Annotated in this window: 43 protein-coding genes and 1 pseudogene (2 of these 44 only partly in view); 27 read left to right on the forward strand and 17 right to left on the reverse strand. The window is 53.1% G+C overall.

Annotation, left to right across the window (positions count from 1 at the left end; all coding sequences use genetic code 11):
- The 8 genes and pseudogenes from ACFX4U_RS06560 to trxB all read right to left on the reverse strand — a co-directional run.
- Positions 1-211: pseudogene (locus ACFX4U_RS06560) on the reverse strand (diguanylate cyclase) (its annotated part extends 346 nt beyond the left edge of the window); the annotation flags it as partial.
- Positions 212-218: 7 nt separating this feature from the next.
- Positions 219-683, reverse strand: a complete 465-nt coding sequence (locus ACFX4U_RS06565) for an RES family NAD+ phosphorylase (protein ID WP_305736568.1) — start codon at positions 681-683, stop codon at positions 219-221.
- Positions 680-1,123 carry an antitoxin Xre/MbcA/ParS toxin-binding domain-containing protein gene (locus ACFX4U_RS06570; protein WP_017456167.1) on the reverse strand — a complete coding sequence of 148 codons (444 nt, stop codon included), beginning with the start codon at positions 1,121-1,123 and terminating at the stop codon, positions 680-682. Before ACFX4U_RS06570 ends, ACFX4U_RS06565 begins: the two co-directional genes overlap by 4 nt.
- 156 nt (positions 1,124-1,279) lie before the next feature.
- Positions 1,280-1,498 carry a translation initiation factor IF-1 gene (infA, locus tag ACFX4U_RS06575; protein WP_001040187.1) on the reverse strand — a complete coding sequence of 73 codons (219 nt, stop codon included), beginning with the start codon at positions 1,496-1,498 and terminating at the stop codon, positions 1,280-1,282.
- A gap of 288 nt (positions 1,499-1,786) precedes the next feature.
- Complete coding sequence (gene aat, locus ACFX4U_RS06580) at positions 1,787-2,488, reverse strand: leucyl/phenylalanyl-tRNA--protein transferase (protein ID WP_200553088.1); 702 nt, start codon at positions 2,486-2,488, stop codon at positions 1,787-1,789.
- A gap of 106 nt (positions 2,489-2,594) precedes the next feature.
- Entirely contained in the window at positions 2,595-4,316 is a 1,722-nt protein-coding gene (gene cydC / locus ACFX4U_RS06585; RefSeq protein ID WP_313508232.1) for a cysteine/glutathione ABC transporter ATP-binding protein/permease CydC, read from the reverse strand.
- The gene (cydD, locus tag ACFX4U_RS06590) at positions 4,317-6,083 is read right to left on the reverse strand and encodes a cysteine/glutathione ABC transporter permease/ATP-binding protein CydD (RefSeq protein WP_313508233.1); all 1,767 of its coding nucleotides are present in this window, start codon (positions 6,081-6,083) and stop codon (positions 4,317-4,319) included.
- A 115-nt stretch (positions 6,084-6,198) separates the two neighbouring features.
- Positions 6,199-7,164, reverse strand: a complete 966-nt coding sequence (gene trxB, locus ACFX4U_RS06595) for a thioredoxin-disulfide reductase (protein ID WP_305736564.1) — start codon at positions 7,162-7,164, stop codon at positions 6,199-6,201.
- A gap of 552 nt (positions 7,165-7,716) precedes the next feature.
- On the opposite strand from trxB, the gene lrp reads away from it, so the two are divergent.
- The 6 genes from lrp (at position 7,717) to ACFX4U_RS06625 (ending at position 17,422) form a co-directional block, all read left to right on the forward strand.
- Positions 7,717-8,211, forward strand: coding sequence for a leucine-responsive transcriptional regulator Lrp (gene lrp / locus ACFX4U_RS06600; RefSeq protein WP_000228469.1), 495 nt, complete (start codon positions 7,717-7,719; stop codon positions 8,209-8,211).
- 120 nt (positions 8,212-8,331) lie between these two features.
- The gene (gene ftsK, locus ACFX4U_RS06605; protein ID WP_349350595.1) at positions 8,332-12,351 is read left to right on the forward strand and encodes a DNA translocase FtsK; all 4,020 of its coding nucleotides are present in this window, start codon (positions 8,332-8,334) and stop codon (positions 12,349-12,351) included.
- Between the two features lie 119 nt (positions 12,352-12,470).
- Positions 12,471-13,082, forward strand: a complete 612-nt coding sequence (gene lolA, locus ACFX4U_RS06610; protein WP_045506659.1) for an outer membrane lipoprotein chaperone LolA — start codon at positions 12,471-12,473, stop codon at positions 13,080-13,082.
- Between the two features lie 9 nt (positions 13,083-13,091).
- Entirely contained in the window at positions 13,092-14,435 is a 1,344-nt protein-coding gene (gene rarA / locus ACFX4U_RS06615; protein WP_017456176.1) for a replication-associated recombination protein RarA, read from the forward strand.
- Between the two features lie 91 nt (positions 14,436-14,526).
- A complete protein-coding gene (gene serS, locus ACFX4U_RS06620; RefSeq protein WP_313510873.1) occupies positions 14,527-15,819 on the forward strand; it encodes a serine--tRNA ligase in 1,293 nt (430 codons plus the stop codon).
- Positions 15,820-16,273: 454 nt separating this feature from the next.
- Positions 16,274-17,422, forward strand: a complete 1,149-nt coding sequence (locus tag ACFX4U_RS06625) for an MFS transporter (RefSeq protein ID WP_313510870.1) — start codon at positions 16,274-16,276, stop codon at positions 17,420-17,422.
- A 66-nt stretch (positions 17,423-17,488) separates the two neighbouring features.
- On the opposite strand, the gene pflA is transcribed toward ACFX4U_RS06625, so the two are convergent.
- From pflA to ycaO, 4 genes are all read right to left on the reverse strand, one after another.
- Positions 17,489-18,229 (reverse strand): pyruvate formate lyase 1-activating protein, encoded by a 741-nt coding sequence (pflA, locus tag ACFX4U_RS06630; protein WP_017456180.1) that lies wholly within the window; start codon positions 18,227-18,229, stop codon positions 17,489-17,491.
- A 194-nt stretch (positions 18,230-18,423) separates the two neighbouring features.
- A complete protein-coding gene (gene pflB / locus ACFX4U_RS06635; RefSeq protein ID WP_305736560.1) occupies positions 18,424-20,706 on the reverse strand; it encodes a formate C-acetyltransferase in 2,283 nt (760 codons plus the stop codon).
- Between the two features lie 51 nt (positions 20,707-20,757).
- A complete protein-coding gene (focA, locus tag ACFX4U_RS06640) occupies positions 20,758-21,615 on the reverse strand; it encodes a formate transporter FocA (RefSeq protein ID WP_305736559.1) in 858 nt (285 codons plus the stop codon).
- A gap of 406 nt (positions 21,616-22,021) precedes the next feature.
- Entirely contained in the window at positions 22,022-23,782 is a 1,761-nt protein-coding gene (ycaO, locus tag ACFX4U_RS06645) for a 30S ribosomal protein S12 methylthiotransferase accessory factor YcaO (RefSeq protein ID WP_313511143.1), read from the reverse strand.
- 137 nt (positions 23,783-23,919) lie between these two features.
- Here ycaO and ACFX4U_RS06650 point away from each other — a divergent pair, with 137 nt between their 5' ends.
- The 13 genes from ACFX4U_RS06650 to ACFX4U_RS06710 all read left to right on the forward strand — a co-directional run bounded on the left by ACFX4U_RS06650 (position 23,920) and on the right by ACFX4U_RS06710 (position 38,844).
- Positions 23,920-24,612 carry a DUF421 domain-containing protein gene (locus ACFX4U_RS06650; RefSeq protein WP_313511141.1) on the forward strand — a complete coding sequence of 231 codons (693 nt, stop codon included), beginning with the start codon at positions 23,920-23,922 and terminating at the stop codon, positions 24,610-24,612.
- 162 nt (positions 24,613-24,774) lie between these two features.
- On the forward strand, positions 24,775-25,860 hold the full coding sequence (gene serC / locus ACFX4U_RS06655; RefSeq protein ID WP_313511140.1) for a 3-phosphoserine/phosphohydroxythreonine transaminase: 1,086 nt from the start codon (positions 24,775-24,777) through the stop codon (positions 25,858-25,860).
- Between the two features lie 71 nt (positions 25,861-25,931).
- Positions 25,932-27,215 (forward strand): 3-phosphoshikimate 1-carboxyvinyltransferase, encoded by a 1,284-nt coding sequence (gene aroA, locus ACFX4U_RS06660; protein ID WP_313511138.1) that lies wholly within the window; start codon positions 25,932-25,934, stop codon positions 27,213-27,215.
- A gap of 166 nt (positions 27,216-27,381) precedes the next feature.
- Positions 27,382-28,065: a (d)CMP kinase gene (cmk, locus tag ACFX4U_RS06665; protein WP_313511137.1), complete on the forward strand. Its 684-nt coding sequence runs from the start codon at positions 27,382-27,384 to the stop codon at positions 28,063-28,065.
- Positions 28,066-28,178: 113 nt separating this feature from the next.
- On the forward strand, positions 28,179-29,852 hold the full coding sequence (gene rpsA, locus ACFX4U_RS06670) for a 30S ribosomal protein S1 (RefSeq protein WP_017456188.1): 1,674 nt from the start codon (positions 28,179-28,181) through the stop codon (positions 29,850-29,852).
- A gap of 183 nt (positions 29,853-30,035) precedes the next feature.
- Positions 30,036-30,320, forward strand: a complete 285-nt coding sequence (gene ihfB / locus ACFX4U_RS06675) for an integration host factor subunit beta (protein ID WP_305736554.1) — start codon at positions 30,036-30,038, stop codon at positions 30,318-30,320.
- A gap of 216 nt (positions 30,321-30,536) precedes the next feature.
- Entirely contained in the window at positions 30,537-32,801 is a 2,265-nt protein-coding gene (locus ACFX4U_RS06680) for a ComEC family protein (RefSeq protein WP_349350594.1), read from the forward strand.
- A gap of 36 nt (positions 32,802-32,837) precedes the next feature.
- Positions 32,838-34,586: a lipid A ABC transporter ATP-binding protein/permease MsbA gene (gene msbA / locus ACFX4U_RS06685; RefSeq protein ID WP_305736552.1), complete on the forward strand. Its 1,749-nt coding sequence runs from the start codon at positions 32,838-32,840 to the stop codon at positions 34,584-34,586.
- Positions 34,583-35,560, forward strand: a complete 978-nt coding sequence (lpxK, locus tag ACFX4U_RS06690; protein WP_313507313.1) for a tetraacyldisaccharide 4'-kinase — start codon at positions 34,583-34,585, stop codon at positions 35,558-35,560. The genes msbA and lpxK overlap by 4 nt, the downstream gene beginning before the upstream one ends.
- A gap of 45 nt (positions 35,561-35,605) precedes the next feature.
- Positions 35,606-36,835, forward strand: coding sequence for a winged helix-turn-helix domain-containing protein (locus ACFX4U_RS06695; RefSeq protein ID WP_313507312.1), 1,230 nt, complete (start codon positions 35,606-35,608; stop codon positions 36,833-36,835).
- Between the two features lie 53 nt (positions 36,836-36,888).
- Complete coding sequence (locus tag ACFX4U_RS06700; protein ID WP_017456193.1) at positions 36,889-37,071, forward strand: Trm112 family protein; 183 nt, start codon at positions 36,889-36,891, stop codon at positions 37,069-37,071.
- On the forward strand, positions 37,068-37,814 hold the full coding sequence (kdsB, locus tag ACFX4U_RS06705; protein ID WP_305736549.1) for a 3-deoxy-manno-octulosonate cytidylyltransferase: 747 nt from the start codon (positions 37,068-37,070) through the stop codon (positions 37,812-37,814). The genes ACFX4U_RS06700 and kdsB overlap by 4 nt, the downstream gene beginning before the upstream one ends.
- 136 nt (positions 37,815-37,950) lie before the next feature.
- A complete protein-coding gene (locus ACFX4U_RS06710) occupies positions 37,951-38,844 on the forward strand; it encodes a YcbJ family phosphotransferase (RefSeq protein WP_305736548.1) in 894 nt (297 codons plus the stop codon).
- On the opposite strand, the gene elyC is transcribed toward ACFX4U_RS06710, so the two are convergent.
- Complete coding sequence (elyC, locus tag ACFX4U_RS06715) at positions 38,821-39,600, reverse strand: envelope biogenesis factor ElyC (protein WP_175272575.1); 780 nt, start codon at positions 39,598-39,600, stop codon at positions 38,821-38,823. The two genes, ACFX4U_RS06710 and elyC, sit on opposite strands and share 24 nt — an antisense overlap.
- 118 nt (positions 39,601-39,718) lie before the next feature.
- Between elyC and cmoM the strand changes: the two genes are divergently transcribed.
- The 7 genes from cmoM to ACFX4U_RS06750 all read left to right on the forward strand — a co-directional run bounded on the left by cmoM (position 39,719) and on the right by ACFX4U_RS06750 (position 50,359).
- Positions 39,719-40,513: a tRNA uridine 5-oxyacetic acid(34) methyltransferase CmoM gene (gene cmoM / locus ACFX4U_RS06720; protein WP_313507311.1), complete on the forward strand. Its 795-nt coding sequence runs from the start codon at positions 39,719-39,721 to the stop codon at positions 40,511-40,513.
- A complete protein-coding gene (gene mukF, locus ACFX4U_RS06725; protein ID WP_313507310.1) occupies positions 40,506-41,828 on the forward strand; it encodes a chromosome partition protein MukF in 1,323 nt (440 codons plus the stop codon). The genes cmoM and mukF overlap by 8 nt, the downstream gene beginning before the upstream one ends.
- Positions 41,809-42,513, forward strand: coding sequence for a chromosome partition protein MukE (mukE, locus tag ACFX4U_RS06730; protein WP_017456199.1), 705 nt, complete (start codon positions 41,809-41,811; stop codon positions 42,511-42,513). Before mukF ends, mukE begins: the two co-directional genes overlap by 20 nt.
- Positions 42,513-46,961: a chromosome partition protein MukB gene (gene mukB, locus ACFX4U_RS06735; RefSeq protein WP_313507308.1), complete on the forward strand. Its 4,449-nt coding sequence runs from the start codon at positions 42,513-42,515 to the stop codon at positions 46,959-46,961. Before mukE ends, mukB begins: the two co-directional genes overlap by 1 nt.
- A gap of 184 nt (positions 46,962-47,145) precedes the next feature.
- Positions 47,146-48,948 carry a L,D-transpeptidase gene (ldtD, locus tag ACFX4U_RS06740; RefSeq protein ID WP_305736545.1) on the forward strand — a complete coding sequence of 601 codons (1,803 nt, stop codon included), beginning with the start codon at positions 47,146-47,148 and terminating at the stop codon, positions 48,946-48,948.
- A 188-nt stretch (positions 48,949-49,136) separates the two neighbouring features.
- Positions 49,137-49,685, forward strand: a complete 549-nt coding sequence (locus ACFX4U_RS06745; protein WP_017456202.1) for a YcbK family protein — start codon at positions 49,137-49,139, stop codon at positions 49,683-49,685.
- Positions 49,686-49,711: 26 nt separating this feature from the next.
- Complete coding sequence (locus tag ACFX4U_RS06750) at positions 49,712-50,359, forward strand: MBL fold metallo-hydrolase (RefSeq protein WP_305736543.1); 648 nt, start codon at positions 49,712-49,714, stop codon at positions 50,357-50,359.
- Positions 50,360-50,404: 45 nt separating this feature from the next.
- On the opposite strand, the gene ACFX4U_RS06755 is transcribed toward ACFX4U_RS06750, so the two are convergent.
- The 4 genes from ACFX4U_RS06755 to pncB form a co-directional block, all read right to left on the reverse strand.
- Complete coding sequence (locus ACFX4U_RS06755) at positions 50,405-51,595, reverse strand: amino acid aminotransferase (RefSeq protein WP_313507307.1); 1,191 nt, start codon at positions 51,593-51,595, stop codon at positions 50,405-50,407.
- A 186-nt stretch (positions 51,596-51,781) separates the two neighbouring features.
- Positions 51,782-52,924, reverse strand: coding sequence for a porin (locus tag ACFX4U_RS06760; protein WP_065368872.1), 1,143 nt, complete (start codon positions 52,922-52,924; stop codon positions 51,782-51,784).
- Between the two features lie 602 nt (positions 52,925-53,526).
- Positions 53,527-54,927, reverse strand: a complete 1,401-nt coding sequence (gene asnS / locus ACFX4U_RS06765) for an asparagine--tRNA ligase (protein WP_065368871.1) — start codon at positions 54,925-54,927, stop codon at positions 53,527-53,529.
- Positions 54,928-55,086: 159 nt separating this feature from the next.
- Positions 55,087-56,289 carry a nicotinate phosphoribosyltransferase gene (gene pncB / locus ACFX4U_RS06770; protein ID WP_380217799.1) on the reverse strand — a complete coding sequence of 401 codons (1,203 nt, stop codon included), beginning with the start codon at positions 56,287-56,289 and terminating at the stop codon, positions 55,087-55,089.
- 263 nt (positions 56,290-56,552) lie between these two features.
- Here pncB and pepN point away from each other — a divergent pair, with 263 nt between their 5' ends.
- Positions 56,553-57,671, forward strand: the 5' end (the start) of a protein-coding gene (gene pepN / locus ACFX4U_RS06775; protein WP_313507305.1) for an aminopeptidase N. Its footprint extends 1,494 nt past the window's final position; the window shows 1,119 of its 2,613 coding nt (coding positions 1-1,119); the start codon lies at positions 56,553-56,555; its stop codon lies off the right edge, out of view.

A 57,671-nucleotide genomic window follows, 5' to 3' on the forward strand; every position in this document is an offset into this window, starting at 1 on the left:
GAGCTGTCGTTGATTCTCTTACAGTGATCAATACCAGCATTGCCAGAATAAAGGGTTTACGCACATTTAGTGCCAGCGAGATCTCGTGGCGCATAATGGTGGGAATAAAGCGGCGGTTAAGCAGTTGCGTCAGCGGATCTTTACCATTTTCCAGCTCTCCCAGCGTATCGAACATCGCGGCTAGCAGGTGGTGGATTTGTCCGGTAAGTTGCCCAAAATTACACGTTTGCCAGGCGTGGATCGAAAGAGAAAGGAAGCTCTTTTACGGTTTTTAGCAGCTTATTAAAAGCAGGATGAAGCGGGTTAAGAATCGCATTATTCTCAAGCGGAATAACGCATGACGGCAGCACCAGCGCGACGGCGCTGTTGGCTTCCAGCCAGGTGGTACCTAAATCCATTGTCGAAAGCGGTGCCGGGTTTTCCTGCCAGTCTGGCGGTAGCCATTGCTTATCCAGATGTTCAATATCCTTGTCAGGGATCTCAATACTGAACAGCCCATACTGGTTCAGAACCGTGTCGCTGTGCACATGTACCAGCATTTCGAGTGCGGCAAGTGAAACGGACGAAGCGACGTAAACCGCCGGATGACCCTTGTGATTCCAGCGCCCGCCATAAAGATTTGCACCGCTGCCTGTCCAGGCTTCGCTGGCGTAGCGGCGCGTTACCAGTCGATAGAAGATCACGCAAACACTCCATGCTCCAGCCTGCCGAGCAGGTCGGTCACTTCCAGCGCGCCACTTTCGGTGGCAATCAGCGAAATCGGCGCTACGTTGCCAAGGCCGCGAATGGGGGTTTCCAGCCAGTCCCACGCCATCTTTTTGCTACCGAAAAACTGTACCGCAGCATCAACAACTCTGACTAAACGTGCAATGCGCTCACTTTCTTCCGGCGTGAGTGTACGACCGGCACTTTTGCGACGCGCAACATTGCGTTCATTGATACCTGTGACGCGCAGAATGTCGGAGCGGGACATTTCCGTCCATTCATGAATATTGTCGAGAATGCTGACAGGCAAACCTTCGTTCAGCATCTGAACGAGCTTTAAACCTCTGTTAGCGGGGAAACCGGCAAAGCGCCAGAGCGCATTTTCGACCGGTTTTTGATCCGGACTCCAGGTTCTCATTTTTCCTCCCATGTGATGACATTTGTCATGTTTGATTATAGACAATTGTCGTTATTGGTTAAAGTCTAATCAGGAAGGATAGGCGTAAGAAAAACAAAAGGCCGGGGGTTACCCGGCCTTCAAAACAGGTGCACTTAGCTGTGCTGATGGAAGATCTTAGCGGCTACGGAAGACAATGCGGCCTTTGCTCAGGTCGTACGGGGTCAGTTCCACAGTCACTTTATCGCCCGTCAGAATGCGGATGTAGTTTTTACGCATTTTACCGGAGATATGCGCAGTGACCACGTGACCGTTTTCCAGTTCTACGCGGAACATCGTATTAGGTAACGTTTCAAGAACGGTACCCTGCATTTCAATATTGTCTTCTTTGGCCATCTAATCCTCGGGGGTATCACTACCATAATTTTTGAACCGGCAAGATAATGCCGAAGTTCGTCTGTTAAGTAAAGATTTGCGCTGATAAAACGCAGCAAAACGACTTTTGCCAGTTACCCTCATGCCACAGCCAGGACGCGCTAAAAGCGCAACCGTAAAGGGGAGCGGTGGAGTAAAGCGAAGGGCATCCCTGATACGAACAATTCCCGGATGGGGCGGGGCAACAGGCAAAAGCTGCTCTGAGCGTCCATTATAACACCCTGATAAAAAATGTGCCGAAAACATTCTTCAGAGCGATGAAAACAGCGTCCGGGGCACCCAGAAGTGAGAAGGGAGAGGCAATTTGCGCATTTTCTCGAGATGTAAAAGGTAATCCCGACGCGGGATCTCAATGGCTCCGAGCGACGCAGTATGGCTGTTCAGGACCTGGCAATCAATTAACTCGCCGCCCATGCGTACAAATTCGCCGCTGAAAACAAGCAACGCTGTTTTGGAGGCATTTACACGGCGACTAAACATTGATTCACCGCAAAACAGCGCACCTTGCGATACGCCATACATACCACCCACCAGCTCGTTACCTTCCCAGACTTCAATCGAGTGCGCATGCCCAAGCTCATGGAGGCGATGATAAGCCATCACCACGTCAGGCGTGATCCACGTGCCCTCATCGCGATCCTGCGAGCAGCCATCGATCACCTGGCCAAAAGCATGATTCAGCGTTACGCGATAGGGAGAGGTTTTATGAAAACGCTTCATACTGCGGCTGACATGGAATGTGTCCGGCCACAGTACGGCACGCGGATCGGGCGACCACCACAGGATTGGGTCGCCAGGCGAGAACCAGGGGAAGATGCCGCGCTGGTAGGCCATCAACAGACGCGCCGGGCTGAGATCACCGCCCAGCGCCAGCAGTCCATTGGGTTCACGCAACGCCGCTTCGGGCGAAGGAAAAGCGATAGAATGACGAGAGAGCTGCACCAGGCGCATGACTTCTGTGCTCCACAACGCGACAAGGGACCCTACTTACTATCGTCATTTTGGCCGTTCCACTTTAGCGTTGCCGTTACAGAAACGGCAAAATGACGAATAGCCACTACAGACGCTGCTTAAACTGGTAGTACCGACCCTGTTTCGCCATTAACGCTGCGTGATTACCTTGCTCAATTATTTGCCCGTTGTCCATCACAATTATCCGATCGCAACGCGCCAGCCCGCGCAGACGGTGTGTGACCATCAGCAGGGTTTTGCCTTTCATCACTTCGCCCAATAATTCAAGGATTTGGCTCTCGGTTGCGGCATCAAGACCTTCGGTCGGTTCGTCCAGAAGCACCAGCGGGGCATCATGCAATAACGCACGAGCAATCGCCAGACGGCGTAGTTCACCACCGGATAGCTGGCGTCCACCTTCGCCGAGCCAGGCATTCAGACCATTATCCTCAAGCAGTTTTTCCAGCCCAACGCGGGTTAGTATCGCACTTAGTGTGTCGTCATCGGCCTGTGGTGACGCCAGCAACAAGTTATCACGCAGTGTCGCGCTGAAAAGATGTACGCGCTGGGGCACCATACTGATAAATTTGCGTAAATCAGCTTCCGCAAAGCTAGCAAGCGGCTGGTCATTGAGACGAATCTCACCTTGCTGCGGATCCCATGCGCGCGTCAGTAATTGCAATAACGTGGATTTGCCGCACCCGGTTCGGCCAAGGATTGCCACATGTTCTCCGGCGGCAATCGATAAAGAAATTGAGTCCAGCGCACACTGTGGCTGGCCGGGATAGTTAAACGTCAGGGCATCGAATTGCACGGCGACATCTGTTGGCGCGGCGGCACTATTTTGCGGGAACGTCACTTCCGGCTGGCATTCCGTTACCTGCGTGATGCGTATGGCGGAAGCAATAACCTGCCCCAGGTGCTGGAATGCACCGGTTACCGGGGCCAGCGCTTCGAAAGCCGCAAGCGCACAGAAGACAAACAGCGCAATCAATGCACCGGGCTGCGTGTTACCACCAATATCGGCGGACGCAAACCACAGCATAACCAACACTGCCGCGCCGCTGATGAGTAGCATTACGGCTTGCGAGACGGCACTCAGATCGGACTGACGGCGCTGGGCGTCATGCCAACTAAGTTCGGTGTTCTCTAACTGTGCACGATACCGTTGGCTGGCACCAAAAATGGTTAACTCCGCCTGGCCTTGCAGCCAGTTGGTTAATTGCTGGCGATACTCCCCGCGCAGAGCGGTCAGGTTTTCGCCGGTCGGTTTGCCCGCGCGGTAAAATAACGGCGGCAGGATAATCAAGGTTGCCAGCATGATACCGCCCAACATCAGCGCCAGCGGTATGTCCAGTACGCTTAAACCCAGGGTGACAACAATGATCACCACCAGTGCACCAACCAGCGGGGAGATCACGCGCAGGTAAAGGTGGTCAAGCGTGTCGACATCGGCGACGACACGGTTCAATAGCTCGCCCTGGCGAAAACGCGCCAGCCCGGCAGGGGAGAGGGGGAGCAGTTTACTGAATGTCGAAACGCGCAAATGTTCCAGAACGCGAAACGTCGCATCATGGCTGACCAGTCGTTCAAAATAGCGCCCGGCCGTACGAATAATCGCTGCGCCACGCACACCGGCGGCGGGCAGCATATAGTTAAAACTGTAGATCCCCGCGACACCAACCACGGCGCACGCAGAGAGGAACCAGCCGGAGAGCGTAAGCAAGCTAATGCTGGCCAGCAAAGTGATAACGGCGAGGATAACGCCGAGCATCAACATCCACTTGTGGCGTTTATACAGTGCGAGATAAGGCAGTAATGCGCGCATTTAAATCTCCTCCTGGCGATGGGCGAGGAGATCTGCAAAAATCCCCTGCGCAGCAGCGAGTTCGGCGTAGCTGCCTTGTTCCATAATCTGGCCATCCTGCATTACCCAGATAGCATCCCAGTCGGCCAGGTTTTCTAACTGGTGCGTCACCATCAAGGTCGTTTGCTGGCGCGAAGCATCGGTAAGTGCCTGCATCACGCGTTGCTCACTGTGGGCATCAAGGCTGGCGGAAGGTTCGTCCAGTAGCAGCAGTTTGCAGGGAGAGAGCAGCGCACGGGCAACGGCTACGCGCTGCGCCTGACCAACGGAGAGACGTACCGCCTGATCGCCAGGCTGTGTCTCCAGCCCCTCTGGCAGCAGTGGCAGAAACTCGCTGACCCAGGCTTTATCCAGAACGGTTTGCAGCTCTGCATCGCTGGCAGTGGGGCGTGACAGCAACACATTTTCGCGCAATGTGGTGGCGGGAAGTTGCGGATTTTGCCCAACCCAGCTTATCGCTTCGCGCCAGCTATCCGGATCTAACTCATTCAGTTCGACGCCGTTAACACGCAATGAACCTTCATAAGGCAGAAAACCAGAAAGCACATTGATCAGCGAACTCTTGCCGGAGCCGCTTCTTCCTACCACCACAACGCGCTGTCCGGCAGGCAGGGAAAAGTTGAGCGGCCCGGCGAGTACTGCGCCTTCGGCGGATTTCAGCAGCAAATCACTCGCCGTTAACGTTACCGGCTCATCGGTTTTCAGCGTAATATCCCCTCGCTGCGGATGTGCGAGCGGTGCTTCCATAAACGTTTTCAGGCTATCCGCTGCGCCAATCGCCTGGGCTTTAGCGTGATAAAAGGTACCGAGATCGCGTAGCGGCTGGAAGAACTCGGGCGCCAAAATTAACGTGAGAAAACCAGCGAACAAGGTTACGCCAGCCCCGTAGTGACCAAAATTCAGCTCGCCAAGATAGGAAAAACCGAAATAGACCGCCACCAACGCAATCGATAACGAGGTGAAGAACTCCAGCACACCGGAAGACAAGAAGGCCATGCGCAGTACTTCCATGGTTCGGCTGCGAAAATCCTGCGAGGCTTGACGAATATTTTCTGTTTCCGCCGCGCCCCGGCCAAAAATGCGCAATGTTTCCATCCCACGTAAGCGGTCAAGGAAATGACCGCTCAGGCGCGCCAGCGCTTTAAAGTTACGGCGGTTGGCGTCCGCCGCGCCCATACCAACCATTGCCATAAAGAGCGGAATTAACGGAGCTGTACCCAGCAATATGAGCGCCGCTGCCCAGTTAATTGGGAACAGGGTGATAACAATCAGCAGCGGTACGCTCGCCGCCAGCGCCATTTGCGGCAAGTAGCGGGCATAGAAATCGTGCATATCATCGATTTGCTCAAGTATCAGCGTGGCCCAGCTTCCGGCGGGTTTCCCTTGGATCCACGCCGGGCCAGCCTGATGCAGGCGATCAAGGACCTGACGACGTATTTCGAAGCGAATATGCGCACCTGCATGGAAACCGATACGTTCTCGCAGCCAGATCACCCAACTGCGCAGGATAAAAATCAGGACCAGCAGGATGAACGGCAGTAACAGGGCTTCGCGCGGGATATTCTCCACAATCATATGGTTCAAAATACGCGCCATAATCCAGGCTTGCGCGACGATCAGTACGCCGCTGACCACGCCGAGCAGACGGGAGAGCGTCAGCCAGCGACGGGAAATAATACTTTGCTGTTTTAACCAGCGGGTCAGTTCTTGTTTACGGGTTTTATTCATTGCGCGCTTTGCAGGTGAAGTTATCGGATTTTTGAGCTGGCGCAATGTTACATCGGGGCAAAAATAAAGGCGACTTATAGTCGCCTTTTTTACCTTTGTTACTGAGTTGTAAAGATTATTTACGTTCAGCAAGCCCGTCGAGATAGCGTTCTGCATCCAGCGCTGCCATACAGCCTGTGCCCGCAGAAGTGATCGCCTGACGGTAAATATGATCCATGACATCACCGGCAGCAAAGACGCCAGGAACGCTGGTTTGCGTGGCATTGCCATGAATACCGGACTGCACTTTGATGTAGCCGTTTTCCAGCGCCAGTTGACCTTCAAAGATGGCCGTGTTCGGACTGTGACCAATAGCCACAAACAGACCTGCAACCTCCAGCGATTCGACGTTGTCCGCATTCTGCGTATCGCGCAGGCGCAGGCCGGTAACGCCCATCTGGTCGCCCGTTACCTCTTCCAGCGTACGGTGGGTGTGCAATACGATATTGCCGCTTTCCACTTTATCCATCAGGCGCTTGATGAGGATTTTTTCCGCGCGGAAGGTGTCACGGCGATGGATCAGATGCACTTCAGAGGCAATATTTGCCAGATACAGCGCTTCTTCCACTGCGGTGTTACCGCCGCCAATCACCGCGACTTTCTGGTTGCGGTAGAAGAAACCGTCGCAGGTTGCACAGGCGGAAACGCCGCGGCCTTTGAACGCTTCTTCAGACGCCAGACCCAAATAACGCGCAGACGCGCCCGTGGCAATAATCAATGCGTCGCAGGTGTACTCGCCGCTGTCGCCAGTCAGGCGGAACGGGCGATTTTGCAAATCCACGCTGTTGATATGATCGAAAATGATTTCGGTATCAAATTTGGTGGCATGCTCATGCATGCGTTCCATTAGCAGTGGCCCGGTCAGATCGTGCGGGTCACCCGGCCAGTTTTCCACTTCAGTGGTGGTGGTGAGCTGGCCGCCTTTTTCCATACCGGTAATCAGCACCGGCTGCAGGTTTGCGCGCGCAGCATAGACCGCAGCGGTATAACCGGCAGGGCCTGAACCAAGGATAAGCAGCTTACTGTGTTTGGCCGTACCCATGAGATCCTCATTGTTGTTTGGCAGACATTGGGCTGGATTGTAGGGAATTTACCGGCGTAAAAAAAGGGTGCAGCGATTTTGTTAACAATATGTGTAATAGAAAGGACCGATGGCTGAAGGGCTGGTAACCGCCTAAATATAATAATTCCTACTGAAAAAGGGGCAGTTATAAGGTGATAAAATGATGATTAGGGAACGACCCTGATGAATATCTGGCATGTTGTACTAAAAAAAGATGTTTTGCTTTGACAATCCCCTGCGCATTTGCGAAAACATCAAAGGAAGAAAAAAAGCAGTGTTTCGCGCGTGATCCAAATTCATGCATGTAAATGCCATTTTTACCGGGCTAGCGAAATCTACGTATGGCGTGGACAGACGCCATTCGTGATATCGATAGCTGCCTCCGGCAACGGTCTTCTCAATACTGCCCCTGGGATTACGTGACGCGCTAATTTAATTACGCGCCGCGTAGCGCGACGGGCAAAGACTCTGAACAGTGAAGTGCACAGGGTCAAGACAGGAGTAGGGAAGGAATACAGAGAGACAATAATAATGGTAGATAGCAAGAAGCGCCCTGGCAAAGATCTCGACCGCATCGATCGTAATATTCTGAACGAATTGCAAAAAGATGGGCGTATTTCCAACGTCGAGCTTTCTAAACGAGTGGGGCTTTCCCCAACGCCATGCCTTGAGCGTGTGCGCAGGCTGGAAAGACAAGGGTTTATTCAGGGCTATACGGCGCTGCTGAACCCGCATTATCTGGATGCATCACTTCTGGTATTTGTTGAGATTACTCTGAATCGTGGCGCGCCGGATGTGTTTGAACAATTCAATGCTGCCGTGCAAAAACTTGAAGAGATTCAAGAGTGTCATCTGGTTTCAGGCGATTTCGACTACCTGTTGAAGACGCGTGTGCCGGATATGTCGGCTTACCGCAAACTGTTAGGGGAAACCCTGCTGCGTCTGCCTGGCGTTAACGACACCCGCACATATGTGGTAATGGAAGAAGTCAAACAGAGCAATCGTCTGGTAATTAAGACGCGCTAATACGGAACAGGTGCAAAATCGCTGTTTTTTGATTACACTCCTGTTAATCCATACAGCAACAGTGCCGGGGAGACCCGGCGCTGTTGTCCGTTTTAGCATCAAGGACCTGGAGAGCCTGTCTTGAGCCAGGAATACACCGAAGACAAAGAAGTCACACTGACCAAGTTAAGCAGCGGACGTCGACTCCTGGAGGCGTTGCTGATCCTCGTTTCACTTTCTGCCGTCTGGTTAATGGCAGCGCTTCTCAGCTTTAACCCGTCCGATCCCAGTTGGTCGCAAACGGCCTGGCATGAGCCTATTCATAATCTTGGCGGTGTGCCCGGCGCATGGCTTGCCGATACGCTGTTTTTCATTTTTGGCATCATGGCTTATACCATTCCGGTGATCATTATCGGCGGCTGCTGGTTTGCTTATCGCCATCGGGCCAGTGAAGACTATATCGACTATTTTGCCGTATCGCTGCGCATGATTGGCGCGCTGGCGCTGATCCTCACTTCTTGTGGTCTGGCTGCGATTAATGCAGATGATATTTGGTATTTCGCCTCCGGCGGCGTCATTGGCAGCTTGCTAAGTACTACGCTACAACCCTTGTTGCGTAGCAGCGGCGGTACACTGGCGCTGCTCTGTATCTGGGCCGCCGGTTTGACGTTATTCACCGGGTGGTCATGGGTGACCATTGCCGAAAAAATCGGCAGTGTGATCCTTAACATTCTCACTTTTGCCAGTAATCGTACCCGTCGTGATGACACCTGGGTCGATGACGAAGAGTATGAAGAGGATGATGAAGATAAAGGTGATATGGACGCGCCGCGTGAATCTCGTCGTACCCGTATTCTGCGTGGCGCACTGGCGCGGCGAAAACGCGTTGCCGAAAAGTTTGCGAATCCGATGGGGCGCAAAACGGATGAGGCGTTGTTCTCCGGTAAGCGGATGGATGACGATGAAGACGATATTGCTTATAGCGCTCGCGGCATCCCTGCGGATGCTGACGACGTGTTGTTCTCCGGGCATCGCGCAACTGAATCTGAACAGGAATACGATCCGCTGCTCAATGGTCGCAGCATAACGGCACCCGTGGCCGCCGCCGCTGCTGCAACGACTGTCGCTGCGCAGGCTTATGCCGCGCCGGTTGATCCGGTTGTGCAGGCACCGCAGGAAATTGAATGGCCCTATGCGCAGCCGCCTGTACAGCAGGCCGCTGCGCATCATCCAGAGCCAGATGAGCAGAACTCTTTAGCATATTATCAGTCTGTATCAAACCCGTCGGTTTCACAGGAAGCTGCATATCCGTCTGCTCAATACGCAGAACCACAGTGGCAGCAGCCTGTCGCACAGGATAGCTGGACGCCAGAAGCTCCGGTGACGGCACAGCCGCAAGATGAAGATATTTATACGCAGCCAGTACACGATCCGCTGCCATGGCAGGCTGAGCCGCAGCCGCAGATCTCCCCTGCGCCAGAACGCGTAGTTGAGCCTGAACCTGTAGTTGAAGAAGTGAAACAGACTCGTCCACCGCTCTATTACTTCGAAGAAGTAGAGGAGAAACGTGCACGCGAGCGTGAGCAGCTGGCGGCGTGGTATCAGCCGATTCCTGAGCCCGAAAATAGTGAACCGGTCTCGAAACCCGTTTCGCCGACTATGCCATCGATACCGCCGGTTGAAGCCACTGTTGCACCAGTAGCAGCCGGAGTACAGCAGGCCGCCAGTAGTGTCGCCGCGGCAACAACTGCCGCAGGTCCGGTGTTCAGCCTTGCAACTGGTGGCACACCGCGTCCGCAAGTAAAAGAGGGAATTGGCCCGCAGCTTCCGCGCCCGAACCGGGTCCGTGTACCGACGCGCCGTGAGCTGGCTTCTTATGGCATTAAACTACCGTCTCAGCGGATGGCCGAAGAGCGCGCGCGCGAAGAAGATGAAACGCGTCATCATCATGATCAATTCACCGAAGACGATGCTGATATGCTGCAACAGGATGAACTGGCTCGCCAGTTTGCCGCCACGCAGCACGATCGCTACGGTAACGGATTCCAGCATGAGACGCCGCAATTCCAGTCGCAGCATGCTGTATCGAGTGAAGAAGACGCCGAAGAGGCGGAACTCGCGCGTCAGTTCGCTGCGTCGCAGCAGCAGCGGTATGCGGGTGAACAACCTGCCGGAACGCAGGCGTTTATGCCTGAGGACTTTGCGTTCTCACCAATGAAGGCGCTGGTAGATGATGGCCCAGGCGAACCGCTGTTTACACCTGGCGTAATGCCGGAGCAGGAACCGCCTGCAGTGCAGCATCACCAACAACCGCAGCAGCATTATCAGCAGGCAGCTCACCAACCTGTTGCACAGCCGCAGCATTATCAGCAGCCGGCGCATCAACCTGTTGCACAACCGCAGCATTATCAGCAGCCAGCTCACCAACCTGGTGCGCAGCCGCAGCATTATCAGCAGCCGGCGCATCAACCTGCTGCACAACCGCAGCATTATCAGCAGCCGGCGCATCAACCTGCTGCACAACCACAGCAGTATCAGCAGCCGGCTCACCAACCTGTTGCACAGCCGCAGCAGTATCAGCAGCCAGCGCAGCAACCTGTTGCACAGCCGCAAGATAGCCTGATTCACCCGTTGCTCATGCGTAATGGCGACACCCGCCCGATGCAAAAACCGACGACACCGCTGCCGTCGTTGGATTTGCTGACGCAGCCGCCAGCGGAAGCTGAACCGGTAGATACGTTTGCGCTGGAACAGATGGCGCGTCTGGTGGAAGCGAGGCTGGCGGATTTTCGCATCAAAGCTGATGTGGTCAATTATTCTCCAGGCCCGGTTATAACCCGTTTTGAGTTGAATCTTGCACCGGGCGTGAAAGCTGCGCGTATTTCGAACCTCTCCCGCGACCTGGCGCGTTCGTTGTCGACTGTTGCAGTGCGTGTGGTGGAAGTTATTCCGGGTAAACCGTACGTTGGCCTGGAACTGCCGAATAAGAAACGACAAACCGTTTACCTGCGCGAAGTGCTGGACTGCGTGAAATTCCGCGAAAACCCGTCGCCGCTGACTGTGGTGCTGGGTAAAGATATCGCGGGCGATCCGGTAATAGCTGACCTGGCGAAGATGCCGCACCTGTTGGTTGCGGGTACGACGGGTTCTGGTAAATCGGTGGGCGTTAACGCCATGATCCTCAGCATGCTGTATAAAGCGACGCCGGAAGAGGTGCGCTTTATCATGATCGACCCGAAAATGCTCGAGCTATCAGTGTATGAGGGGATCCCGCACCTGCTTACCGAAGTCGTCACCGACATGAAAGACGCTGCCAATGCTTTACGCTGGAGTGTCAACGAAATGGAGCGTCGCTACAAGCTAATGTCGGCGCTCGGTGTGCGAAACCTGGCGGGCTATAACGAGAAGATCGCTGAAGCCGCGCGTATGGGCCGCCCGATCCCGGATCCTTACTGGAAACCGGGGGACAGCATGGATGTCGAGCATCCGGTACTGGAAAAACTGCCGTATATCGTGGTGCTGGTGGATGAATTCGCCGATTTGATGATGACCGTCGGTAAGAAAGTGGAAGAGCTGATTGCGCGTCTGGCGCAAAAAGCGCGCGCTGCGGGCATTCACCTGGTGCTGGCGACCCAGCGTCCGTCAGTGGATGTCATTACCGGCCTGATTAAAGCTAATATACCGACACGTATCGCGTTTACCGTTTCGAGCAAAATCGACTCGCGTACCATCCTCGATCAGGGCGGTGCAGAATCGCTGCTGGGGATGGGGGATATGCTCTATTCCGGCCCTAACTCAACCTCCGCACCCGTGCGTGTACATGGTGCATTCGTTCGCGACCAGGAAGTGCACGCTGTTGTGCAGGACTGGAAAGCGCGCGGGCGTCCACAGTATGTCGATGGCATTACCTCGGATAGCGAAAGCGAAGGCGGTGCAGGTGGCGGTTTTGAGGGGGGAGAAGAACTGGATCCGTTATTCGATCAGGCTGTTAATTTCGTGACCGAAAAACGAAAAGCTTCTATCTCCGGCGTACAGCGCCAGTTCCGTATCGGCTATAACCGTGCAGCGCGCATCATCGAGCAGATGGAAGCGCAGGGGATTGTCAGCGAACAGGGGCATAACGGAAACCGTGAAGTGCTGGCTCCGCCGCCGTTTGACTGATTGCAAAGATATGTAACGCAATAGAAATTCAGTCTTTTCTTCTGTTGCTCCAGATACACGGTGCTTAGAGTGACAGAAGTATTCTCCCACGTCGGGAGTGACGTATTTAAGGAACAGCAATGAAAAAAGTCGCTTTGGTTTGTGCATTAATGGGGAGTTTGTTGGTCAGCAATGTCTGGGCGGATGCTTCCAGTGACCTGAAAAGCCGTCTCGATAAAGTCAGCAGCTTTCACGCTACCTTCACTCAAAAAGTGACCGACGGCAGCGGCGCTGCGGTGCAGGAAGGCCAGGGCGATCTGTGGGTGAAACGCCCGAACCTGTTTAACTGGCACATGACCCAGCCGGATGAAAGTGTTCTGGTGTCAGATGGTAAAACGCTGTGGTTCTATAACCCATTTGTTGAGCAGGCAACAGCGACCTGGCTGAAAGACGCCACGGGTAACACGCCGTTTATGCTGATTGCCCGTAATCAGGCAAGTGACTGGCAGCAGTACAATATTGAGCAGAAGGGTGACGATTTTGTGCTGACGCCGAAAGGCAACAACGGCAATCTGAAACAGTTCACTATCAACGTGGGGCGTGATGGCACTATCCATCAATTTAGCGCCATTGAGCAGGACGATCAGCGCAGCAGCTATCAGCTGAAATCGCAGCAAAACGGCACCGTTGATGCGTCTAAATTTACCTTTACCCCGCCGAAGGGCGTAACGGTTGACGATCAGCGCAAGTAAGAGGCGTGCATGAGTAACATGTCGCTCGACTTTTCCGATAATGCGTTTCAACCTCTGGCCGCACGTATGCGGCCAGAAAATTTAGCGCAGTACATTGGTCAGCAACATCTGTTTGCGCCGGGTAAGCCGCTCCCGCGCGCGATTGAAGCCGGACACTTACACTCCATGATTCTATGGGGACCGCCTGGAACGGGCAAAACCACGCTCGCCGAAGTGATTGCGCGTTATGCCAGTGCGGATGTGGAGCGCATTTCGGCAGTGACCTCCGGGGTGAAAGAGATCCGCGAAGCTATTGAGCGTGCGCGTCAAAACCGCAATGCCGGGCGCCGTACCATTCTGTTTGTCGATGAAGTTCATCGCTTTAATAAAAGCCAGCAGGACGCTTTTCTGCCGCATATTGAAGATGGCACTATCACTTTTATTGGCGCGACAACGGAAAACCCCTCTTTTGAACTCAATTCTGCATTGCTGTCTCGTGCGCGCGTTTATTTGCTTAAATCGCTGACTACCGAGGATATCGAACAGGTCTTAACGCAGGCGATGGAAGACAAAGCGCGCGGTTACGGCGGGCAGGATATTGTTCTGCCGGATGAAACCCGGCGAGCGATTGCCGAATTGGTTGGCGGTGATGCGCGCCGGGCGCTTAATACGCTTGAGATGATGGCGGATATGGCGGAACTCGACAATTCCGGCAAGCGTGTATTAAAGCCAGAACTGCTCACGGAAATTGCTGGTGAACGCAGCGCCCGCTTCGACAACAAAGGCGATCGTTTTTACGATTTGATCTCGGCGTTGCATAAATCGGTCCGCGGCAGTGCGCCGGATGCTGCGCTTTATTGGTATGCGCGAATTATTACTGCCGGTGGCGATCCTTTATATGTCGCGCGGCGTTGCCTGGCGATTGCCTCTGAAGATGTTGGCAACGCCGATCCGCGTGCGATGCAGGTCGCTATTGCCGCATGGGATTGTTTTACACGCGTTGGTCCTGCCGAAGGCGAACGTGCCATCGCGCAGGCGATTGTCTACCTTGCTTGTGCGCCGAAAAGTAATGCGGTTTATACCGCCTTCAAAGCGGCGCTGGCGGATGCGCGCGATCGCCCCGATTACGACGTGCCGGTTCATCTGCGTAATGCGCCAACCAAACTGATGAAAGAGATGGGCTACGGGCAGGAGTATCGCTACGCGCATGACGAACCCAATGCTTATGCCGCTGGGGAAGAGTATTTCCCGCAAGAACTGGCACAGACACGCTATTATCATCCCTCGACAAGAGGCCTTGAAGGTAAGATTGGTGAAAAGCTCGCCTGGCTTACCGAACAGGATCATAAAAGCCCTATAAAACGCTATCGCTAGTGCGGGCGTTGCGGTAAGGTTACGGCTTACACCATCGACCGCAGGCTGCGGTCGTATTCTTTTATTTCAATTCGATAAGCACAGGAAAAGCATGCTCGATCCCAATCTGCTGCGTACCGAGCCAGACGCAGTCGCTGAAAAACTGGCACGCCGGGGCTTTAAGCTGGATGTAGATAAATTACGCGCTTTAGAAGAGCGTCGTAAAGTCTTGCAAGTTAATACTGAAAACCTGCAGGCGGAACGCAACTCGCGATCGAAATCCATTGGCCAGGCGAAAGCACGCGGGGAAGATATCGAGCCTTTACGCCTGGAAGTGAACAAGCTGGGTGAAGAGCTGGACGCGGCTAAAGCGGAGCTGGAAACCCTGTTGGCTGAGATCCGCGACATCGCGCTGACAATCCCTAACCTGCCAGACGATTGTGTTCCAGTTGGCCGTGACGAAAACGACAACGTTGAGGTCAGCCGTTGGGGTACGCCGCGCAAGTTCGATTTCGACATTCGCGATCACGTGACGCTGGGTGAGATGCACAGCGGGCTGGATTTCGCGGCAGCGGTGAAACTTACTGGCTCTCGCTTTGTGGTGATGAAAGGGCAGATTGCGCGTATGCACCGTGCGCTGGCGCAGTTCATGCTGGATTTGCACACCGAACAGCACGGCTACGCGGAGAATTATGTTCCGTATCTGGTCAACCAGGATACGCTTTACGGCACCGGGCAGTTACCGAAATTCGCGGGTGATTTATTCCACACCCGTCCGCTGGAAGAAGAAGCGGACAGCAGCAATTACGCGTTGATCCCGACTGCCGAAGTTCCGCTGACGAATCTGGTGCGTGATGAGATCATTGATGAAGATGATCTGCCGATCAAAATGACTGCGCATACGCCATGTTTCCGCTCAGAAGCGGGATCTTATGGGCGTGATACGCGTGGTCTGATCCGTATGCATCAGTTCGATAAAGTTGAAATGGTGCAGATCGTTCGCCCGGAAGATTCCATGGCGGCGCTGGAAGAGATGACTAGCCACGCTGAGAAAGTGTTGCAGCTGCTGGGGCTTCCTTATCGTAAAGTGCTGCTGTGCTCGGGTGATATGGGCTTCGGCGCGTGCAAAACCTATGATCTGGAAGTGTGGGTACCGGCGCAGGACACCTACCGCGAAATCTCTTCCTGCTCTAACGTGTGGGATTTCCAGGCTCGTCGTATGCAGGCGCGCTGCCGTAGCAAGTCCGATAAGAAAACCCGTCTGGTTCATACGCTGAATGGTTCCGGTCTGGCAGTTGGCCGTACGCTGGTGGCGGTAATGGAAAACTATCAGCAGGCTGATGGTCGAATTGAAGTGCCTGAAGTACTGCGTCCGTACATGAGCGGCCTTGAGTACATCGGCTAATCATTTGCCTGTAGTGAAAGTTAATTCTGAAAGCGCCTGCGGGCGCTTTTTTATTGCTTACTTAAAACCGCGCCCTGTGCGCGGGGTCAGCAGCAGGTTCGGGTTTAACGTCCACAGAACTGGCTGAAGCTTCTTCACATTTTTTTGGCACGCCCTTCCCGGATGAGAAATATGCAGCCTGCTGTGGAGGGTAATAATTTTACGGCACCTGTTCAGCCATTTTATTCCGGCATTCATCATGAATTTTTTCGACCGATAATTCTGCCTGTTTGCAAAAGTATTCTTTTATTTTCAATAGTGTGAATCGTGTCGTCCATTGTTAGGCCTAATGCTGGATAAGTTTTACGAATCGTCGTGGCGCAAAACGTGTCAGCGTCCAAAATCCGTGGATTGACAATGTTCTTACCGGTGGCATGATGCGCACGCAAACTGAACTTCCTCACGGTTTTTATCCATGTCCATCTATACCCGGCCAGTGCTGCTATTGCTCTGTGGCTTAATGCTGTTGACGCTGGCGATCGCGACGTTAAATACGCTCGTGCCGCTCTGGCTCGCCCACGAAAACTTACCGACCTGGCAGGTTGGGATGGTGGGTTCTTCTTATTTCACTGGCAACTTGCTGGGTACGTTACTGACCGGGCGTTTAATTCGCCGTCTGGGTTTTAACCGCAGTTATTATCTTGCTTCACTGATCTTTGCCGCAGGCTGCGTTGGCCTGGGGCTAATGATTGGTTTCTGGAGCTGGATGGTTTGGCGCTTTGTCGCTGGTGTGGGCTGTGCGATGATTTGGGTGGTCGTGGAAAGCGCCCTGATGTGCAGCGGTACATCGCGCAATCGTGGCCGTCTGTTGGCAGCTTATATGATGGTTTACTACGTCGGCACAGTGCTCGGCCAGGTGATGGTCAGTAAGTTGCCGACAGATCTGATGAGCGTACTGCCGTGGACGACTGCGCTGGTGTTGGCGGCGATCCTGCCGCTGCTGTTTACCCGCATTGTAAACCAGCAGAGCGAAGAACAGGCTCCGACCTCGGTATGGCCGATGTTGCGTCTGCGCCATGCTCGCCTGGGTGTGAATGGCTGTATTATCTCCGGGATTATCCTTGGTTCGCTGTACGGCTTGATGCCGCTCTATCTTTCGCATCAGGGGATTAGCGATTCGGGGATTGGTTTCTGGATGGCGCTGATGGTCAGCGCCGGTATTGTGGGGCAGTGGCCGATTGGTCGGCTGGCAGATCGTTTTGGTCGCCTGCTGGTGCTGCGTGTGCAGGTGTTTGTCGTGATCGTGGGTTGTTTTGCAATGTTGAGCAATGCAGCCATGGCTCCAGCGCTTTTTGTGCTCGGGACGGCGGGCTTTACCCTTTATCCGGTAGCGATGGCATGGGCCTGTGAGAAAGTGGAACATCACCAACTTGTGGCAATGAACCAGGCGCTGCTATTGAGTTACACCATTGGCAGCCTGCTTGGTCCGACGCTGACCGCAATGCTGATGCAAAACTACTCAGATAGCTTGCTGTTTATCATGATCGCGGGTGTGTCGTTTATCTATCTGGTGATGCTGATGCGCAAACCCGGGCATCATCCAACGCCGGTGGCGCATGCTTGATATACGCTGTTTAATAAATAAAAAAGCCACAACTCAACGTCGTGGCTTTTTTGTCTCAGGGACGGCTCAGTACATCACTTTGTGACCGTACTGCTCCAGGATACCTTTTACGCGCTCCATGGTCTCTTTCTTCGGCGGGTGAATACCGTCCAGCTTATACTCTTCACCCATCGCCACCCATTTATGCTTACCCAGTTCGTGATAGGGAAGGAGTTCGATTTTCTCAACGTTACCCATATCGCGGGTGAATTCACCAAGGCGATGTGCGGAATCGTCATCATCAGACCAGCCAGGCACAACGACGTAACGGATCCATACGTTGATATTTTTCTTCGATAAATACTGGGCGAATTCAAGGGTCCGGTGATTGGATACGCCGACCAGATTCTGGTGGATCTCATCGTTCATTTGCTTGAGGTCGAGCATCACCAAATCGGTAACTTCCAGCAATTCATCGATCACTGGATCGTAACGGCGCACAAAGCCGTTGGTATCGAGGCAGGTGTGGATGCTCTCTTTTTTACAGGCGCGAAACCAGTCGCGAACGAATTCCGCCTGCAAGATTGCTTCCCCACCGGATGCCGTGACGCCACCGCCGGAGGCGTTCATAAAGTGCCGATAGGTAACGACGTCTTTCATCAGTTCTTCAACGGTGATCTCTTTGCCACCGTGTGTATCCCATGTATCGCGGTTGTGGCAATACAGGCAGCGCATCAGGCAGCCCTGGAAGAAGGTGATAAAACGGATGCCTGGGCCATCGACCGTGCCGCAGGATTCAAAGGAGTGGATGCGACCAATAACTGACATTGCGGTGTTTTCTCCAGATGTGGCCCATCCGGGGCCTGTGTCTGCGCAGTTTAATTCCTTCTGCACTAAGTCTGTTTTGGCAGACATCCAGCAAGTATAGATGGCTGACGAAGCACACTTCAGGTGTTAAAAAGGCCCCACAGTCGTGGAGCCTTTATTATACGCTTTTTACTGCGTAGTTTCAGTCAATACCATTACATGGTCTGAGTGAAAGTACGAGTGATAACATCCTGCTGCTGTTCTTTAGTCAGGGAGTTAAAGCGTACGGCATAACCAGAAACACGGATGGTCAGCTGCGGATATTTTTCCGGGTTTTCCATCGCGTCGAGCAGCATTTCGCGGTTCATGACGTTCACGTTCAGGTGCTGACCACCTTCGATGGACGCTTCGTGATGGAAGTAACCATCCATCAGACCCGCCAGGTTGGTTTTACGTACTTCATCGTCTTTACCCAGCGCGTTCGGCACGATAGAGAAGGTGTAAGAGATACCATCTTTAGCGTAAGCGAACGGCAGTTTAGCAACGGAAGTCAGAGAGGCAACAGCACCTTTCTGGTCACGGCCGTGCATCGGGTTAGCACCCGGTCCGAACGGAGCACCAGCGCGACGGCCATCCGGGGTGTTACCTGTTTTCTTACCGTACACAACGTTAGAAGTGATGGTCAGAACAGACTGGGTCGGGATAGCGTTGCGGTAAGTGGTCAGTTTCTGAATTTTCTTCATGAAACGTTCAACCAGGTCAACCGCCATATCATCAACGCGAGCGTCGTTGTTACCAAACTGCGGATATTCGCCTTCGATTTCGAAGTCGATAGCCAGGCCGTCTTCGTCACGAATCGGTTTTACTTTCGCGTATTTGATAGCAGACAGTGAGTCAGCCGCTACGGACAGACCTGCGATACCGCAAGCCATGGTACGAATAACGTCACGATCGTGCAGCGCCATCAGTGAAGCTTCGTAGCTGTATTTGTCGTGCATGTAGTGGATGACGTTCAGCGCGGTGACGTACTGTTTAGCCAGCCAATCCATGAAGTGATCCATACGATCCATCACTTCGTCGAACTTCAGAACGTCGCCTTTGATAGGTTCAGATTTCGGACCTACCTGCATTTTCAGTTTTTCATCAACGCCGCCGTTGATTGCATACAGCATGGTTTTCGCCAGGTTAGCGCGAGCACCGAAGAACTGCATTTGTTTACCCACAACCATCGGGCTTACGCAGCAAGCAATAGCGTAGTCGTCGTTGTTGAAGTCCGGACGCATCAGATCATCGTTCTCGTACTGCAGAGAAGAGGTATCGATGGAGACTTTCGCAGCGAATTTTTTGAAGTTCAGCGGCAGTTTTTCAGACCACAGAACAGTGATGTTCGGTTCCGGAGACGGGCCCATGGTGTACAGGGTGTTCAGGAAACGGAAGCTGTTTTTGGAAACCAGCGTACGGCCATCAACGCCCATACCACCGATAGATTCAGTTGCCCAAATCGGGTCGCCAGAGAACAGTTCGTCATATTCAGGGGTACGCAGGAAGCGAACCATACGCAGTTTCATGACCAGGTGGTCAATCATTTCCTGAGCGTCTTGCTCAGTGATTTTACCTGCTTTCAGGTCACGTTCGATGTACACGTCCAGGAAGGTGGATACGCGACCGAAGGACATTGCAGCGCCGTTCTGAGACTTAACAGCGGCCAGGTAACCGAAGTAGGTCCACTGGATTGCTTCCTGAGCGTTGGTAGCCGGACCAGAGATATCGCAACCGTATTTTGCTGCCATCTCCTTGATCTGACCCAGTGCGCGATGCTGTTCAGCAATTTCTTCACGCAGACGGATAGTCGCTTCCAGGTTTACGCCGTTTTCCATGTCAGACTGCAGAGACAGGAACTGAGCGTATTTGTCTTTCATCAGGTAGTCGATACCGTACAGCGCAACGCGACGGTAGTCACCGATGATACGGCCACGACCATACGCATCCGGCAGACCGGTCAGAACACCGGATTTACGGCAGTTCAGAATGTCTTTGGTGTAAACATCGAATACACCCTGGTTATGGGTTTTACGGTATTCGGTGAAGATTTTTTTAAGAGCAGGATCCAGCTCGCGGTTGTACGCTTTGCAGGAGCTTTCAACCATTTTGATGCCGCCAAACGGGATGATTGCGCGTTTCAGCGGAGCTTCAGTTTGCAGACCAACAATTTTCTCTAACGCTTTATTGATGTAACCAGCGTCGTGAGATGTGATGGTTGAGGCAACGGAGGTGTCAAAATCAACTGGCGCGTGGGTGCGGTTTTCCAGTTTAACGCCTTCCATGACTTTGTCCCACAGTTTGGTGGTCGCGTCAGTTGCGCCAGCCAGGAAGGACTCATCGCCTTCGTACGGGGTATAGTTTTTCTGGATAAAGTCACGTACGTTTACTGCGTTCTGCCAATCGCCTTTCGCAAAACCTTCCCAGGCTGTGGCTAATTTTTCATTAAGCTCGGACATGTAACACCTACCTTCTTAAGTGGATTTTTTATTTACTGCCTGGAACAACCATTAGTGATGATCGTTGCCACGCAGGTAAATGACCCAGTATGTCAACCCGACTAATAATCCTCCACCGATGATATTCCCGATTGTTACAGGGATCAGGTTATCAGTGATGAAATTCATAATGGTCAGGTGAGAGAAACTTTCCGGGCTGGAACCAACTGCGGTCCAGAACTCCGGGCTTGCAAAGTTGCGAATTACAATACCCATCGGGATCATAAACATATTCGCAATACTGTGTTCAAAACCGCTGGCAACAAACATCGCCACCGGCAGAACCATAATCATGGCTTTATCCATCAGGCTGCGGCCGGAATAACTCATCCACACGGCCATACAAACCATCAGGTTAGCCAGAATGCCCAGCGCCACGGCTTCAATAAATGTGTGGTGCACTTTATGGTCTGCGGTTTGTAGCACGTTTAAGCCCCAGCCACCGTTGGCGACCATGTACTCACCAGACAACCACATTAACAGCACAAACAGCAGCGCACCCACCAGGTTGCCGACATAGACGTTAATCCAGTTGCGGGCCAACTGCCCCCAGGTGATACGTCCACTGGCTTTCGCCACGACAATCAGTACGGTTGAAGTAAAGAGATCTGCACCGCAAATGATGCAAAGAATCAACCCCAGTGAGAAGCAGATACCACCGATAAGTTTAGCAATACCGTACGGCATTGCGCCGGTACCTGTGGTGGCGGTGATGTAGAAAACGAAAGCAATGGAGATAAACACGCCTGCGGTAATCGCAAGATAGAAAGTCTTAAGCGGATGTTTAGTCGCTTTATAGACGCCAGCTTCTTCGGCAACTTTGGCCATTTCGGCTGGAAGAATAAGATCAAAAGGGTTGTCAGCTTTCACACTAACTCTCTCTTTATTAAGTCGGCGACGAGATACTAACAAAGCATTATAGAAGAGAATTTGATATGGATCATATCTCGCCTGGCTTATAGGACCGCAAAGAGCGTGGTTTTTCTACGAATGCGGAGTAACTTGTTGATTATCAAAATAAAAATAAAGTTTAAAAATTGCAAAATGAGTTGAATTTTTTTATGTGGCCTCCCAAAAAACAGTTAATTAAAATGGAGTAATTGCCATAAGAAGTAACAATATTCGTCGGAGTGGATAATTATATTTACCCATATTTAACTTTAATATTACATATGGCTGTCATTGCCAAAAAAATAAATAAAACGGGGCAATGAAATTGCCCCGTAATATAGCGTAGACCACTCATTAAGCCTACATATTGTCGTACTACTTGTCGTTATTTCGACCAGAATGCCCGTTTGGCCCGTTGTAATTTTTCGTAAGCCGCTAACAGCGACTGATGCGCCGGGAATGCCTGCAGGGAACCGTCTGCCAGTTGCAGGTCATAGAACGGTGCTTCTCCGCTTAATGCGGCGCTGGCGGCTTCAACTGCTTGCGCACCATACATACGTACGAATGCATTCAGGTATTGCAGCGGCTCGCGCTCCTCTTCCTGTGCCAGTAGTAATAATGTCTGCAGGCAGCGGTAGTAGTTTGCTCGTTCGGCGCTAAAGATCGAGGCGTTGAATTCCATCGTCCATTCGGTCCAGGCTAATGCCTGATCCAAATCACCGCCAGCCAGCGCCAGCATCGCTTTGAGTTCGCCAATGCGCAGCGTGTACCAGCCATTATCTTTACCGGTCGCCAGACCCAACAATTCGCGAACGCGGGTGAAGTCATCATGCCCTTCGTCATCAAGCTGTGCGATCAGGTTGAGGTACTCCTCTTTTTCCCATTCACTGCCAGGCAAAGAGAGGATGGTTTCGCGTAAATGGCTGCCCATGGTGTTGTTCGCCAGCCACAGATCTTCCGCCGGATAAATATCTGACATGCCTGGCACCAGAATACGGCAGGCGTAAACTCCCAGATGCTCATAATCGGCAATATAGACTTCTTTATCTTCTGCCTTAAAGATAGCCATCAATGTGGCGAACTCTTCTTCCGTCGTGCCAGCAAAGCTCCAGTCAACAAACGGATAATCCGCATCCTGCTTGAACAGATCCCAGGAGATCAGACCGCTGGAGTCGATAAAGTGCGTCTCGAGGTTGGCATGTTCGGCAACTTCTTCATCATCAAAAGTTGGCGGTGTGAAGACATCCAGATCTTTCAACCCGCGGCCTTGCAGCAGCTCGGTAACAGTACGTTCGAGCGCCACACCGAAATCAGGGTGCGCGCCAAAAGAGGCAAAACAGGTGCCGTTAGCTGGGTTGAACAGGACAACGCAGATAACCGGGTATTTACCGCCCAGAGAACCGTCGTAAGCGAAGATCGGGAAACCTTCCGCTTCCAGTTTGGCAATCGCTTCGACAACGCCCGGGTAGCGCGCCAGCACGTCCTGCGGGATTTCTGGCAGGCTGATGCTCTCGGCAATAATGCGATTTTTAATATGGCGTTCGAACACTTCTGACAGACCCTGCACGCGGGCTTCATTGCGCGTGTTCCCGGCGGACATACCGTTAGAAACGTATAAGTTGCCGACGATATTCATCGGGATATAAACCGTCTGCTCATCAGACTGGCGGGTAAACGGCAGGGCGCAGATACCGCGCTCATCGTTGCCGGATTGCAGATCAACGAGCATCCCGGCAGCCAGTTCGTTCTGCGGGTCGTAGTAGGCGCGCAGGCGCGCATCCAGAATGCCTTCCGGCAGGGAATCATCTTCCGGCAGCGGGAACCATTTCTCATTCGGATAATGAACGAACGGGCTCTGTGCGATGGCATCACCCAGCCAGAAATCAGCGAAGAAGTAGTTGGTGGACAGACGCTCGAAATACTCGCCCAGCGCAGATGCCAGCGCGGCTTTTTTGGTCGCACCTTTGCCGTTGGTGAAGCACAGCGCGCACTCTTTATCGCGAATATGTACAGACCAGACGTTTGGCACCGGGTTCAGCCATGAGGCCTCCTCGATGTTAAAACCGAGATCGGTGAGCTTTTGCTGGAAGCGGGCGATGGAATCTTCCAGCGCGGCGTCTTTGCCGGGAATAAATGTTTGAGTCATGGCGGTCACTTTTTTCGTACGTAAAGCGCGCAATGATACGGGTTTTGCGTGACTGGCGCTATCTTCCACACCTGACCGACGAAAATAAAACTTCTGGCTATGATTAAGAAAAGTAACAAACTGTTCAGGCATAAAAAATGAAAGCGTTTGATCTGCACCGCATGGCGCTCGACAAGGTTCCTCTTGATTTTCTCGGGGAAGTCGCACTGCGTAGTGTCTATACCTTTGTTTTGGTCTTTTTATTTCTCAAAATCACTGGCCGACGCGGCGTACGCCAGATGTCCCTGTTTGAGGTGCTGATAATCCTGACATTGGGTTCGGCCGCCGGGGATGTCGCTTTCTACGACGATGTTCCCATGCTGCCGGTGCTGGTGGTTTTTATCACTTTAGCGTTGCTTTATCGGTTTGTGATGTGGCTGATGTCGCACAGCGAAAAGCTGGAAGATTTGCTGGAAGGCAAACCGGTTGTCATCGTTGAAAATGGTGAGCTGGCGTGGGAAAAGGTGCATGCGGCAAATATGACCGAGTTCGAGTTCTTTATGGAGCTACGCTTAAGTGGCGTGGAACAACTCGGACAGATTCGTCTGGCAATAATGGAAACCAACGGTCAAATCAGCGTTTACTACTTTCCGGACGATGAAGTGAAACCCGGGTTGTGTATTTTGCCTGAAGGATGCAGTGAGCGTTTCACGATGGTTCCCGAAGCGGGGGATTATGTTTGTGTCCGTTGCAGTAAAATTGTCGCCATGCAAAAAGGGGAAAAGCAATCTTGCCCGCGTTGTGCAAATCCGGAATGGTCGAAGGCAAGCCGGGCTGTTCGCGTGACATAACAGCGTTTTTATCGGGTCTACGGTGAGCAAACAAAACTTTCTGCTATGTGAGTTAGCGCACATCTTGCCGCTGGCGCCCATTACCCGTTGCGGCGCGTAGCGCTGAATGATAAAACCGATGTCACAGGAATAACTTATTGCTTTATAGCGTGGTGAGGGGAAATGACTCAGGTCTTTAATTTTAGTTCTGGCCCGGCAGTTTTACCGGCGGATGTGCTCAAACAAGCGCAACAAGAGCTGTGCGACTGGCAAGGTCTTGGAACGTCGGTGATGGAAATTAGCCATCGTGGTAAAGAGTTTATCCACGTGGCGGAAGAAGCAGAAAAGGATTTTCGCGACCTGCTGAATATTCCCTCTAACTATAAGGTTCTGTTCTGTCATGGCGGCGGTCGCGGCCAGTTTGCCGGCGTTCCGCTGAACTTGCTGGGCGATAAAACTACCGCTGATTACGTTGATGCAGGCTACTGGGCGGCGAGCGCGGTAAAAGAAGCGAAAAAATACTGCTCACCGAACGTTATTGACGCCAAAATCACTGTTGATGGTCTGCGCGCGGTGAAACCGATGCGCGACTGGCAACTGAGCGATAATGCGGCCTATCTGCACTACTGTCCGAACGAAACGATCGACGGTATTGCGATCGATGAAACACCGGACTTCGGTGATGTAGTCGTCGCTGCTGATTTTTCCTCAACTATTCTCTCTCGCCAGATTGACGTCAGCCGCTTTGGTGTGATCTACGCAGGCGCGCAGAAAAATATTGGGCCAGCGGGTTTGACGCTGGTGATTGTGCGCGAAGATCTGCTCGGTAAAGCGCATCAGGCTTGCCCGTCGATCCTTGATTACACCGTGCTGAACGAAAACGACTCGATGTTTAACACGCCGCCGACCTTTGCCTGGTATCTTTCCGGGCTAGTGTTTAAGTGGCTGAAAAAACAGGGCGGTGTGGCGGCAATGGACAAAATCAACCAGCAAAAAGCCGACCTGTTATACGGTGTGATCGACAACAGCGATTTCTACCGCAACGATGTGGCGACAACGAACCGCTCGCGCATGAATGTGCCGTTCCAGCTGGCAGACAGCGCGCTCGATAAAGTCTTCCTGGAAGAGTCGTTTACCGCAGGTCTGCACGCGCTGAAGGGCCACCGTGTTGTCGGCGGTATGCGCGCCTCTATCTATAATGCGATGCCGCTGGCTGGCGTACAGGCGCTCACTGACTTTATGGTCGATTTCGAACGCCGCCACGGTTAATTACACTGTTTTGACGTACCCCCGTAGTTTTACTGCGGGGGTTTTATTCTGTTTGTTGAGAGTGAAGTTTCATGGAATCCCTGACGTTACAACCCATCGCGCGAGTAGATGGCACCATCAATCTGCCTGGTTCAAAAAGTGTCTCCAACCGCGCCTTGTTGCTGGCCGCATTCGCGAGTGGCACGACTGTTCTGACTAACCTGCTGGACAGTGATGATGTGCGCCACATGCTCAATGCCCTCAGCGCGCTGGGAGTTCATTGCACGTTGTCTGCCGATCGTACCCGTTGTGAAGTGACGGGTGCTGGCGGCCCGCTGCACTCAACAAAAAAACTGGAGCTGTTTCTGGGTAACGCAGGAACCGCCATGCGTCCGTTGGCTGCTGCGCTGTGCCTTGGCGAAAACGATATTGTGCTGACTGGCGAGCCGCGCATGAAAGAGCGTCCGATTGGCCATCTGGTCGATGCGCTTCGTCAGGGCGGGGCAAAGATTGATTACCTTGAGCAGGAAAATTATCCGCCGCTGCATTTGCGCGGTGGCTTTACCGGCGGTGACGTGAGCGTTGATGGCAGCGTTTCCAGCCAGTTCTTAACCGCATTGCTGATGACAGCCCCGCTGGCGCCCAACGACACGGTTATCACCATCAAAGGTGACCTGGTATCCAAACCGTATATTGATATCACACTGCATCTGATGAAGACCTTCGGTGTTGAGGTTGAAAACCAGCAATATCAACGCTTTGTTGTGCACGGTGCGCAGCAATATCAGTCACCGGGACATTATCTGGTCGAAGGCGATGCGTCTTCTGCTTCTTATTTCCTCGCGGCCGGCGCAATCAAAGGCGGTACGGTCAAAGTGACCGGTATCGGCCGTAACAGCGTGCAGGGCGATATTCGTTTTGCCGATGTGCTGGAAAAAATGGGCGCAACCGTTGTCTGGGGTGAAGATTATATTTCCTGCACGCGTGGTGAGTTGAACGCAATCGACATGGACATGAACCACATTCCCGATGCGGCAATGACCATCGCGACCGCAGCGCTGTTTGCCAAAGGCACGACCACTCTGCGCAACATCTATAACTGGCGCGTAAAAGAGACCGATCGCTTGTTCGCGATGGCGACGGAGCTGCGTAAAGTCGGGGCCGAAGTGGAAGAGGGCGAAGACTATATTCGCGTAACACCGCCTGCCAGGTTGCAGCTTGCGGAAATCGGGACTTATAACGATCACCGTATGGCGATGTGCTTCTCGCTGGTGGCGCTGTCTGATACGCCGGTCACCATTCTTGATCCGAAATGTACAGCGAAGACCTTCCCGGACTATTTCGAGCAATTAGCTCATATTAGTACGCTGGCATAATTCCTTCCTTTTGCGGGCTGGTGTAAATCAGCCCGCTTCCCGCGCAATTATTCTACACTCAGTTGCATCCTCTTCGGTTATTCGCACGCAACAGTAACGGTTGTGGGCATTGGCGCGTATAATGCGCGCGGTTATGTAACGATATGCCTTGATTAAGGAGAGAAAGATGACGGCAATTGCCCCGGTAATCACCATTGATGGGCCAAGCGGCGCGGGTAAAGGCACGCTTTGCAAGGCAATGGCGGAAGCGTTGCAATGGCATCTGTTGGACTCAGGCGCAATTTATCGTGTTCTGGCGCTCGCTGCGCTGCATCACCATGTCGATGTTTCTTCCGAAGATGTTTTGGTTCCGCTGGCAGCGCACCTGGATGTGCGTTTTGTCTCAACAAATGGCCATCTGGATGTCATTCTGGAAGGCGAAGATGTCAGCAGCGAAATCCGTACTCAGGACGTGGCGAATGCGGCCTCGCAAATTGCGGCTTTTCCGCGAGTGCGTGAAGCATTATTACGCCGCCAGCGCGCATTCCGTGACGCGCCGGGCCTTATCGCCGACGGGCGTGATATGGGAACTGTGGTTTTTCCGGACGCGCCGGTAAAAATTTTTCTTGACGCCTCTTCTGAAGAGCGGGCGCATCGGCGCATGCTACAGTTGCAGGAGAAGGGCTTTAGTGTTAACTTTGAACGCCTTTTGGCCGAGATAAAGGAACGTGACGATCGCGATCGAAATCGTCCTGTTGCACCGCTGATTCCCGCTGCCGATGCTTTAGTACTGGATTCAACCAGTTTAAGTATTGAGCAAGTGATTGAGAAAGCGCTACAATATGCTCGCCAAAAATTGGCTCTCGCGTAAGCGACCGAATTCGTAGTACCTGCTGCAACGGAGTGTGAGCAGGCATGTGAAACAACCCCATCCGGCATGAAGCCAGGTGGACGTTAAATTGAAGAATCCTGAAGATTATCAATATGACTGAATCTTTTGCTCAACTCTTTGAAGAGTCCCTGAAAGAAATCGAAACCCGCCCGGGTTCTATCGTTCGTGGTGTTGTTGTTGCTATCGACAAAGACGTAGTTCTGGTTGACGCCGGTCTGAAATCTGAGTCCGCCATTCCGGCAGAGCAGTTCAAAAACGCCCAGGGCGAGCTGGAAATCCAGGTTGGTGACGAAGTTGACGTTGCTCTGGATGCAGTAGAAGACGGCTTCGGTGAAACCCTGCTGTCCCGTGAAAAAGCTAAACGTCACGAAGCTTGGATCACGCTGGAAAAAGCTTACGAAGACGCTGAAACTGTTACCGGTGTTATCAACGGCAAAGTCAAGGGCGGCTTCACTGTTGAGCTGAACGGTATTCGCGCGTTCCTGCCGGGTTCCCTGGTAGACGTTCGTCCGGTCCGTGACACTCTGCACCTGGAAGGCAAAGAGCTTGAATTCAAAGTAATCAAGCTGGACCAGAAACGTAACAACGTTGTTGTTTCACGTCGTGCGGTTATCGAATCCGAAAACAGCGCAGAGCGCGATCAACTGCTGGAAAACCTGCAGGAAGGCATGGAAGTTAAAGGTATCGTTAAGAACCTCACTGACTACGGTGCATTCGTTGATCTGGGTGGCGTTGACGGCCTGCTGCACATCACCGATATGGCATGGAAACGCGTTAAGCATCCGAGCGAAATCGTAAACGTTGGCGACGAAATCACTGTTAAAGTGCTGAAATTCGACCGCGAACGTACTCGTGTTTCCCTGGGCCTGAAACAGCTGGGCGAAGATCCGTGGGTAGCTATCGCTAAGCGTTACCCGGAAGGCACCAAGCTGACTGGCCGCGTGACCAACCTGACCGACTACGGCTGCTTCGTTGAAATCGAAGAAGGCGTTGAAGGCCTGGTTCACGTTTCCGAAATGGATTGGACCAACAAAAACATCCACCCGTCCAAAGTTGTTAATGTTGGCGATGTAGTGGAAGTTATGGTTCTGGATATCGACGAAGAACGTCGTCGTATCTCCCTGGGCCTGAAACAGTGCAAATCCAACCCGTGGCAGCAGTTCGCTGAAACCCACAACAAGGGCGACCGCGTTGAAGGTAAAATCAAGTCTATCACTGACTTTGGTATCTTCATCGGCCTGGACGGCGGTATCGACGGCCTGGTTCACCTGTCTGACATCTCCTGGAACGTTGCAGGCGAAGAAGCAGTTCGTGAATACAAAAAAGGCGACGAAATCGCAGCCGTTGTTCTGCAGGTTGACGCAGAGCGTGAGCGTATCTCTCTGGGCGTTAAACAGCTCGCAGAAGATCCGTTCAACAACTACGTTGCACTGAACAAGAAAGGCGCAATCGTAAACGGTAAAGTTACTGCAGTTGACGCTAAAGGCGCGACCGTAGAACTGGCTGACGGCGTTGAAGGTTACCTGCGCGCTTCTGAAGCTTCCCGTGACCGCGTTGAAGACGCAACTCTGGTTCTGAATGTTGGCGACGATGTTGAAGCTAAATTCACTGGTGTTGATCGTAAAAACCGCGTAGTTAGCCTGTCTGTTCGTGCGAAAGACGAAGCTGACGAGAAAGATGCAATCGCTTCTGTTAACAACAAACAGGAAGAAGGCAACTTCTCTAACGCTATGGCTGAAGCTTTCAAAGCAGCGAAAGGCGAGTAATATCAAGCACTCTGAATTATTTACGCTGTACCAGGACGTAAGTCACACGGCTGCAGCGTGAACGGTGAGGAGTTACTTGACAGATCACAGGATTCGTCCTGTAATCAATGACAAAGGGCGGCTACGGCCGCCCTTGTTAAAGCTAGTAAAGCTAATTTTGCGTTGAAGGAAACCGGAGGAATCATGACCAAGTCAGAATTGATTGAAAGACTTGCAAGCCAGCAGTCGCATATTCCGGCTAAAGCTGTGGAAGATGCTGTAAAAGAGATGCTGGAGCATATGGCCTCTACTCTTGCCGAGGGCGAGCGCATTGAGATCCGCGGTTTCGGCAGTTTTTCCCTGCACTATCGTGCACCTCGCACCGGGCGTAACCCGAAAACAGGCGATAAAGTGGATCTGGAAGGAAAATACGTTCCGCACTTTAAACCGGGTAAAGAATTACGCGACCGCGCCAATATTTATGAGTAATTTTTAGCTACACGCTGAAATTGACTTTGACGAAAAAAGCACCTACAGGTGCTTTTTTTGTTTCTCGGATCTCTTCATTTCTGAAGCTGCTTCGCACAATTTTGCAGATGCTTTGTAAGTGCGTCTAAAGCACCCAGCCTGCACCGCAAAACGGTTATTACAAAGAGAAAACACTGGCGACAGCGGGCATACTCTCCATGCAACAAGGAGGTATGCATGACGTTACCGGCATTAGCGATATGCCTGATAATTGGCATTTTGCCATTACAGTGGATGCCTTCACTACCCACTCAAGGGGGTGTGTGGTTTCTCATTACCATCGGGTGTCTGTTCGCGTGTTTTCGGCCTCGCCTGTTTCGTTATTGCGCAGTCACATTACTTGCATTCGCATGGGGAGTGCTGGCAGCAATGCAGGCTGTCTGGCCTGCCGGGCACATAGCTGGTGCGACTCACCCGGCTGAAGTGGTAATTACCGATACGGATCATATGACCCGGCATTGGGGAAAAATCACTCGTCTGGATGGTAAGCGCTTGTTTCCATCAGTAGGAATAAGCCTCTATGGCCAGTATTTGCCTGAGCCAGTTTGTACCGGCCAGCGATGGACGATGGCGATTAGAGTACGTGCCATTCACGGGCAATTGAATGATGGTGGTTTCGATACGCAGCGTTATGCAATGGCTTCCCACCTGCCGCTGAATGGCCGTTTTATCGATGCCCGCCTGATCGAACCCCAGTGCACATGGCGCGCGCGCTACCTGCAATCATTAACCGAAACACTGACTAAATACCCCTGGCAGCAGGTGATACTGGCGTTAGGGATGGGCGAACGCGCGACGGTGGATGGCAGTGTCAAAGAGATCATGCGGCAAACCGGTACGGCGCATTTGATGGCGATATCAGGGCTACATATTGCTCTGGCGGCAATGTTAGGTTGGCTGATTGTTCGTGGTGTGCAATGTTTATTTCCCGGCGGCTGGATTAGCTGGCGTTTACCATTGCTTATTGGCGTAGGGTTTGCAGTAAGTTACGCTTGGCTGACCGGGCTACAACCGCCGGCATTGCGTACCGCTATTTCTCTTAGCGTGTGGGCCGCGTTACGGCTATCCGGGCGATTGTGGTCACCCTGGCAGGTATGGCTTTGTTGCATTGCCGCTATCTTATTCACCGATCCCCTTGCCGTGCTATCAACCAGTCTGTGGCTGTCTGCTTTCGCAGTAGCCGCGCTGCTGTTTTGGTATCAATGGCTACCGGCCTCTACAAAACAACATACCTGGCTGGTCCAGAGCAGTATTAATTTGCTTCATCTACAAGTGGGGATGACTTTACTACTGCTTCCTGTGCAGTTGTCAATTTTCCACGGCATAAGCCTGAGTTCGTTAGCGGCAAATTTGTTGGCCATTCCGATGGTAACGTTTGTTACTGTACCGCTCATTTTACTGGGAATGTTGCTGCACTTGATCGGCCCTGCGGCGGGGGAGTTGGCTTGCTGGTACCTTGCAGATAAAACACTGGCATTCCTGTTTGCTTTTCTGCATTGGCTACCTGCCGGTTGGCTTAATGTGGATATGCGCTGGCAGTGGCTCGCCTGGTTGCCGTGGCTGGTACTGATTATCTGGCGTTTGCATTTATGGCGGAGCGTCCCGGCGCTGTGTCTGGCATGCCTGACATTACTTACTCTGCCGTTCTGGCGCACAGAACGGCAGGGGGAGTGGGCAGTGCATATGCTGGACGTAGGGCAGGGCCTGGCAATGGTGATTGAACGTAATGGTAAAGCGATTCTCTATGATACAGGCGTTGCGTGGCCCGGCGGCGATAGTGGGCGGCAGCTAATTATTCCATGGCTGCGTTGGCATGCTTTACAGCCTGAAGGCATTATTCTGAGTCATGAACATTTGGATCATCGTGGTGGATTGGACTCACTGATGAATGCCTGGCCGCAATTATGGATTCGTAGCCCGCTGGGTTGGGCCGCTCACCAACCATGCTTTCGCGGTCAGCAGTGGCAATGGCAGGGGCTAACATTTACCGTTCATTGGCCGCTAAGTGATGTCGAGGCCAAAGGTAACAACCATTCATGCGTCGTCAGAGTGGATGACGGTCAACACAGCTTCCTGCTCACGGGAGATATTGAAGCCTCAGGGGAGATGGCGATGCTGAGTCACTATTGGACGCATTTGCAGTCTACACTAGTGCAAGTGCCTCATCATGGAAGCAATAGTTCATCGTCGCTGCCCTTTGTGCAGCGAATTGGCGGCAAAGCAGCGCTGGCCTCGGCGTCACGTTACAACGCCTGGCGGTTCCCGTCGACAAAGGTGATCAACCGCTACCGTGAACAGGGATATCGCTGGTACGACACGCCGCATCAAGGGCAGTTAACGGTATCGTTTTCGCCACAGGGCTGGGAAATCCATAGCTTACGAGATCAACTTTTACCGCGTTGGTATCATCAGTGGTTTGGCGTACCCAGTGATAACGGGTAGAATATGCGGCTATTTCAACAAGTGCTGGTTTTTTGAATGCATAACGACAAAGATCTCTCCACGTGGCAGACATTCCGCCGATTATGGCCAACTATTGCGCCTTTCAAAGCGGGTCTTATCGTGTCGGGGATAGCGTTAATCCTCAACGCAGCCAGCGATACCTTTATGCTATCGCTGCTCAAACCGTTACTGGATGATGGTTTTGGTAAAACCGACCGCTCTGTGCTGCTGTGGATGCCGCTGGTGGTTATTGGGCTGATGATCCTGCGTGGCATCACCAGCTACATATCCAGTTACTGCATTTCCTGGGTTTCCGGAAAAGTGGTGATGACCATGCGTCGTCGCCTGTTCAGCCATATGATGGGCATGCCGGTCTCATTTTTTGATAAGCAATCTACAGGCACTTTACTTTCGCGTATTACCTATGACTCGGAACAGGTCGCTTCCTCCTCCTCCAGCGCATTGATCACTGTTGTGCGTGAGGGAGCATCGATCATCGGCTTGTTTATCATGATGTTTTGGTACAGCTGGCAACTCTCCCTGATTCTCATTGTGCTGGCGCCGATCGTTTCGATAGCGATTCGCGTGGTTTCCAAACGCTTTCGCAATATCAGTAAAAATATGCAAAACACGATGGGGCAGGTGACCACCAGTGCGGAGCAGATGCTGAAAGGGCATAAAGAAGTGCTGATGTTCGGCGGCCAGGATGTAGAAACCAGCCGTTTTGATAAAGTCAGCAATAAGATGCGTTTGCAGGGCATGAAAATGGTCTCGGCATCGTCTATTTCCGATCCTGTTATCCAGCTTATTGCGTCACTGGCGCTGGCGTTTGTGCTGTATGCCGCCAGTTTCCCAAGCGTAATGTCCACCTTGAGTGCGGGTACCATCACCGTTGTCTTTTCATCAATGATCGCGCTTATGCGCCCATTGAAATCCCTGACCAACGTCAATGCTCAGTTCCAGCGTGGTATGGCGGCCTGCCAGACCTTGTTTGCGATTCTGGATAGTGAGCAAGAAAAAGACGAAGGCACGCGGGTGATTGAACGTGCGCGCGGTGATATTGAGTTTCGCAACGTGACCTTCACCTATCCCGGGCGTGAAACGCCAGCATTGCGCAATATCAACCTGACGATTCCGGCGGGAAAAACCGTCGCACTGGTAGGGCGTTCCGGTTCGGGGAAATCGACGCTGGCAAGCCTGATCACGCGTTTTTACGATGTCGACGAAGGGCAAATCCTGATGGATGGCCATGACTTACGTGAATATAAGCTCACGTCCTTGCGTGACCAGGTTGCGCTGGTGTCGCAAAACGTACATCTGTTTAATGATACGGTTGCCAATAACATTGCTTACGCACGTACCGAAACATACAGCCGCGAAGAGATTGAGCAAGCAGCGAAAATGGCCTATGCCTATGACTTTATCAATAAGATGGATGAAGGGCTGGATACGATGATTGGGGAAAACGGCGTGCTGCTTTCAGGCGGTCAGCGCCAGCGCATTGCGATTGCCCGTGCGCTGTTACGTGACAGCCCGATCCTCATTCTTGATGAAGCGACCTCGGCGCTTGATACCGAATCTGAACGTGCCATTCAGGCCGCGCTGAACGAGCTGCAAAAGAACCGTACCTCAATGGTCATCGCTCACCGTTTGTCAACCATCGAACAGGCCGACGAAATTGTGGTGGTGGAAGATGGCCGTATCGTTGAACGTGGCACCCACGCGGATCTGCTGGAACAACGTGGTGTCTATGCTCAGCTTCACAAAATGCAGTTTGGCGAATGATTGCACGCATCTGGTCCGGTGAATCCCGCCTGTGGCTACTGTTGCTACCGCTCTCCTGGCTTTACGGCCTGGTGAGCGGTGCCATTCGTTTTGCCTATCGCATTGGTTTAAAAAAATCCTGGCGTGCGCCTGTTCCTGTTGTGGTCGTCGGCAATCTGACGGCAGGCGGCAACGGTAAAACGCCCGTTGTCATCTGGTTGGTGGAGCAACTGCAGCAGCGTGGCATCCATGTTGGTGTGGTGTCGCGTGGCTACGGTGGTAAAGCGGATCGTTATCCGCTTGTGCTGACACCTGAAACCACTACGGCTCAGGCAGGGGATGAACCGGTTCTGATTTATCAACGTACTGGCGCACCGGTTGCGGTTTCTCCCGTCAGAAGTGACGCTGTCAGTGCGATTCTTGCGCTACATGCAGTACAACTGATCATTACGGATGATGGTTTGCAGCATTATAAGCTGGCGCGTGATAAGGAAATTGTCGTTGTTGACGGCGTCAGGCGTTTTGGCAATGGCTGGTGGTTGCCCGCAGGGCCGATGCGGGAGCGGGCGTCGCGCTTAAAAAGTGTGGATGCCATTATTACCAACGGCGGTGTAGCCAGAGCGGGAGAGATCCCGATGCGTTTGCGGCCTGGGTTGGCGGTCAATCTGCTTACCGGCGAACGCCGTGACGTTCACACACTGACCAATATCGTTGCGATGGCAGGGATCGGCCATCCTCCACGTTTTTTTGCTACTCTCACCGAGTGCGGAGCGACGTTGCAAAAAACGGTGGCGCTTGCCGATCATCAGGCGTTAACGCTGCATGATGTAAAGCCGCTGGTGAAACCGGGGCAAACATTGGTGATGACCGAAAAAGATGCAGTTAAGTGTCGGTCGTTTGCTGAGGATAACTGGTGGTATTTGCCTGTAGACGCGCAGCTTGAGGGCGAGCAGGCGCAAGAATTACTGCAGGAATTGTTCACTCTGGCGCGCTGACGGTGGTCGCATCGGCCGCGCCCTGTTACTTAAACAGGAACTCCCATGTCCGTGCCGCAACTTTCTCTGACTGCTGCTCGTCATCTGCATCTCGCAGCCCAGGGGCTATTACGTAAACCTTCCCGTCGGGCAAAACCGGGCGATATTCTCTCCACTATTCAGCGCATGTCGCTGCTGCAAATTGACACTATCAATATTGTTGCCCGCAGCCCTTATCTGGTGCTTTTTAGCCGCCTTGGGCACTACCCGCAGCACTGGCTTGATGACGCGCTGCGCAACGGTGACCTGATGGAGTACTGGGCGCATGAAGCGTGTTTTCTGCCGCGTGAAGACTTTGCGCTGGTGCGCCATCGCATGCTGGCGCCAGATCAAATGGGCTGGAAGTATCGCGAAGCGTGGATGCAGGAACATGCGGCGGAAATTGAGCAGCTCATTGCACATATTGAGCAAAATGGCCCAGTGCGTTCGGCTGATTTTGAACATCCACGTAAAGGAGCCAGCGGCTGGTGGGAATGGAAGCCGCATAAGCGGCATCTGGAAGGGCTATTTACGGCCGGAAAAGTGATGGTGGTGGAACGTCGCAATTTCCAGCGTGTTTATGATTTAACACCGCGGGTTGTGCCGCACTGGGATGATGCTCGCGACCTGCTGTCGCAGGATGCGGCGGAGTATCAGATGCTGGAAAACAGCGCCCGCAGTTTAGGGCTGTTTCGCGCCCAGTGGCTGGCGGATTACTATCGCTTGCGGAAAGTAGCATTACCGTTAGTGCTGGAGAAGATGCAGGACGCAGGAACCATTTATCCCGTCAATGTCGAAAACATTGGTCCGGCCTGGCTGCATGCCTCTTTATTGCTGCAGCTTGAACAGGCGCAGGCTGGCAAACTTGTCGCTACTCACAGCGCGGTGCTTTCACCGTTTGATCCGGTGGTATGGGATCGTAAACGAGCCGAGCAACTGTTCGATTTTAGCTATCGTCTGGAGTGCTATACCCCCGCCCCTAAACGGCAATTTGGCTATTTTGTGTTGCCATTATTGCATCGTGGGCGACTGGTGGGGCGTATGGATGCAAAAATGCACCGTAAAGCGGGCATGCTGGAGATTATTGCGCTGTATCTGGAGGATGGCGTTAAACCCGGGCATTCGCTGGAAAAGGGGCTGTTAGGTGCCATTACCGAGTTTGCCCGTTGGCAGGGAGCTCTGCGGGTCTCGTTCTCGCGGTTGCCTGAGGGGTTATTTGCTGCATGCCGCGCCGGGCTGGAAATAGACGCGGCGTAATAAATGAATATGATAAGCTTAAACCGTTAATTATCGGTGTATCAGGAGGAAAGATGGATCACCGTTTACTTGAAATTATTGCCTGCCCGGTGTGTAACGGAAAACTGAATTACACCCAGGATAAACAAGAGTTAATCTGCAAAATCGACAGCCTCGCCTATCCCGTTCGGGAAGGTATTCCGGTATTACTGGAAACCGAAGCGCGTTCGTTAACTGCGGAAGAGAGCCGGCCATGAGTTTCGTTGTGATCATTCCCGCGCGTTATGCTTCCACACGCTTGCCCGGCAAACCTTTAGTCGATATTAACGGTAAGCCCATGGTGGTGCATGTGCTGGAGCGCGCCCGTGAATCGGGCGCTGAGCGTATTATCGTGGCGACGGACAACGAAGAAGTGATGCATGCGGTGCAGGCGGTTGGCGGTGAAGTCTGTATGACCCGCGCCGATCATCAGTCTGGTACTGAACGCCTTGCTGAAGTCGTGGAAAAATGCGGTTTCAGCGACGATACCGTGATCGTCAATGTGCAGGGTGATGAACCGATGATCCCGCCAGCGATTATTCGCCAGGTGGCAGAAAACCTTGCCGCGCGTGATGTTGGGATGGCAACGCTGGCGGTACCCATTCACAGTGCGGAAGAGGCATTCAACCCGAACGCGGTGAAAGTGGTGATGGACGCCGAAGGTTACGCGCTCTACTTCTCCCGCGCTACGATCCCCTGGGATCGCGATCGGTTCGCACAATCTCGCGAGACGATTGGTGATACCTTCCTGCGTCATATCGGCATTTATGGCTATCGCGCCGGTTTTATCCGCCGTTATGTCAGCTGGCAAACCAGCCCGCTTGAGCAGATAGAAATGCTGGAGCAACTGCGCGTGCTCTGGTACGGCGAAAAAATCCACGTCGCCGTCGCCAGTGTGGTGCCGGGCACCGGTGTGGATACCCCTGAAGATCTGGCGCGCGTCCGTCTGGAACTGCGTTAATCCTTCCATCCCCTCCAGCCGGAGGGGATTTGCCGCTTGTCAGCGGAATTCTCATGCTGTTTTGATCTCATCAGGATGACATCTGTGCTATCGGCGCTCATTATAAAAGCAGTCATCTTTGTGAGGGCAATCTGCTATGGAACAACTGCGCGCTGAACTGAGTCATCTGTTGGGTGAAAAACTGAGCCGCATGGAGTGCGTCAGCGAAAAGCCGGATTCCGCACTCTGGTCGCTGTATGACAGCCAGGGAAATCCGATGCCGCTGTTGGCACGAAGCTTCTCAACGCCTGGCATTGCGCGACAGTTAGCCTGGAAGATATCAATGCTGGCGCGCGGCGGCGCTGTTCGCATGCCGGTTGTTTACGGCGTCATGACGCACGAAGAGCACCCGGGGCCGGATGTGTTACTTATAGAACGCTTACGCGGCGTACCGGTTGAAGCGCCAGCGCGTACGCCTGAGCGCTGGGAGCAACTCAAAGACCAAATCGTTGAGGCGTTGCTTTTCTGGCACCGCCAGGATAGCCACGGTTGCGTTGGCACTGTTGATAGTACCCAGGAAAATATCTGGCCCTCCTGGTATCGCCAGCGCGTGGAAGTGTTGTGGACCACGCTCAATCAGTATCACAACACCGGGTTGACGATGCAGGATAAGCGCGTGCTGTTTCGTACTCGCGAGTGCCTGCCCGCGCTGTTTGATGGTTTTAACGATAACTGCGTGCTGGTACATGGCAGTTTTAACTTGCGCAGTATGTTAAAAGACGCTCGCAGCGACCAGTTACTGGCAATGGTTGGGCCTGGCATAATGCTCTGGGCGCCGCGCGAATATGAACTGTTCAGGCTGGTGGACGGTGCGCAGGCAGAAGGATTGCTCTGGCATTATCTCCAGCGCGCGCCGGTGGCTGAATCCTTCCTGTGGCGGCGCTGGCTCTACCTGTTATGGGATGAAGTGGCGCAGTTGGTGAATACCGGACGGTTTAACCGCGCTAACTTCGATCTTGCCTCAAAATCACTGCTCCCCTGGCTGGTCTGAGCTGCCTTTCAACCACTGCCAGAGACGCCCTAATGTTTCATAACCCACCCGGTCGCTGTGCATCAGCCACACCGGGGAGGGGATAATGCGTTCCCACGGATTAAGCGGAGAGGCAATTGCCAGCTGGTTTGCCGGCGCTGGCAATGGATGCAGGCCAGCATGCTGGAAAAAAATCATTGCGCGTGGCAGATGAGACGCCGACGTTACCAGCAGGAAAGGCGCATCGCCAATCGCCTGTTTTACCGCAAGCGCTTCCCGCTCGGTATCTTTCGGTTGATCCAGCGTCATGATGGCACTGCGTGGCACGCCCAGGCTTTCAGCGACGCGCGCACCCGCTTCCGCCGTGCTGACCGGGTTGGTTTGCGCCGCCGCACCGGTAAAAATGATTTTCGAACCGGGGTTGGCCTGCCACAGACGAATGCCCTCTGTCAGACGCGGCAGGCTGTTATTAATCAGGTTTGAACTCGGTGCCCACGCATCGTTCCAGGTATAACCACCACCGAGAATCACGATGTATTTTACCGGCTGCGTACCGCGCCAGGTGGGATAGGTGTCTTCAATCGGTTGTAAAAAGCGATCGGCAACCGGCTGCATGCTCAACAGCAATAAAACCAGCCACCCGACGCTGATAAATACTTTGCCGGTTTTTTGCCAGCGGCTAAACCAGATCAGCGCAATGCCCAGCCCGATCAGCAAAAGCAAAAAAGGCAGAGGCAGCATCAGGCCGCCGATGTATTTTTTAAGAGTAAAAAGCACCGTATCCGTCTCCTTTTTGACCATATAGCAGGCCTTTTGCGCCGATCTTACACCAGATGGGTTCATTATCGGCACGGCTGTGACAAAATAGCGGTTTTGCCAGGAGCGTGGAGCACCCATGAAGGATCGCAATTTCGACGATATTGCCGAGAAGTTCTCGCGCAACATCTACGGCACGACTAAAGGTCAGCTGCGTCAGGCGATTCTGTGGCAGGATCTTGATGCCCTGTTGGCCCGGATGGGCAACGAGCCATTGCGCGTGCTGGATGCTGGCGGCGGGGAAGGCCAGACGGCGATTCGCATGGCGCAGTTGGGCCATCATGTCACGCTCTGTGATGTGTCGAAAGAGATGATCGCTCGTGCCCAGGCGGCGGCCGAAGAGAAAGGTGTGAGCGGTAACATGCATTTTATACAATGCGCCGTTCAGGACGTTGCTCAGCATTTGGAATCGCCGGTTGATCTGATATTGTTCCATGCTGTGCTGGAGTGGGTCGCAGAACCGGTTCCTGTACTGCAAATATTGTGGTCGGTGCTGCGCCCCGGCGGTGCGTTGTCATTAATGTTTTACAATGCCGACGGCTTGCTGATGCACAATATGGTGGCAGGAAATTTTGACTATGTGAAAGTCGGTATGCCGAAGCGCAAAAAACGTACCCTTTCCCCGGATTTTCCGCGTGCTCCTGCGGATGTTTATGGCTGGCTCGAACAGATTGGCTGGCAGGTAACGGGCAAAACGGGTGTGCGCGTGTTTCACGATTATCTGCGCGAAAAACATCAGCAGCATGACTGCTTTGACGCGCTACTCGAACTGGAAACACGTTATTGCCGCCAGGAACCCTATATTAGCCTTGGCCGCTATATTCACGTGACCGCGCTTAAGCCGCAAATCGATGAAAGGACAAACGATGAGTGAATTTTCCCAGACAGTCCCCGAACTGGTTGCCTGGGCCAGGAAAAATGATTTCTCCATCTCGCTGCCGGTCGACAGGCTCTCTTTTTTGCTGGCCATCGCCACGCTCAATGGCGAGCGTCTGGATGGGGAAATGAACGAAGGTGAACTGGTCGATGCCTTTCGTCATGTGAGTGATGCGTTTGAGCAAACCAGTGAAACCATTACCCAGCGTGCCAATAACGCCATTAACGACCTGGTGCGCCAGCGTTTGTTAAATCGCTTTACCAGTGAGCTGGTGGAGGGCAATGCCATCTACCGTCTGACGCCGCTGGGCATTGGCATTACTGACTACTACATTCGCCAGCGCGAGTTCTCCACGCTGCGTCTTTCTATGCAGCTTTCCATTGTGGCCAGCGAGTTAAAACGCGCCGCAGACGCAGCACAGGAAGACGGAGACGAATTCCACTGGCATCGCAATGTTTACGCGCCGCTGAAATACTCGGTCGCGGAGATTTTTGACAGCATCGATCTGACTCAACGCCTGATGGATGAACAGCAGCAACAGGTCAAAGATGATATTGCACAACTGCTGAATAAAGACTGGCGTGCGGCCATCTCCAGTTGTGAATTGCTGCTGTCTGAAACTTCCGGGACGTTACGCGAACTGCAGGATACGCTAGATGCCGCCGGGGATAAGTTGCAGACCAACCTGTTGAGCATTCAGGATGCAACCCTTGGGCGCGATGATCTTGAGTTCCTCGATCAACTGGTCTTCAACCTGCAAAGTAAGCTGGATCGTATTGTGAGCTGGGGCCAGCAGGCCATCGATCTGTGGATTGGTTACGATCGCCACGTACACAAATTTATCCGTACCGCTATCGATATGGATAAGAACCGCGTCTTTGCCCAGCGTTTGCGTCAGTCGGTACAATCCTATTTCGATGCGCCGTGGGCGTTAACTTACGCCAGCGCCGACAGACTGCTGGACATGCGCGATGAAGAGATGGCGCTGCGTGATGAAGAAGTCACAGGTGAGTTGCCGCCGGATCTGGAGTTCGAAGAGTTTAACGAAATCCGCGAGCAACTGGCGGCGCTTATTGAGCAGCAACTGGCAATTTATAAGACCAAAGGTGTGCCGCTGGATCTCGGCCTGGTGGCGCGTGAGTATCTGGCGCAATATCCGCGCGTTCGTCATTTCGACATTGCGCGCATTGTGGTTGATCAGGCGGTACGTCTTGGCGTAGCGCAAGCAGATTTCACCGGACTGCCGCCGAAGTGGCAGCCGATTAATGATTACGGAGCCAAGGTACAGGCGCATGTCATCGACAAATATTGAACAAGTGATGCCGGTTAAACTGGCACAGGCGTTGGCTAATTCTCTGTTTCCGGCACTGGACAGCGCATTGCGCTCAGGGCGACATATCGGCCTCGACGAGCTGGATAATCACGCATTTTTAATGGATTTCCAGGAGTATCTGGAAGAGTTTTATGCGCGCTATAACGTTGAGCTGATCCGCGCACCGGAAGGTTTTTTCTATCTGCGTCCGCGTTCCACCACGCTTATCCCGCGCTCGGTGCTCTCCGAGCTGGATATGATGGTCGGCAAAATTCTTTGCTATCTCTACCTCAGCCCGGAACGTCTGGCGAATGAAGGGATCTTCACCCAACAGGAGCTGTACGACGAGCTGATGTCGCTGGCGGATGAAGCGAAGCTGCTGAAGCTGGTAAATAACCGTTCTACCGGTTCCGATCTTGACCGTCAAAAACTGCAGGAAAAGGTGCGCTCCTCGCTGAACCGCCTGCGCCGTCTCGGCATGATCTGGTTTATGGGTAACGACAGCAGCAAGTTCCGTATCACTGAATCCGTGTTCCGCTTTGGCGCCGATGTGCGTTCGGGCGATGATGCGCGTGAAGCGCAGCTGCGCATGATCCGCGACGGTGAAGCGATGCCTGTCGAAAACCATCTGCAGCTCAATGATGAGCCTGAAGATAATCAGCCGGATAGCTCGGAGGAAGAGTAATGATTGATCGCGGTAAATTTCGTTCGCTGACGCTGATTAACTGGAACGGCTTTTTTGCCCGTACGTTTGACCTGGATGAGCTGGTGACGACGCTCTCCGGGGGCAACGGTGCCGGCAAATCGACCACGATGGCCGCTTTTGTTACGGCATTGATTCCGGATTTGACGCTGCTGCACTTTCGTAACACCACCGAAGCGGGCGCGACCTCGGGGTCTCGTGATAAAGGCCTGCACGGTAAGCTGAAAGCCGGTGTCTGTTACTCGGTGCTGGATGTGATCAACTCCCGCCATCAGCGCGTGCTGGTGGGGGTGCGTTTGCAACAGGTCGCGGGTCGCGATCGCAAAGTGGATATCAAACCGTTTGCTATTCAGGGGTTGCCAACCTCGATGCTGCCGACGCAGCTGCTGACGGAAACGCTGAATGAGCGGCAGGCGCGAGTGCTTTCTCTGCAGGAAGTGAAAGACAAGCTGGATACGATGGAAGGGGTGCAGTTCAAGCAGTTCAACTCCATCACCGATTACCACGCGCTGATGTTTGACTTAGGGATTGTCGCGCGTCGTTTGCGCTCGGCCTCCGATCGCAGCAAGTTCTATCGCCTGATTGAAGCCTCGCTGTACGGCGGGATCTCCAGCGCCATCACGCGTTCGCTGCGCGACTATTTGCTGCCGGAAAATAGCGGCGTGCGCAAAGCGTTCCAGGATATGGAAGCGGCACTGCGTGAAAACCGCATGACGCTGGAAGCGATTCGCGTGACCCAGTCGGATCGTGACCTGTTCAAGCATTTGATCAGCGAAGCGACCAACTATGTGGCGGCGGACTATATGCGCCACGCCAACGAACGGCGGGTGCATCTGGACAAGGCGCTCGAATTTCGTCGCGATCTGTTTACCTCGCGACAGCAACTGGCGGCAGAGCAGTATAAGCATGTCGATATGGCGCGCGAACTCTCCGAGCATAGCGGTGCGGAAGGGGATCTGGAGGCTGACTACCAGGCTGCCAGCGATCACCTGAATCTGGTGCAAACCGCGCTGCGTCAGCAGGAAAAAATCGAGCGCTACGAAGCGGACCTCGACGAACTGCAAGTTCGCCTTGAAGAGCAGCATGAAGTGGTTGCCGAAGCTGCCGAGCGTCAGGAAGAGAACGAGGCCCGCGCCGAAGCCGCCGAGCTTGAAGTGGATGAGCTGAAAAACCAGCTTGCCGATTACCAGCAAGCGCTGGATGTCCAGCAAACTCGCGCCATTCAGTACAACCAGGCGTTGCAGGCGTTACAGCGTGCGAAAGAGCTGTGTCATCTACCGGATTTGACGCCGGAAAGCGCCGACGAATGGCTGGAAACTTTCCAGGCGAAAGAGCAGGAAGCGACGGAAAAACTGCTGTCGCTGGATCAGAAATTAAGCGTGGCGCAAACCGCGCACAGCCAGTTCGAGCAGGCGTACCAATTAGTGGCGGCGATCAATGGCCCTCTGGCGCGTAACGAAGCCTGGGATGTGGCGCGCGAGCTGCTGCGTGATGGCGTTAACCAGCGCCATCTGGCTGAGCAAGTGCAGCCGCTGCGTATGCGCCTGAATGAGCTGGAACAGCGTCTGCGTGAACAGCAAGATGCTGAGCGTTTGCTGGCTGAGTTCTGCAAGCGCCAGGGCAAACAGTATGACGCAGAAGATCTTGAAGCGCTGCACCAGGAACTGGAAGCGCAAATCGCCGCACTCTCTGACAACGTTTCCGCCGCTGGTGAGCAGCGCATGGCGATGCGTCAGGAACTGGAACAATTACAGTCTCGTGTTCAATCGCTGACCAAACGTGCGCCGGTATGGCTGGCGGCGCAGAGCAATCTGACGCAACTGTGTGAGCAAAGCGGTGAGCAGTTTGAATCGGGGCAGGACGTTACCGAATATCTGCAGCAACTGCTTGAACGTGAACGTGAAGCCATCGTTGAGCGCGATGAAGTGGGCGCGCGTAAACGCGCTGTTGATGATGAAATTGAACGCTTAAGCCAGCCGGGCGGTGCCGAAGATGGCCGTCTCAATGCGCTGGCAGAGCGTTTTGGCGGCGTACTGCTGTCGGAGATTTATGACGATGTCAGCATTGACGACGCGCCGTATTACTCCGCGCTATACGGGCCATCGCGTCATGCGATTGTGGTGCCGGATCTGTCGCAGGTCTCCGAAATGCTGGAAGGTCTGGAAGACTGCCCGGAAGATCTCTATCTGATCGAAGGGGACCCGCAATCCTTCGATGACAGTGTGTTTAGTGTTGATGAGCTGGAAAAAGCGGTGGTGGTGAAAATCGCCGATCGCCAGTGGCGTTATTCACGCTTCCCGACGCTGCCGCTGTTTGGTCGCGCGGCGCGTGAAAGCCGTATCGAAAGCCTGCATGCAGAGCGTGAAGCGCTGGCGGAGCGTTTCGCCACGCTCTCTTTTGATGTGCAGAAAACGCAGCGCCTGCATCAGGCATTCAGCCGCTTTATCGGTAGCCACCTGGCGGTGGCATTTGAGGACGATCCGGAAGCGGAAATTCGCACGCTCAGCAGCCGCCGTGGCGAGCTGGAGCGCGCAATCAGCAACCATGAAAATGACAACCAGCAAAACCGCATGCAGTTCGAACAGGCGAAAGAGGGCGTAGCCCAGCTTAACCGCTTGCTGCCGCGCATCAATTTGCTGGCTGACGATACCCTTGCCGATCGCGTGGATGAAATTCAGGAACGCCTGGATGAAGCGCAGGAAGCGGCGCGATTTATCCAGCAGTTTGGCAACCAACTGGCGAAACTCGAACCGGTTGTTTCCGTACTGCAAAGCGATCCGGAGCAGTTTGAACAGTTAAAAGCGGATTACGCCACCTCGCAGCAGGTGCAACGTGATGCCCGCCAACAAGCTTTCGCCCTGGCGGAAGTGGTACAGCGCCGTGCGCACTTCAGTTACTCCGATGTCGCTGAAATGTTCAACGGTAATAACGATCTCAACGAAAAACTGCGCCAGCGTCTGGAACAGGCAGAAGCAGAACGCACCAAAGCACGTGAAGCGATGCGCAGCCATGCCGCGCAATACAGCCAGTACAACCAGGTACTGGCTTCGCTGAAGAGTTCGTTCGATACCAAAAAAGAGTTGCTCAACGATCTGCAAAAAGAGCTGCAGGATATTGGCGTTCGCGCCGACAGCGGAGCAGAAGAGCGGGCGCGTATCCGTCGTGACGAGCTGCATGCACAGCTCTCCGGCAACCGCGCTCGTCGTAACCAGCTGGAAAAAGCCATCACCTTCTGCGAAGCGGAGATGGATAACCTGACGCGTAAATTGCGCCGCCTGGAACGTGACTACCATGAAATGCGTGAACAGGTGGTCACCGCGAAAGCAGGATGGTGCGCGGTGATGCGCATGGTGAAAGACAGCGGTGTTGAACGCCGTCTGCACCGCCGTGAGCTGGCCTACCTTTCTGCTGATGAATTACGCTCAATGTCGGATAAGGCGCTCGGTGCTCTGCGTCCGGCGGTTGCGGATAACGAACATTTACGCGATGTGCTGCGTCTCTCGGAAGATCCGAAACGCCCTGAGCGCAAGATCCAGTTCTTTGTCGCGGTGTATCAGCATCTGCGTGAGCGTATTCGCCAGGACATTATTCGTACCGATGATCCGGTTGAAGCCATCGAACAGATGGAAATCGAGCTTAGCCGTCTGACGGAAGAACTGACGTCTCGTGAACAGAAGCTGGCGATCAGCTCGCGCAGTGTGGCGAATATTATTCGCAAAACCATTCAGCGCGAGCAGAACCGTATCCGTATGCTGAACCAGGGGCTGCAAAGTGTCTCCTTCGGCCAGGTAAATAGCGTGCGTCTGAATGTGAATGTGCGGGAAACCCATGCCACATTGTTGACGGTGCTTTCTGAACAGCACGAGCAGCATCAGGATCTGTTTAACAGCAGCCGACTGACCTTCTCGGAAGCGCTGGCAAAACTGTATCAGCGTCTGAACCCGCAAATCGATATGGGCCAGCGGACGCCGCAAACCATCGGCGAAGAGCTGCTGGACTACCGCAACTATCTTGAGATGGAAGTGGAAGTTAACCGTGGCTCCGACGGCTGGCTGCGCGCGGAATCCGGTGCGCTGTCGACCGGTGAAGCGATTGGTACCGGGATGTCGATTCTGGTGATGGTGGTACAGAGCTGGGAAGACGAAGCGCGTCGACTGCGCGGCAAAGATATTTCTCCATGCCGCTTGCTGTTCCTTGATGAAGCTGCGCGTCTGGATGCCCGTTCTATCGCTACGCTGTTTGAGCTGTGCGAACGTCTGGAAATGCAGCTCATTATCGCAGCACCGGAAAATATCAGCCCGGAAAAAGGCACCACCTACAAGCTGGTACGTAAAGTCGTGCAAAATCATGAGCATGTGCACGTTGTCGGTCTGCGCGGTTTTGCCGCCCAGCTTCCGGAAACGCTTCCTGGAACGGCGGATGCATCGTAAATCAGCCTCATGTGAAAGGGCGACAGCAATGTCGCCCTTTTTGTTTTCGGAAAGCTATTGCCAGCCCGCGTTTAATCTTTAAACTTCTTTACATTAGGGAAGGCAAATGCTTTTTTGTCTTTATATACTGAGAGAAAGGTGACGAATTTGTCACGAGCAATGTAAGAGAAACAGGGGGCAAGGGATGTTGCTTAAGAAGTCGTATGGTCGTCGAATGTCGGCGCTGAGTTTATGCCTGGCATTCGCATTCGCTCCACTGTTTAGTGTGCAGGCCGATGAGCCTGAAATCGTGCCGGTGGATAGCTCGGCGACGCCAGGTGAGCAGCCTACTGTGCTGCCGCAGCCGCAGGAACAGTCGCCTGCGACGGCGATGTTGATTGGCGTTAAATCTTTCCCGTCCGGCGTTTCTGTTGCCGATGTGCGCGCACAACTTCAGTCGCAATTACCTGCCAACTGGACGCCGGTCTATATGGATCAGCTCGCCGCGTTGTATGCCGCGCGCGGGCAAAAACCGATGTGGGATAACCGCGAAGCGGTACAGGCGTTTCAGCAGCAACTCGCCGAAGTGGCGATTGCAGGGTTTCAGCCGCAATTCACTACCTGGGTTGAGTTGTTAACCGATCCCGCGGTTTCCGGCATGGCGCGCGATGTCGTATTGTCTGACGCGATGCTGGGTTATTTGCACTTTGTTTCGGGGATTCAGTCAAAGGGGCAGCGCTGGCTTTACAGCGACAAACCTTATGCACTCGCAACGCCTGCGATTTCTGTCATTAACCAGTGGCAACTAGCGCTGGACAATGGATCTCTGCCTGGTTTTATCGATCATCTGGCACCGCATCACCCGCAGTATGCTGCTATGCACCAGTCACTATTGGCGCTGGTGGGTGATTCGCGCCCGTGGCCGCAAATCACCAGCACGGTAACGTTGCGTCCGGGGCAGTGGAGCAATGATATTCCGGCGCTGCGAGAGATCCTGCAGCGCACCGGTATGCTGGATGGCGGACCAAATATCGCCTTACCTGGTGATAACGTCGCTGTCAGCCCTTCAGCTCAGCACGTGAAAAAAGCGCCGCAAACGCGCGCGGCATATGACCGACAGCTGGTGGAAGCGGTCAAACGCTTCCAGGCATGGCAAGGGTTGCATGCGGATGGCGTGATTGGCCAGGGCACTCGCGACTGGCTGAACGTGAGCCCTTCACAGCGCGCCGGGTTGCTGGCGCTGAATATCCAGCGCTTGCGTTTACTGCCGGGTACACTTTCGACCGGCATCATGGTCAATATTCCTGAATATTCGCTGGTTTATTACCTCAACGGTAGCCAGGTGCTGGCGTCACGGGTGATCGTGGGCCGCCCGGATCGCAAAACGCCGATGATGAGCAGCGCGCTGAACAACGTGGTGGTTAACCCGCCGTGGAACGTGCCGCCAACGCTAGCGCGTAAGGATATTCTACCGAAGGTATGGAACGATCCAACTTACCTGGAGCGCCACGGTTACACCGTATTACGAGGATGGAACAGCAAGGAAGCGATTGACCCGTACATGGTTGACTGGGCGACCATAACGCCCGCGAACTTACCGTTCCGTTTCCAGCAGGCTCCCGGTGCGCAGAATTCGCTGGGACGCTATAAGTTCAATATGCCGAGCTCAGACGCTATCTATCTGCATGACACGCCGAATCATAATCTGTTCCAGAAAGAGGCGCGGGCATTGAGCTCGGGCTGTGTGCGCGTCAACAAAGCCTCTGAGCTTGCTAATATGCTTTTGCAGGATGCGGGATGGAACGACACGCGGATTTCGGATGCGCTAAAACAGGGAGATACGCGTTATGTCAATATTCGTCATGATATCCCGGTCAATCTCTATTACCTGACTGCCTTTGTCGGTGCTGACGGGCGGACGCAGTATCGTACAGATATTTACAATTATGATCTGACGGCGCGATCGGGTGCACAAATCTTATCGAAAGCTGAACAATTAATCAGATAAATGAAGCAGTTTCAGTCAGCGTGTTGTCGTAATAACTGGTAGAAAATGGGCTCTGGAGGTTACAGAGCCCGTATTTACTGGGATGAGGCAGCCTTGACGTGGCGTTTGTAGCCCGGTAAGGTGCCTCTCGTGCGCTATAAGAGTGCATAAATTTTGTTCAACATTGCTTATCTGTAGAATTTATTATCATGGATAAATTTGACGCTAATCGCCGCAAACTGCTGGCGTTGGGTGGGGTCGCACTTGGTGCTGCCATCTTACCAACACCGGCTTTTGCCACCCTTTCCACGCCACGACCGCGTATTTTGACGCTGAGTAATCTTAATACCGGTGAATCTATTAAAGCTGAGTTCTTCGATGGCAGGGGCTATATTCAGGATGAATTAGCAAAACTTAATCATTTTTTCCGTGATTACCGCGCGAATAAAATTAAAACCATCGACCCTCGTTTGTTCGACCATCTTTTCCGTTTGCAAGGGCTGCTGGGAACACGCAAACCTGTGCAACTGATCTCCGGCTACCGTTCTGTTGATACCAACAATGAACTGCGCGCGCACAGCCGCGGTGTGGCGAAACAGAGCTATCACACCAAAGGTCAGGCTATGGATTTCCATATTGAAGGGATTTCGCTGAGTAATATTCGCAAAGCCGCGTTATCTCTGCGTGCAGGTGGTGTAGGATACTACCCCAGCAGCAACTTTGTGCATATTGATACCGGGCCGGTAAGGCACTGGTAAAACTCAGGCTGAGCTACAGGAGCAGTATGAACTATCGTATTATTCCGGTTACCGCGTTCTCCCAGAATTGTTCGCTTATCTGGTGTGAGCAGACCCAACTTGCCGCCGTGGTCGATCCCGGCGGTGACGCCGAACGGATTATTCAGGAAGTGGACGCTTCAGGCGTGACGCTGACGCAGATCCTGCTTACGCATGGTCACCTTGATCATGTTGGCGCGGCAGCCGAACTGGCGCAGCATTATGGTGTGCCGGTTATCGGCCCGGAAAAAGAAGACGAGTTCTGGCTGCAGGGCCTGCCGGCACAAAGCCGGATGTTTGGCCTGGAGGAATGCCAGCCGCTGACGCCCGATCGTTGGTTAAATGAAGGCGACAGCGTAACGGTGGGGAAAATAACGCTGCAGGTATTGCACTGTCCCGGTCATACGCCGGGGCACATTGTGTTTTTCGACGCACAATCCCGCTTGCTGATTTCCGGCGACGTGATTTTTAAAGGCGGCGTGGGGCGCAGCGATTTCCCGAAAGGCAACCATGGGCAATTGATTGATTCCATCAAGCGCAAATTGTTGCCACTGGGCGATGATGTTACTTTCCTTCCCGGACATGGCCCGATGTCTACGCTGGGTAATGAGCGGTTGCACAATCCGTTCCTGCAAGATGAATTACCGGTCTGGTAAATAAAAAAGGGTCGCTTCGGCGACCCTTTTTGTTACTGCCGTAACTTACAGTACGGCAACGATAGCTTCGCACAGCGGTGACATATTATCCGGCGTCATGCCTGCGACGTTAATGCGTCCTGAAGCAACCGCGTAGATACCAAACTCTTCACGCAAGCGCAGCACCTGCTCTTTGGTCAGGCCGCTGAACGAGAACATTCCGTTCTGTTTGGTGATAAAACTGAAATCGCGGTTAGCCCCTTTCTCCTGCAAGGTGTTAACAAACAGCAGGCGCATACGCTGAATGCGCTGGCGCATGTCCGTTAACTCTTGCTCCCAAATGGCACGCAGAGCCTCGTTACTGAGAATGGTTGCAACTACGGAAGCGCCGTGCGCTGGCGGGTTAGAGTAGTTGGCACGAATAACGGCTTTCATCTGGCTGAATGCGCGATCGGCGCTTTCAGCGTCCGCGCTCACCAATGTACAGGCACCGACGCGTTCATTGTACAGACCAAAGTTTTTCGAGAACGAACTGGCAACCAGCAGCTCTTTATGTAGCGCAGCAAACGCGCGCAACCCTTCAGCATCTTCTTCGAGACCGCGAGCAAAACCCTGGTAAGCGAAGTCGAACAGCGGCAGCCAGCCTTTTTCAACGGACAGCTTCGCCAGCGTGTCCCACTGTTCCAGCGTTGGATCGATACCTGTCGGGTTATGGCAGCAGCCGTGGAACAGCACCACGTCGCCAGTCTGGGCGTTATTCAGGCTTGCCAGCAAACCGTCGAAGTCCAGCGCATGGTTTTGCGCGTCGTAGTAAGCGTACTCACATACTTCCAGACCGGCGGAGTTAAACACGCCTTTGTGGTTCGGCCAGCTCGGGTTGCTCACCCAGACTCGTTTTGCAGAGGTGTTTTTGGCGAGGAAATCCGCCGCCACGCGCAGGCCACCCGTACCGCCAGGCGTTTGCGCGGTGCGCGCACGTTTGTCATTGATAATCGCGCTGCCTTTGCCGAACAGCAGTTCCTGAGTGCAACGGCCAAATTCAGGAATACCGTCGATACCGAGGTAATTTTTGGTAGTTTCATTTTCCAGCAGATAAAGCTCGGCTTTTTTAACACTGGTCAGCACCGGGGTCTTGCCGGTTTCATCTTTATAGACACCGATACCTAAGTTGATTTTATTAGGGCGTTCATCGGCGCGAAACAGATCGGCCAGACCCAGAATGGGGTCGGCAGGGGCGGCGGTTATATTCTCAAACATGACGAGGTTCCATTTTGATGACAGAAGGGAGATCCGCTATCAGGTTAACGGCTGACACAGGAATTGCCAACCGTTTGCGATAAAAAGCGCGATGCTTTTCAAAACTCATCGTGATTTATCTTGCAGGCATAAAAAAACAGGGCCAAAGGCCCTGTTTGATATGCATATAACAGTCGAGGGTGACTATTAGAACTGGTAGGTCAGACCAACAGCAGCCTGGTCATCAGTACCGATGCCATAGGTTTTAGCGCTGTAATCGTTGCTATCCAGCAGGTTGAAGCGGTAATCGAAGAACACGTTCATGTTCTTGTTGAAGTAGTAAGTCACGCCAGCCTGGATATATTTGGCCAGATCTGCAGTGCTTTCCGCACCGTTCAGGTTTTTACCTTTGCTCTGGACATAAGAAATTGCCGGACGCAGACCGAAATCGAATTGGTATTGGGCAACAACTTCAAAGTTCTGGGTTTTGTTAGCCGCTTCCCAGTAATCTGCTGCAGTCTGTCCTGCCGGAGTAGCATTGTTAATTGCAGTCTGACCAGCAGCGCTATTAACAATGGTCATGTTACGCGTTTCAGCATAAACAGTGGCGAGGTAGATGTTGTTTGCATCATATTTTGCACCAACAGCCCATGCTTCAGCACGGTCACCGTTGCCATCTGCTTCCTGTGCGGTGGTACGTTTGGAGTTGCTATAGGCTCCGGAAACGCCGAAACCGCCACCAAAATCATAAGCTACTGAGTAACCGACACCATCACCGTTCTGCGCATTCAGGCTGTGGCTGGATTCGTTTTTGCCTTGATATTGTACAGCGAAAGCCAAGCCATCAACCAGACCGAAGAAATCAGAGTTACGGTAGGTCAGAACACCACCAGCACGGCTGGTCAGGTAGTTATCAGTGTAAGCGCCGCCCCAGGTTTCGCCGGAGAAGTACGGTGCCATATCAGTATAGGACTCAACGTCATATACAACACCGTAGTTACGGCCGTAATCCAGAGAACCAGCGTTGGCAACTTTCAGACCTGCAAATGCCAGACGGGTATTGCCTGCGCCTTGCTCGCCTTCAGCTTTGCTTGCATTGGTACGATATTCCCACTGACCATAACCAGTCAGATCGCTATTGATCTGAGTTTCGCCCTTAAAACCGATCTGGCCGTAAGTTGCATCGCTGTTAGAGCTGCCTTCGCCAGTGGTCGTCCAAACATGACGGCCAACAGCTTTACCATACAGGTCTACTTTGTTGCCGTCTTTGTTGTAGATTTCTGCAGCGTTAGCTGCACCGGCTGCCAGCAGAGCAGGGATAACCACTGCCAGAATATTGCGCTTCATCATTATTTATTACCCTCATTGGTTTTTTTGAACACCTGCCACTGCCGCCAATAAATTCCGTCAAAAAAAATTTACGGAACTATCGATGAGAGTTTGGTGTCTTTCTGTGTCTGAAAGGCATCTTTCCAAACATAACAACGTTTCGCCACCCTGAAAGTGCTACAAATGCCTTAAAGAAGTAACTAAAAGAAATATTGTGTAATATTTTGTGTATTTGCGGGAACTTTGTGAACCATCTCAAAGTTCAGCACTGAGCGCTGATTTAATGAGCGATATCATTGCTATTTATATGAATTACTTATATTTAATTGAGATAAAGGCTTTTCTTATCCACTAAACTCTTGTGGCGTGTTTTTTCTTATAACGGTGTTTAGCCATCCGGATAGCTGTGCGTATTTTAACCAAAAGTGCTAATTAACAGGCTGACATATCCCGCAATAAACACTTTGGGTGATTTTGTGCCGAATGATTTCAGATATAAAAGTTGTGCAAAGAAGGGTAATAAACGCGGTGAGGATCGGTGATTACGCTGATGAGCTGTTAAGAAAAGTTGACGGGTGTCACATAAATGAAAAAGGCCAGCGATAACACTGGCCTTTAGAACATCAGAATGTGGCGGAGCGTGGAGTACGCGGGAACGGGATCACATCACGCACGTTCTGTACGCCGGTCACATAAGCAATCAGGCGTTCAAAACCGAGACCGAAGCCGGAGTGCGGTACAGTGCCGTAACGGCGCAGATCGCGATACCACCAGTAATCTTCTTTATTCAGCCCCATTTCCGCCATGCGGGCATCCAGGACATCAAGACGCTCTTCACGCTGTGAACCACCGATGATTTCACCGATACCCGGTGCAAGCACATCCATCGCCGCCACGGTTTTACCATCTTCGTTTAGACGCATATAGAACGCTTTAATATCTTTCGGGTAGTTTTTCACCACCACCGGTGCTTTGAAGTGTTTCTCGGCCAGGTAACGTTCATGTTCAGAAGCCAGGTCAACGCCCCAGTAAACCGGGTTCTCGAACTTCTCACCGCATTTTTCGAGAATGGCGACCGCATCGGTGTAATCAACCTGGGCGAAATCTGCCGCGATGAAACGCTCCAGACGGCCAATCGCGTCTTTGTCCACGCGCTCTTCAAAAAACTTCAAGTCATCCAGACGCTCTTCGAGAACCGCTTTAAAGGCGTATTTCAGCATCGCTTCAGCCAGACGGGCGTTATCGTCGAGATTGGCGAAAGCGATTTCCGGTTCCAGCATCCAGAACTCAGCCAGGTGGCGGCTGGTATTGGAGTTCTCCGCGCGGAAAGTCGGGCCGAAGGTATAAACCTTGGACAGGGCGCAGGCATAGGTTTCTGCATTCAACTGGCCGGAAACGGTCAGGAACGCTTCTTTGCCAAAGAAATCTTTATCAAAATCGACTTTGCCTTCCGCAGTACGCGGCAGGTTTTCCATATCCAGCGTGGAGACGCGGAACATTTCGCCTGCGCCTTCGGTATCTGACGCGGTGATAAGCGGCGAGGAGACCCAGAAGAACCCTTGTTCGTCAAAGAAGCGATGCAACGCCTGCGCCAGCGTATGGCGAACGCGCGCAACTGCGCCAATCAGGTTGGTGCGTGGGCGCAGGTGGGCGACTTCGCGCAGATACTCAATACTGTGGCGTTTTGCCGCCATCGGGTAGGTATCCGGATCTTCAACCCAGCCGGTAACTTCGACAGAGGTCGCCTGAATTTCCAGACTCTGGCCTTCGCCCGGTGACGCCACAACTTTGCCGGTCACAATTACCGAGCAACCGGTAGTCAGGCGTAAAACGTCCTGATTGTAATTGGGCAGAGAATTATTAATAACGGCCTGTACAGGATTAAAGCAGGAGCCGTCATAAACGGCGAGGAAGGAGATACCAGCTTTAGAATCTCGGCGGGTGCGTACCCATCCGCGTACGGTGACTTCACTGTCAACGGCAACACGGCTATGGAATACGTCGGCTACAGGCACAACGCTCATAATATTCTCTCTGTTAATAGTCGGAAAAAATAAACACTTGTCCGCCCGATTAGGGGGGATATCTATGTTACCTGGCGTACGCCATCAGACAAGCAGAATTCGCAGGAACAATTAATAAATTATCGGCAAAAAAGAAGGGAGCCTTCAGGCTCCCGGTGATTAACTGGCTTTTTTGACCTGCTGCAGGTCAAACGCTTCGCGTAGTGCGCGGACAAACGCTTTGTCATGGCAGATAGTTTTCCCGGGGCTGTCGGATAATTTCGCCACCGGTTTTCCATTGCACTCAACGAGCTTGATAACAATATTCAGCGGTTTCACTCCGGGAATATCACACGTCAGGCGTGTCCCGATACCAAAGCCCAGCTTGACACGATCGGCAAAATGGCAATAGAGATCCAGCGCTTTGTTCAGATCGAGATTGTCCGAGAATATCAGCGTTTTTGACAGGGGATCGATGCCGAGTTTCTCATAGTGAGCAATCGCTTTTTCGCCCCATTCCACCGGATCGCCAGAATCATGGCGCAGGCCCTGGTAACGGGTTGCGAATTCCGGGCCGAAATCACGCAAAAACGCATCCATTGTGATGCAGTCTGTTAACGCAATCCCCAGTTGGTTTGGGTACTCTTCAAGCCAGGCCGCGAGCGCCGCGCGCTGGCTGGTGGCCAAATCGGGGCTGATCTGCTGGTGAGCCTGGAACCACTCATGCGCCTGGGTGCCCATGGGGGTCAGCGACAGGCGGCGAGCCAGATCATAATTGCTGGTGCCGATAAACCAGGGTTCTTGTTGCAACCGTTCGACGATCGCTTGTTGCACATCGCGGGAGAAACGGCGGCGTGTACCGAAATCCATCAGACGGAAACCGGACATATCTACCTGCGCGGTGCGCGCAGCGAAATCCGCCAGTTTCTCTTCCAGATGCAGCAGAGCCTCCTGAACGCCAGTCTGCGGCGAACGGCAGCGGTGAACCACTTCACTGATTACTGCCAGCAGCGGTACTTCCCACATGATCACTTCGCGCCACGGGCCGGAAAGGCTGATATGCAGCTTGCCGTTGTCGTTAGTAATCGTGACCTGGCGCGGGTCGTAACGAAAATGACGTAGCCAGTTAAGGTAGTCAGGCTGGAAGAAGGGGAGGCTGGACAGCCACAGATACTCGTCATCTTGCAGACGCAACGACTGCATGGCGTCGACCTGTTCGCGGACGGCATCGGCATAGATACCGAGCAGGTCATCGCCGCGACAGCGGAATTCAGCCGTGACATGCACGTCATAATAGTGGTGGAACACCGCTTGCTGCATGTGCAGCTTATAAGCGTCGGTATCCAGCAGCGTTTGCAGACCAGAGAAAGCGAGTTGAGTCATGGTGCGCAGTAGCATCCTCTTACAGGAGCGTTTAGTACAATAAACAAAGCAGGTAGTCGCTGGAGTATACCTTGTTTACCAGGTTATTGAACCCTGATCACACCATAACGCGCTGAACGGGTCGATGGCATTTCGTGCCTCCTGTTATAAAAATGTAGCAGACAGAGCTTTTCCCTCTGAAAAGATGAAGATTCTGCGTGGCGCGTTTGCGGCAACCGGAATAGACTGGAGTCGTAACCAACAGAAGATGCTAAAGGTTTTTTATGACACAACAGCCACAAGCCAAATACCGCCACGACTACCGTGCGCCGGACTACCTGATTAGCGATATTGACTTGACCTTTGACCTTGACGCCGCCAAAACTGTCGTCACTGCGCTGAGCAAAGTGTCACGCCATAGCGCCTCTGCTGTGCCGCTGCGCCTGGATGGCGGCGAGCTGACCCTGATTTCCATTCACGTAAATGATGAGCCCTGGACCAACTATAAAGAAGAAGGCTCCCAACTGGTGATCGATGGCTTGCCAGAGCGTTTTACCTTGCGCATTGTGAATGAGATAAGCCCGGCCGCGAACACCGCACTCGAAGGGCTGTACCAGTCCGGCGAAGCGCTGTGCACACAGTGTGAGGCGGAAGGCTTCCGCCATATTACCTGGTATCTTGACCGCCCGGACGTGCTGGCGCGCTTTACCACCAAGCTGATTGCCGATAAAACCCGCTATCCGTTCTTGCTCTCTAACGGCAACCGCGTTGATCAGGGCGAGCTGGACAATGGTCGTCACTGGGTACAGTGGCAGGATCCCTTCCCGAAACCCTGCTATCTGTTTGCGCTGGTCGCCGGGGATTTCGACGTCCTGCGCGACACGTTCACTACCCGTTCCGGGCGTGAAGTGGCACTGGAGTTGTATGTCGATCGCGGCAACCTCGATCGTGCGCCGTGGGCGATGACCTCGCTGAAAAACTCCATGAAATGGGACGAACAGCGTTTCGGCCTTGAGTACGATCTCGACATCTATATGATTGTCGCTGTCGACTTCTTTAATATGGGCGCCATGGAAAACAAAGGGTTGAACATCTTCAACTCGAAATACGTGCTTGCCCGCACCGATACCGCTACCGATAAAGATTACCTCGATATCGAGCGCGTAATTGGTCATGAATACTTCCATAACTGGACCGGTAACCGCGTAACCTGCCGCGACTGGTTCCAGCTCAGCCTGAAAGAAGGGCTGACCGTGTTCCGCGATCAGGAGTTCAGCTCCGATTTGGGCTCCCGTGCGGTAAACCGCATTAATAACGTGCGCACCATGCGCGGTATGCAGTTTGCCGAAGACGCCAGCCCGATGGCGCACCCGATCCGCCCGGATAAAGTCATTGAAATGAAT

Origin of the sequence: Kosakonia sp. YIM B13588 (assembly GCF_042788165.1) — a bacterium.
GTDB lineage: Bacteria > Pseudomonadota > Gammaproteobacteria > Enterobacterales > Enterobacteriaceae > Kosakonia > Kosakonia sacchari.

Bases quoted from the DNA above. Each gene is read 5' to 3' on its own strand.
- ACFX4U_RS06570 (WP_017456167.1), bottom strand. From the start codon at position 1,123: ATGAGAACCTGGAGTCCGGATCAAAAACCGGTCGAAAATGCGCTCTGG.
- infA (WP_001040187.1), bottom strand. From the start codon at position 1,498: ATGGCCAAAGAAGACAATATTGAAATGCAGGGTACCGTTCTTGAAACG.
- aat (WP_200553088.1), bottom strand. From the start codon at position 2,488: ATGCGCCTGGTGCAGCTCTCTCGTCATTCTATCGCTTTTCCTTCGCCC.
- cydC (WP_313508232.1), bottom strand. From the start codon at position 4,316: ATGCGCGCATTACTGCCTTATCTCGCACTGTATAAACGCCACAAGTGG.
- cydD (WP_313508233.1), bottom strand. From the start codon at position 6,083: ATGAATAAAACCCGTAAACAAGAACTGACCCGCTGGTTAAAACAGCAA.
- trxB (WP_305736564.1), bottom strand. From the start codon at position 7,164: ATGGGTACGGCCAAACACAGTAAGCTGCTTATCCTTGGTTCAGGCCCT.
- lrp (WP_000228469.1), top strand. From the start codon at position 7,717: ATGGTAGATAGCAAGAAGCGCCCTGGCAAAGATCTCGACCGCATCGAT.
- lolA (WP_045506659.1), top strand. From the start codon at position 12,471: ATGAAAAAAGTCGCTTTGGTTTGTGCATTAATGGGGAGTTTGTTGGTC.
- rarA (WP_017456176.1), top strand. From the start codon at position 13,092: ATGAGTAACATGTCGCTCGACTTTTCCGATAATGCGTTTCAACCTCTG.
- serS (WP_313510873.1), top strand. From the start codon at position 14,527: ATGCTCGATCCCAATCTGCTGCGTACCGAGCCAGACGCAGTCGCTGAA.
- ACFX4U_RS06625 (WP_313510870.1), top strand. From the start codon at position 16,274: ATGTCCATCTATACCCGGCCAGTGCTGCTATTGCTCTGTGGCTTAATG.
- pflA (WP_017456180.1), bottom strand. From the start codon at position 18,229: ATGTCAGTTATTGGTCGCATCCACTCCTTTGAATCCTGCGGCACGGTC.
- pflB (WP_305736560.1), bottom strand. From the start codon at position 20,706: ATGTCCGAGCTTAATGAAAAATTAGCCACAGCCTGGGAAGGTTTTGCG.
- ycaO (WP_313511143.1), bottom strand. From the start codon at position 23,782: ATGACTCAAACATTTATTCCCGGCAAAGACGCCGCGCTGGAAGATTCC.
- ACFX4U_RS06650 (WP_313511141.1), top strand. From the start codon at position 23,920: ATGAAAGCGTTTGATCTGCACCGCATGGCGCTCGACAAGGTTCCTCTT.
- serC (WP_313511140.1), top strand. From the start codon at position 24,775: ATGACTCAGGTCTTTAATTTTAGTTCTGGCCCGGCAGTTTTACCGGCG.
- aroA (WP_313511138.1), top strand. From the start codon at position 25,932: ATGGAATCCCTGACGTTACAACCCATCGCGCGAGTAGATGGCACCATC.
- cmk (WP_313511137.1), top strand. From the start codon at position 27,382: ATGACGGCAATTGCCCCGGTAATCACCATTGATGGGCCAAGCGGCGCG.
- rpsA (WP_017456188.1), top strand. From the start codon at position 28,179: ATGACTGAATCTTTTGCTCAACTCTTTGAAGAGTCCCTGAAAGAAATC.
- ihfB (WP_305736554.1), top strand. From the start codon at position 30,036: ATGACCAAGTCAGAATTGATTGAAAGACTTGCAAGCCAGCAGTCGCAT.
- ACFX4U_RS06680 (WP_349350594.1), top strand. From the start codon at position 30,537: ATGACGTTACCGGCATTAGCGATATGCCTGATAATTGGCATTTTGCCA.
- msbA (WP_305736552.1), top strand. From the start codon at position 32,838: ATGCATAACGACAAAGATCTCTCCACGTGGCAGACATTCCGCCGATTA.
- lpxK (WP_313507313.1), top strand. From the start codon at position 34,583: ATGATTGCACGCATCTGGTCCGGTGAATCCCGCCTGTGGCTACTGTTG.
- ACFX4U_RS06695 (WP_313507312.1), top strand. From the start codon at position 35,606: ATGTCCGTGCCGCAACTTTCTCTGACTGCTGCTCGTCATCTGCATCTC.
- ACFX4U_RS06700 (WP_017456193.1), top strand. From the start codon at position 36,889: ATGGATCACCGTTTACTTGAAATTATTGCCTGCCCGGTGTGTAACGGA.
- kdsB (WP_305736549.1), top strand. From the start codon at position 37,068: ATGAGTTTCGTTGTGATCATTCCCGCGCGTTATGCTTCCACACGCTTG.
- ACFX4U_RS06710 (WP_305736548.1), top strand. From the start codon at position 37,951: ATGGAACAACTGCGCGCTGAACTGAGTCATCTGTTGGGTGAAAAACTG.
- cmoM (WP_313507311.1), top strand. From the start codon at position 39,719: ATGAAGGATCGCAATTTCGACGATATTGCCGAGAAGTTCTCGCGCAAC.
- mukF (WP_313507310.1), top strand. From the start codon at position 40,506: ATGAGTGAATTTTCCCAGACAGTCCCCGAACTGGTTGCCTGGGCCAGG.
- mukE (WP_017456199.1), top strand. From the start codon at position 41,809: ATGTCATCGACAAATATTGAACAAGTGATGCCGGTTAAACTGGCACAG.
- mukB (WP_313507308.1), top strand. From the start codon at position 42,513: ATGATTGATCGCGGTAAATTTCGTTCGCTGACGCTGATTAACTGGAAC.
- ldtD (WP_305736545.1), top strand. From the start codon at position 47,146: ATGTTGCTTAAGAAGTCGTATGGTCGTCGAATGTCGGCGCTGAGTTTA.
- ACFX4U_RS06745 (WP_017456202.1), top strand. From the start codon at position 49,137: ATGGATAAATTTGACGCTAATCGCCGCAAACTGCTGGCGTTGGGTGGG.
- ACFX4U_RS06750 (WP_305736543.1), top strand. From the start codon at position 49,712: ATGAACTATCGTATTATTCCGGTTACCGCGTTCTCCCAGAATTGTTCG.
- ACFX4U_RS06755 (WP_313507307.1), bottom strand. From the start codon at position 51,595: ATGTTTGAGAATATAACCGCCGCCCCTGCCGACCCCATTCTGGGTCTG.
- ACFX4U_RS06760 (WP_065368872.1), bottom strand. From the start codon at position 52,924: ATGATGAAGCGCAATATTCTGGCAGTGGTTATCCCTGCTCTGCTGGCA.
- asnS (WP_065368871.1), bottom strand. From the start codon at position 54,927: ATGAGCGTTGTGCCTGTAGCCGACGTATTCCATAGCCGTGTTGCCGTT.
- pncB (WP_380217799.1), bottom strand. From the start codon at position 56,289: ATGACTCAACTCGCTTTCTCTGGTCTGCAAACGCTGCTGGATACCGAC.